This window comes from Pseudomonas syringae pv. cilantro, assembly GCF_001293775.1.
Taxonomy (GTDB): Bacteria; Pseudomonadota; Gammaproteobacteria; order Pseudomonadales; family Pseudomonadaceae; genus Aquipseudomonas; species Aquipseudomonas syringae_P.
In genome coordinates this window covers 1-57,671 of record NZ_LGLN01000037.1, presented here as the reverse complement: position 1 = coordinate 57,671, position 57,671 = coordinate 1, and the positions used below count along the sequence as shown (strand labels likewise).

General features: G+C 59.3%; 49 protein-coding genes and 1 pseudogene (1 of these 50 running past the window's edge). 32 read left to right on the top strand and 18 right to left on the bottom strand.

The genetic code is table 11. From position 1 onward, the window contains the following. A protein-coding gene (locus tag ABJ99_RS26945) for a hypothetical protein (protein WP_230081013.1) crosses the window boundary here: on the bottom strand, positions 1–54 show its 5' end (the start). It extends 129 nt beyond the left edge of the window; only the first 54 of its 183 coding nucleotides appear in the window; it begins with the start codon at positions 52–54; the stop codon falls past the left edge of the window. Positions 55–351: 297 nt separating this feature from the next. Between ABJ99_RS26945 and ABJ99_RS11595 the strand changes: the two are divergent. Beyond that, a pseudogene (locus ABJ99_RS11595) lies at positions 352–504 on the top strand (GTP-binding protein); the annotation flags it as partial. Between the two features lie 308 nt (positions 505–812). Beyond that, positions 813–1,436 (top strand): glycoside hydrolase family 25 protein, encoded by a 624-nt coding sequence (locus tag ABJ99_RS11590; protein ID WP_162491566.1) that lies wholly within the window; start codon positions 813–815, stop codon positions 1,434–1,436. Between the two features lie 213 nt (positions 1,437–1,649). Here ABJ99_RS11590 and glyA read toward each other — a convergent pair whose 3' ends face one another. After that, positions 1,650–2,903, bottom strand: a complete 1,254-nt coding sequence (gene glyA, locus ABJ99_RS11585; RefSeq protein WP_054085959.1) for a serine hydroxymethyltransferase — start codon at positions 2,901–2,903, stop codon at positions 1,650–1,652. 290 nt (positions 2,904–3,193) lie between these two features. Between glyA and ABJ99_RS11580 the strand changes: the two genes are divergently transcribed. After that, positions 3,194–5,959 (top strand): HopW family type III effector protein, encoded by a 2,766-nt coding sequence (locus ABJ99_RS11580; RefSeq protein ID WP_054086039.1) that lies wholly within the window; start codon positions 3,194–3,196, stop codon positions 5,957–5,959. Positions 5,960–6,046: 87 nt separating this feature from the next. Here ABJ99_RS11580 and ABJ99_RS11575 read toward each other — a convergent pair whose 3' ends face one another. Beyond that, a complete protein-coding gene (locus tag ABJ99_RS11575) occupies positions 6,047–9,883 on the bottom strand; it encodes a sensor domain-containing protein (protein ID WP_080378124.1) in 3,837 nt (1,278 codons plus the stop codon). 381 nt (positions 9,884–10,264) lie between these two features. Here ABJ99_RS11575 and ettA point away from each other — a divergent pair, with 381 nt between their 5' ends. Next, positions 10,265–11,929, top strand: coding sequence for an energy-dependent translational throttle protein EttA (gene ettA / locus ABJ99_RS11570; protein ID WP_054085958.1), 1,665 nt, complete (start codon positions 10,265–10,267; stop codon positions 11,927–11,929). A gap of 54 nt (positions 11,930–11,983) precedes the next feature. Here the strand turns inward: ettA and ABJ99_RS11565 are convergent, their stop codons facing one another. The 4 genes from ABJ99_RS11565 to ABJ99_RS11550 all read right to left on the bottom strand — a co-directional run bounded on the left by ABJ99_RS11565 (position 11,984) and on the right by ABJ99_RS11550 (position 15,457). Next, positions 11,984–12,481: a GreA/GreB family elongation factor gene (locus tag ABJ99_RS11565; RefSeq protein ID WP_054085957.1), complete on the bottom strand. Its 498-nt coding sequence runs from the start codon at positions 12,479–12,481 to the stop codon at positions 11,984–11,986. Between the two features lie 76 nt (positions 12,482–12,557). Next, on the bottom strand, positions 12,558–12,911 hold the full coding sequence (locus tag ABJ99_RS11560; RefSeq protein ID WP_007252446.1) for a lipoprotein: 354 nt from the start codon (positions 12,909–12,911) through the stop codon (positions 12,558–12,560). 134 nt (positions 12,912–13,045) lie between these two features. Then, the gene (locus tag ABJ99_RS11555) at positions 13,046–14,899 is read right to left on the bottom strand and encodes an Lnb N-terminal periplasmic domain-containing protein (protein ID WP_054085956.1); all 1,854 of its coding nucleotides are present in this window, start codon (positions 14,897–14,899) and stop codon (positions 13,046–13,048) included. Positions 14,900–14,968: 69 nt separating this feature from the next. Continuing rightward, on the bottom strand, positions 14,969–15,457 hold the full coding sequence (locus tag ABJ99_RS11550; protein WP_007252444.1) for a DUF3015 domain-containing protein: 489 nt from the start codon (positions 15,455–15,457) through the stop codon (positions 14,969–14,971). 276 nt (positions 15,458–15,733) lie between these two features. Here ABJ99_RS11550 and ABJ99_RS11545 point away from each other — a divergent pair, with 276 nt between their 5' ends. The 5 genes from ABJ99_RS11545 (at position 15,734) to ABJ99_RS11525 (ending at position 20,495) form a co-directional block, all read left to right on the top strand. After that, entirely contained in the window at positions 15,734–18,169 is a 2,436-nt protein-coding gene (locus ABJ99_RS11545) for a Lon protease family protein (RefSeq protein ID WP_054085955.1), read from the top strand. 172 nt (positions 18,170–18,341) lie between these two features. Further along, positions 18,342–18,671, top strand: a complete 330-nt coding sequence (locus tag ABJ99_RS11540; RefSeq protein WP_054085954.1) for a PA4575 family protein — start codon at positions 18,342–18,344, stop codon at positions 18,669–18,671. A 114-nt stretch (positions 18,672–18,785) separates the two neighbouring features. Then, entirely contained in the window at positions 18,786–19,280 is a 495-nt protein-coding gene (locus tag ABJ99_RS11535; RefSeq protein WP_007252441.1) for a TIGR00645 family protein, read from the top strand. 138 nt (positions 19,281–19,418) lie between these two features. After that, positions 19,419–19,727, top strand: coding sequence for a DUF6482 family protein (locus ABJ99_RS11530; RefSeq protein WP_054085953.1), 309 nt, complete (start codon positions 19,419–19,421; stop codon positions 19,725–19,727). A gap of 150 nt (positions 19,728–19,877) precedes the next feature. Beyond that, positions 19,878–20,495 carry an FKBP-type peptidyl-prolyl cis-trans isomerase gene (locus ABJ99_RS11525; protein ID WP_054085952.1) on the top strand — a complete coding sequence of 206 codons (618 nt, stop codon included), beginning with the start codon at positions 19,878–19,880 and terminating at the stop codon, positions 20,493–20,495. A 78-nt stretch (positions 20,496–20,573) separates the two neighbouring features. Here ABJ99_RS11525 and ABJ99_RS11520 read toward each other — a convergent pair whose 3' ends face one another. Both ABJ99_RS11520 and ABJ99_RS11515 read right to left on the bottom strand, forming a co-directional pair. Further along, complete coding sequence (locus tag ABJ99_RS11520; protein WP_007252438.1) at positions 20,574–20,816, bottom strand: PA4570 family protein; 243 nt, start codon at positions 20,814–20,816, stop codon at positions 20,574–20,576. 167 nt (positions 20,817–20,983) lie between these two features. After that, positions 20,984–21,952, bottom strand: a complete 969-nt coding sequence (locus ABJ99_RS11515) for a polyprenyl synthetase family protein (RefSeq protein WP_054079935.1) — start codon at positions 21,950–21,952, stop codon at positions 20,984–20,986. 239 nt (positions 21,953–22,191) lie between these two features. Here ABJ99_RS11515 and rplU point away from each other — a divergent pair, with 239 nt between their 5' ends. From rplU to ABJ99_RS11490, 5 genes are all read left to right on the top strand, one after another. Then, on the top strand, positions 22,192–22,503 hold the full coding sequence (gene rplU / locus ABJ99_RS11510) for a 50S ribosomal protein L21 (RefSeq protein WP_002551971.1): 312 nt from the start codon (positions 22,192–22,194) through the stop codon (positions 22,501–22,503). Positions 22,504–22,535: 32 nt separating this feature from the next. Continuing rightward, entirely contained in the window at positions 22,536–22,811 is a 276-nt protein-coding gene (gene rpmA / locus ABJ99_RS11505; RefSeq protein WP_002551972.1) for a 50S ribosomal protein L27, read from the top strand. A 208-nt stretch (positions 22,812–23,019) separates the two neighbouring features. Further along, complete coding sequence (gene cgtA / locus ABJ99_RS11500) at positions 23,020–24,243, top strand: Obg family GTPase CgtA (RefSeq protein ID WP_054085951.1); 1,224 nt, start codon at positions 23,020–23,022, stop codon at positions 24,241–24,243. Between the two features lie 90 nt (positions 24,244–24,333). After that, positions 24,334–25,452 carry a glutamate 5-kinase gene (gene proB / locus ABJ99_RS11495; RefSeq protein WP_054085950.1) on the top strand — a complete coding sequence of 373 codons (1,119 nt, stop codon included), beginning with the start codon at positions 24,334–24,336 and terminating at the stop codon, positions 25,450–25,452. Between the two features lie 69 nt (positions 25,453–25,521). Continuing rightward, positions 25,522–25,992, top strand: a complete 471-nt coding sequence (locus ABJ99_RS11490) for a CreA family protein (protein WP_007252433.1) — start codon at positions 25,522–25,524, stop codon at positions 25,990–25,992. 277 nt (positions 25,993–26,269) lie between these two features. Here the strand turns inward: ABJ99_RS11490 and rpsT are convergent, their stop codons facing one another. Beyond that, a complete protein-coding gene (gene rpsT, locus ABJ99_RS11485) occupies positions 26,270–26,548 on the bottom strand; it encodes a 30S ribosomal protein S20 (protein ID WP_003344603.1) in 279 nt (92 codons plus the stop codon). Between the two features lie 250 nt (positions 26,549–26,798). On the opposite strand from rpsT, the gene murJ reads away from it, so the two are divergent. From murJ to ispH, 6 genes are all read left to right on the top strand, one after another. Beyond that, complete coding sequence (gene murJ, locus ABJ99_RS11480) at positions 26,799–28,337, top strand: murein biosynthesis integral membrane protein MurJ (protein ID WP_054085949.1); 1,539 nt, start codon at positions 26,799–26,801, stop codon at positions 28,335–28,337. A gap of 132 nt (positions 28,338–28,469) precedes the next feature. Then, the gene (ribF, locus tag ABJ99_RS11475) at positions 28,470–29,396 is read left to right on the top strand and encodes a bifunctional riboflavin kinase/FAD synthetase (RefSeq protein ID WP_054085948.1); all 927 of its coding nucleotides are present in this window, start codon (positions 28,470–28,472) and stop codon (positions 29,394–29,396) included. A gap of 20 nt (positions 29,397–29,416) precedes the next feature. Continuing rightward, positions 29,417–32,248, top strand: coding sequence for an isoleucine--tRNA ligase (ileS, locus tag ABJ99_RS11470; protein ID WP_054085947.1), 2,832 nt, complete (start codon positions 29,417–29,419; stop codon positions 32,246–32,248). After that, the gene (gene lspA, locus ABJ99_RS11465; RefSeq protein WP_054085946.1) at positions 32,241–32,762 is read left to right on the top strand and encodes a signal peptidase II; all 522 of its coding nucleotides are present in this window, start codon (positions 32,241–32,243) and stop codon (positions 32,760–32,762) included. The genes ileS and lspA overlap by 8 nt, the downstream gene beginning before the upstream one ends. Beyond that, complete coding sequence (locus ABJ99_RS11460) at positions 32,755–33,231, top strand: FKBP-type peptidyl-prolyl cis-trans isomerase (RefSeq protein ID WP_054085945.1); 477 nt, start codon at positions 32,755–32,757, stop codon at positions 33,229–33,231. Before lspA ends, ABJ99_RS11460 begins: the two co-directional genes overlap by 8 nt. Positions 33,232–33,284: 53 nt before the next feature. Beyond that, positions 33,285–34,232 carry a 4-hydroxy-3-methylbut-2-enyl diphosphate reductase gene (ispH, locus tag ABJ99_RS11455; RefSeq protein ID WP_007252426.1) on the top strand — a complete coding sequence of 316 codons (948 nt, stop codon included), beginning with the start codon at positions 33,285–33,287 and terminating at the stop codon, positions 34,230–34,232. Positions 34,233–34,238: 6 nt separating this feature from the next. Here ispH and ABJ99_RS11450 read toward each other — a convergent pair whose 3' ends face one another. Continuing rightward, a complete protein-coding gene (locus tag ABJ99_RS11450; protein ID WP_054085944.1) occupies positions 34,239–34,739 on the bottom strand; it encodes a GspH/FimT family pseudopilin in 501 nt (166 codons plus the stop codon). 131 nt (positions 34,740–34,870) lie between these two features. On the opposite strand from ABJ99_RS11450, the gene ABJ99_RS11445 reads away from it, so the two are divergent. From ABJ99_RS11445 to ABJ99_RS11405, 9 genes are all read left to right on the top strand, one after another. After that, entirely contained in the window at positions 34,871–35,338 is a 468-nt protein-coding gene (locus ABJ99_RS11445; protein ID WP_007253462.1) for a GspH/FimT family pseudopilin, read from the top strand. Continuing rightward, on the top strand, positions 35,338–35,853 hold the full coding sequence (gene pilV / locus ABJ99_RS11440; RefSeq protein WP_054085943.1) for a type IV pilus modification protein PilV: 516 nt from the start codon (positions 35,338–35,340) through the stop codon (positions 35,851–35,853). The genes ABJ99_RS11445 and pilV overlap by 1 nt, the downstream gene beginning before the upstream one ends. Then, positions 35,850–36,557, top strand: coding sequence for a PilW family protein (locus tag ABJ99_RS11435; RefSeq protein ID WP_054085942.1), 708 nt, complete (start codon positions 35,850–35,852; stop codon positions 36,555–36,557). Before pilV ends, ABJ99_RS11435 begins: the two co-directional genes overlap by 4 nt. A gap of 11 nt (positions 36,558–36,568) precedes the next feature. Then, positions 36,569–37,087: a pilus assembly PilX family protein gene (locus tag ABJ99_RS11430; RefSeq protein WP_054085941.1), complete on the top strand. Its 519-nt coding sequence runs from the start codon at positions 36,569–36,571 to the stop codon at positions 37,085–37,087. After that, the gene (locus ABJ99_RS11425) at positions 37,074–40,256 is read left to right on the top strand and encodes a pilus assembly protein (RefSeq protein WP_054085940.1); all 3,183 of its coding nucleotides are present in this window, start codon (positions 37,074–37,076) and stop codon (positions 40,254–40,256) included. The genes ABJ99_RS11430 and ABJ99_RS11425 overlap by 14 nt, the downstream gene beginning before the upstream one ends. An 11-nt stretch (positions 40,257–40,267) precedes the next feature. After that, positions 40,268–40,669 (top strand): type IV pilin protein, encoded by a 402-nt coding sequence (locus ABJ99_RS11420; RefSeq protein WP_054085939.1) that lies wholly within the window; start codon positions 40,268–40,270, stop codon positions 40,667–40,669. Positions 40,670–40,709: 40 nt separating this feature from the next. Continuing rightward, a complete protein-coding gene (gene thiO / locus ABJ99_RS11415) occupies positions 40,710–41,813 on the top strand; it encodes a glycine oxidase ThiO (RefSeq protein WP_054085938.1) in 1,104 nt (367 codons plus the stop codon). Positions 41,814–41,936: 123 nt separating this feature from the next. Further along, positions 41,937–42,380, top strand: a complete 444-nt coding sequence (locus ABJ99_RS11410) for a MarR family winged helix-turn-helix transcriptional regulator (protein WP_054085937.1) — start codon at positions 41,937–41,939, stop codon at positions 42,378–42,380. A gap of 45 nt (positions 42,381–42,425) precedes the next feature. Then, positions 42,426–43,172, top strand: a complete 747-nt coding sequence (locus ABJ99_RS11405) for an NADPH-dependent F420 reductase (RefSeq protein ID WP_054085936.1) — start codon at positions 42,426–42,428, stop codon at positions 43,170–43,172. Here ABJ99_RS11405 and ABJ99_RS11400 read toward each other — a convergent pair. From ABJ99_RS11400 to ABJ99_RS11370, 7 genes are all read right to left on the bottom strand, one after another. Continuing rightward, a complete protein-coding gene (locus tag ABJ99_RS11400) occupies positions 43,169–46,261 on the bottom strand; it encodes an efflux RND transporter permease subunit (RefSeq protein ID WP_054085935.1) in 3,093 nt (1,030 codons plus the stop codon). The genes ABJ99_RS11405 and ABJ99_RS11400 overlap by 4 nt on opposite strands. Continuing rightward, positions 46,258–47,373, bottom strand: a complete 1,116-nt coding sequence (locus tag ABJ99_RS11395) for an efflux RND transporter periplasmic adaptor subunit (protein ID WP_054085934.1) — start codon at positions 47,371–47,373, stop codon at positions 46,258–46,260. Before ABJ99_RS11395 ends, ABJ99_RS11400 begins: the two co-directional genes overlap by 4 nt. Positions 47,374–47,454: 81 nt before the next feature. After that, complete coding sequence (locus ABJ99_RS11390; RefSeq protein ID WP_054085933.1) at positions 47,455–48,072, bottom strand: TetR/AcrR family transcriptional regulator; 618 nt, start codon at positions 48,070–48,072, stop codon at positions 47,455–47,457. A gap of 386 nt (positions 48,073–48,458) precedes the next feature. Beyond that, entirely contained in the window at positions 48,459–49,799 is a 1,341-nt protein-coding gene (locus ABJ99_RS11385) for a sigma-54-dependent transcriptional regulator (RefSeq protein ID WP_054085932.1), read from the bottom strand. Between the two features lie 2 nt (positions 49,800–49,801). Further along, positions 49,802–51,394, bottom strand: coding sequence for a sensor histidine kinase (locus ABJ99_RS11380; protein WP_054085931.1), 1,593 nt, complete (start codon positions 51,392–51,394; stop codon positions 49,802–49,804). Then, a complete protein-coding gene (locus ABJ99_RS11375) occupies positions 51,384–51,623 on the bottom strand; it encodes a PP0621 family protein (RefSeq protein WP_057447172.1) in 240 nt (79 codons plus the stop codon). The genes ABJ99_RS11380 and ABJ99_RS11375 overlap by 11 nt, the downstream gene beginning before the upstream one ends. Positions 51,624–51,752: 129 nt before the next feature. Then, on the bottom strand, positions 51,753–52,775 hold the full coding sequence (locus ABJ99_RS11370; protein ID WP_007253447.1) for an outer membrane protein assembly factor BamD: 1,023 nt from the start codon (positions 52,773–52,775) through the stop codon (positions 51,753–51,755). 149 nt (positions 52,776–52,924) lie between these two features. Between ABJ99_RS11370 and rluD the strand changes: the two genes are divergently transcribed. From rluD to clpB, 3 genes are all read left to right on the top strand, one after another. Continuing rightward, complete coding sequence (gene rluD, locus ABJ99_RS11365; protein ID WP_005895286.1) at positions 52,925–53,887, top strand: 23S rRNA pseudouridine(1911/1915/1917) synthase RluD; 963 nt, start codon at positions 52,925–52,927, stop codon at positions 53,885–53,887. Continuing rightward, positions 53,884–54,612, top strand: a complete 729-nt coding sequence (pgeF, locus tag ABJ99_RS11360) for a peptidoglycan editing factor PgeF (protein WP_054085929.1) — start codon at positions 53,884–53,886, stop codon at positions 54,610–54,612. The genes rluD and pgeF overlap by 4 nt, the downstream gene beginning before the upstream one ends. 172 nt (positions 54,613–54,784) lie before the next feature. Beyond that, positions 54,785–57,349, top strand: coding sequence for an ATP-dependent chaperone ClpB (gene clpB / locus ABJ99_RS11355; protein ID WP_054085928.1), 2,565 nt, complete (start codon positions 54,785–54,787; stop codon positions 57,347–57,349). Positions 57,350–57,671: the final 322 nt, after the last annotated feature.

The following is a 57,671-nucleotide window of genomic DNA, read 5'->3' as shown; positions in this document are numbered from 1 at the left end:
GTCAGTGAACGGAATCCCTATCTGTTTAGCCGCGGCCTGATAGGCAGCTAGCACGAAGTGCGAGCAAAAGGCGCCACGGATACGAGGACTGATCAGGCCCTCTCGATTGGAGTGGGATAGAGTTTTGAGGGTTGCCGATTCGCATGAGGGCACCGGCAGGCTAGTTTTATTGCAATTGTGTGGCTCTCACTGCCAATCGGTTCCCATAACTAAAAAACCAAGGAAGATCTCACGAGGCAGGCCAGCGCTGATCAGGCTTCCTTACATCACTGAAAGAGCACGCAGCCTGAACTCCTTATCTCCGTTAGCTGATCGAACTTAATGCAAAAAGCTTCGGCTCTCACGAACTTTGCCCAGGCGCAGATCGGTTTTGTCGACCGGTTGCTGTTGAGCAAGCGCGATCTGGTCGACAACGCAGCCTTCGATGCCCTCAGCGCACGCCTGACCCGCATCAACCGCCGCGTCGCGATTCGCACGTTTGATTACGGCAAGATCGATCTGGCCTAACTGCTCGACGTGAGCGACGGGCCATTATTCTTCAGGCATGTGCTGTAGATAGCGGGTGTGTGGATGCTTAAGGGGGGGGGGCAAAAAAAGTGGAACCAAAAATAGAAGAATAACCACTCATGCCTTATACCAAGGCTTTTTGGGCCTGGTATGTAGCGATCCGGAGAGCTGAGACGCTTCGAAAGCCATGCGTTGTTCACGCTGACCGCTCACTGCTTGTCCTGCCGGGATTTGTCGAATGCAGCATCACGCACAGACTAGATCCCGGTATTGGATCCATCGGTCTATACGACTACTAGAGGCTCGTGGAAATGGATAAAAAAGGTATTGATTTATCGCACTTCAACGGCGATGTTGACTTTAAAAAGGTTGCTGCTGCCGGCATTGAATTTGCAATCCTAAAAGCGACTGAAGGCGCGACCGTTCAGGATAACAAATACTCTACATATCGTACTGATGCTAGGTCTTCCGGGATTATAACGGGTGCCTATCATTATTTTCGAGCCCTCAGCAGCACCCCTGAAGCGCAAAGAGATAACATTGTAAAGACGCTTACTGCTGTCGGGTTTGATGCCACTACGGAGTATTTTGCGATAGACGCGGAGCTTCAGGGGAATGACAAGGCTACGCCTGATCAACTGACGGATAACCTCAACAAACTATTAGTTCTGTTGGGTGACGAGGAGATCTTTCGGGGCAAAAAGCCGTTTATCTACTGTGATAATGATTTTTGGAAGGACCATGTTCTAGGCGATAAGTATTCGTTTGGAGACTACCCTCTATGGATTGCTGATTGGGATGTTGATGAGCCTGCCATTCCGTCTAGCTGGGCATCTAAAGGCAAAAGCTGGTCGATCTGGCAGCGCAGTGATAAAGGTCGGGTGGATGGTATAGAAGTTGCTGTCGACCTTAACGTGGGGCGTTTTTAATCAGGTGATCCTGTTCTGGGGCAAGAATGGCCCCATGCTGTTGAATGTCATCTTACCTTGGAAGGCTCGGTCGGCAGGGCGGTAACGTCTTGCTGATAGAGCCCTTCACGGGCGCAACCATGATATCTCTGCTTGTTACTCGATGCGCTGACGACAAAAAGCCCCGACTCTCACGAACCGGGGCTTTTCGTTACTGCGTTTAGACGATGCTCATCACGCGCCGTAAACCGGCAGTTTCGCGCAGATGGCCTTGACCTTCTCGCGGACCGCGTCAATCACGGCTTCGTTGTTCAGGTCAGCCAGGATGTCGCAGATCCAGCCAGCCAGTTCCTTGCACTCTGCTTCCTTGAAGCCGCGAGTGGTCACTGCCGGGGTGCCGAAGCGCAGGCCGGAGGTAACGAACGGGGAGCGTGGGTCGTTGGGTACGGAGTTTTTGTTGACGGTGATGAAGGCGCGACCCAGGGCGGCGTCGGCGTCTTTACCGGAGATGTCCTGCTTGATCAGCGACAGCAGGAACAGGTGGTTTTCAGTACCGCCGGACACCACGTCGAAACCGCGCTCGATGAACACGCCGGCCATCGCCTTGGCATTCTTGACCACTTGTTGCTGGTAGACCTTGAACTCAGGCTGCAGCGCTTCCTTGAAGCAGATCGCCTTGGCCGCGATGACGTGCTCCAGCGGACCGCCCTGGGAGCCTGGGAATACTGCAGAATTGAGCTTTTTCTCGATTTCCGGGTTGGCGCGCGCCAGGATCAGACCTCCACGTGGACCGCGCAGGGTCTTGTGCGTGGTGGTGGTCACGACGTCGGCGAACGGCACCGGGTTCGGGTAGACACCTGCGGCGACCAGACCGGCAACGTGAGCCATGTCAACGAACAGGTAGGCACCGACCTTGTCGGCGATTGCGCGGAAGCGCGGGAAGTCGAGGATCTGCGAGTAGGCAGAGAAACCCGCAACGATCATTTTTGGCTTGTGTTCAACGGCCAGGCGCTCGACTTCGTCGTAGTCGATCATGCCGTTGCCGTCGATGCCGTACTGAACAGCGTTGTACAGCTTGCCCGAGGCCGAAACGCTGGCACCGTGGGTCAAGTGACCGCCGTGGGCCAGGCTCATGCCCAGAATAGTGTCGCCACCTTGCAGCAGAGCCAGATAAACCGCCGAGTTGGCTTGCGAACCTGCGTGTGGCTGGACGTTGGCGTAATCGGCGCCGAACAGTTCCTTGGCACGGTCGATAGCCAGTTGCTCGACAACGTCGACGTACTCGCAGCCGCCGTAGTAGCGCTTGCCTGGGTAGCCTTCAGCGTACTTGTTGGTCAGGACCGAGCCTTGAGCTTCCATGACGGCCGGACTGGTGTAGTTTTCCGAGGCAATCAGCTCGATGTGTTCTTCCTGACGCAGAGCTTCTTGCTCCATGGCGGCAAACAGATCGGCGTCGTACTTGGCGATAGTCAAATCACGGCTGAACATGGCAGTCCTCAAAGGGGCATGGCGGAAAAGGCGGGTATTCTACCCCATCGGGTTTTATCTGGCATATGAAAGGGAATCATCTTGAGTCGCGACGTGGCTCACGCGGGTATCTCTCGAGGCTGAGGCGCATGCCAATGCCGCGCAGACATGCATTTCCTGGCGCTCCGCCACAGACCGCCGAACGGTCGGTCGTCGATTTTTCCCCTGTCACCGGGAACCGTTCCGGACCGAGCGCCACTCAGGCCCGACCTTTGATTATCGGTACCACCGACCGTAGGGAAAAAGCCATGATGCCATCTCCGATCACGCGCTCCTCTCATTCATCCTTGCCGGATGCCTCTCACCCTTCTTCCGATGCTGCAAGCAGTATCGAGCAATCGCCGCAGCAGGTCCGCACCAGGGCGTTTATCGCCAAAGCTGAACTGTCTGAGGCATTCGGGCGCACGTCTACTGCGCCGGCGCACGATGCGGTGCACGTGCTGACCAATCTTCAGCACGAGCTGGCGAAAGAGAGTCCGTCTGGTCCCGAGCTTGCCCGACTTGGCAAAGCGCTCGCCGCTGCCGCGATGACCGAGCAGGGCGCGCATCTGCTGGCCAACGAGGAACAGCAGCAGGCGCTGAAAGGCGTGCTTGATCATTGTACGCGCCAGTTGGCGGACACGCCTGCGTCTAATGCATCCCATGAACCTCTGTCCCAGGCCTGCGAAGGACTGAAGACAGCGCGGTTGCATCAGTCTCTCGCGATGTTGACTGGCATATCGCACACTCAAACACGAGGTGTGGCGGATCTGCTGGCGTTGACTCAGCTTGATCCAAAGGTGCTGGCCGAGAAGCCTGACGGGCAGGCATCTTACAAATCGTTCGGCCATTTCATTCGCACGGCCAGGGATAGCACGGCGGCGCTAAACGTAAGCCTGAGTGATCCTGCCGGGGAAACGACCGGTCTGCTCCGCCCGCAGGCCGATACGCTTGAGGCGCTGAAGAAGCTGCCAGCCATCCTGGCGGCTTTGATCGAGCATTGTCCGGATATGCCCACCCAGAAAGATTTGCGCGCTCTTGATGACGCAACGGGTGAGTTGCTGACAAAATTGCGTGAAAACGCTCTTTTGCCAGGCTCGGGAGAGATCGTGAGCGAGGCCGGGGAAAGCCCGGTACACAGTCGTGAGAGCGTCGAGCCCGCGCTGACGCGAAGCCAAGCGTTGCTCAAGGCGGGCGGCAAGCTGGTGCGCAAGTTCGATGCCTACGGGGCGGTTGCGCCGATGGACGACAAGAAACTGCTGGCCTTGTTGCGTACCCGGGCACCGCACCTTTCGCCCGCACAGATGCACGCATTTCTGAACAGACATGCGATCCGTCTCACTGAAGAGCAGCGCACGATTGTCAGCAATACCGCGCTGCCTCCTGCCCGCGAGGGCGATATCGAGGCGCAGGGCGGCATGGGGTTCGACGAAAAGTTTCGTCTGGCCCTGGCCGAAGGTTCGCTGGTGTTGACCGCAGAGCAACTGGCCGATCTTGAAAACCTGCCCAAGGCGACGAGCACGACGTCCGAGGGGCTGAAGCCGCTGCTGGATAAACCTTCGTCTGCGCTGAGCAAGGCGGAGCGGGAAATGCTTGACGCGATCATCGAAGCCAACGGCCAAGGGCAGCTCGAGGCCTGGCACGCGCATAACGAGCGTCTGCCCGAGGTCCTCAACCGGTCGGGGCTCCCGCCTCAAGTGCGCGACGAATTGCTCAGCCTCAACAAGAGCATGAACACCGAATTGGCGACACTCAAGAACGGCGCCTCGTTCATGAGCCGCGTTGCCGCGAGTCCGGCGATGCTGCTGGCCCTGGCGCCGTTGCCCCTGGCAGTGGCGTTCGTCAGCAAGGACAATTCCTACAGTTCCTCGCTGGTTGCACACTTCACCAAGAATGCGGTGTTCATGGCCGGCCTGATGATGAACGAGCTGACCAATACCCGAACCAACATCGACCACGGGCTCAACCGCTATTTCGTCACGGTGCTGGCCAACGCCATCGTGGCGCAGCCCACCTTTGCCAAGAACGAAAAGCTGCTGGAGCAGGTCGGTTTCGGCATCGCAACCGCCGTGACGTCCGGTGCCGCCACGCTGGCAGTGTTCAACCGGGAGTCGATCGCGTCGGCCTTCAAGCTCGCAAAAAGCAAGCTCTCCAGGCAGGACACGGGGGATGCCGACATTTCCGAGGAAGACCACAGTGCAGTGGTCAATCACTTCAACGTCAGCGAGCATTTCGCTCAGCAGATGAAAGTCGCGACCGAAGCTTATAAGCAAGACAGCAGCATCACCGACATCATGAACTCGAGCCTGACATACCTGGGCACCAAGAGCAGTGAGTTCAAGGCTGCTTTTGAAGCCGGCGATGCCATGCGCACAGGCCAGGCTTTGCCTGAGACCGAGCGCAAGGCGGATTCGGATTTCTACCCCAAAATGGGCCTGGTTGCCCTGACTGCGGGGATCGGTGCTGCGCTGGTGATGCTGATGAAGAGCATGGTCGGTAAAGCCGACTACGCGGCGGACGGCGTGTGGTGCGCTTCGGAAATGCTCAAAATGGCGATAAACCCCGACGTCGACATGCAGAAAGCGGTTCAGGTTTTCAAAGAAATCGTCGGTCTTAATCTGGTGATGACGGGGTTTCTGGGGGTCAACAAGGCCTGGAACTTCCTCGACAAAGGTTTGAAAGGCTATGCCGCCGGTGCGGCAGTGCTGACCGCCGCCAACCTCACATTGCCCGGTATGGTCGGTGAAGTGGCAGGCTCGGCTGCCGGCAAGGGTTTGAGCTACATGACTGAAAAGGGCAAGGCGGCCCATCAGGCTGGCAAGGCGGCAGCCTCCTGGGCCGGGAATTACGTCAGCACATCGCGGCTGGGCGGCGCCGTCGGCGCGCTGCAGGCGGCCGTTCCCGGAAGGGGCGCAGGCGGGCAAATGGTGGCGAGCCTCTATGGAAGCTTCCGGTACATAACCGGATCGCACCCGACGCCTGTCGCCGCGCAAACGACTGGCGGGCAAGCATCGCCGTCGGGCGCTGATATGGTCTGAGTAGCAAGCTACAAGCTACAAGCCAAAAGTCTGGAATGTGATCGGTTCTTGAGGCTTGAGGCTTGAAGCTTGAGGCTCACAACTGCCTCAATCCAGCATAAACAGCGCGTCGTTGCTGAATTGCGCTTCGAATTGCTTGGAGGGCATCGGGCGGCCGAAGAGGTAGCCCTGGACTTCGTCGCAGTCGTGTTCGCGGAGAAACTCCAGCTGCTCGTGGGTTTCCACGCCCTCGGCGATGACTGACAGGTTCAGGCTGTGCGCCATGGCGATAATGGCGCGGGCAATCTGGGCGTCCTGCTCGCCGGAGGGCAAACCGTCGACGAAGGTGCGGTCGATCTTCAGCACATCGATCGGGAACTGTTTGAGGTAGTTCAGCGATGAGTAGCCGGTACCGAAGTCATCCACGGCAATGCTCAACCCGAGGTTTTTCAGGCCGTCGAGAATCTGCATCGCTTCGTTGACCTCGCGCATCAGGATGCTTTCGGTCAGTTCCAGCTCAAGGCAGGCGGGCGACAGTCCCGTTTGCTCCAGGATCGTGGCGATGCGTTTGCCCAACTGGCCGTCGGAGAATTGCCTGGCCGAGATGTTGACCGACACTTTCGGCACGCGCACTTTGTGCTGATGCCAGTGTTTCAGCTGACGGCAGGCTTCAGTCAGCACCCAGTCGCCCACTTCGACCACCAGCCCGAGCTCTTCGAGCACCGGGATGAACTCATTGGGCGGGACCAGCCCGCGCCGCGGGTGACGCCAGCGCAGCAGCGCCTCGGCACCGGTCAGGCGCTTGCCGTCGCCACTGAACTGCGGCTGGTAGTAGAGGGTGAACTCCTGCTGTTCAAGGGCATGACGCAGGTCGCTTTCCAGCTCCAGACGTTCCAGCGCGGTGGCGTTCATGTCCGCCTGATAGAACTGGAAGTTGTTCTTGCCGCATTCCTTGGCGTGGTACATCGCCGTGTCGGCGTTCTTCATCAACTGGCTCAGCTCTTTGCCGTCCTGCGGGCTCAGCGCGATGCCGATGCTGGCGGTGACGAAAAACTCGCGGCCCTCCAGCACGAACGGCGTCACCAGACTGGTCAGAATCCGCTCCGCCACGTGGATCGCGCGATTCAGCGCTTCTTCACGGGTGCTGCCCTGTTGCAGCAGCAGGGTGAACTCGTCGCCACCCATGCGCGCCACCGTGTCATTGACATCGACACAGGCGAGCAGGCGCGTGGCCATTTCCTGAAGCATGCGGTCGCCTGCGGCATGTCCCAGCGAGTCATTGATCGGTTTGAAACGATCCAGATCCAGAAACATCAGCCCCACCCAAGCTTGCTGGCGCTCGGCCTGTTGCAGCGCCGAATACAGGCGATCCTGGAACAGGGTGCGATTGGGCAGATGTGTCAACGCGTCGAAGTAGGCGAGGCGATGAATGCGATCCTCGCTGGCCTTGCGCTCGCTGATGTCGGTGAAGAAGCACACGTAACTTGCCAGGTCGCCTTCGTCATCGACCACCGCCGTGATGCCGACCCAGGCAGGATAGTGCTCGCCATTGCGGCGCTTGAGCCGGACCTCGCCCTCCCAGGTGCCTCGCCCGCTCAATTGCCGGATGATGTAACGCAGGTGCGCTTCCTGTTCGGCTTCCACGGTGAGCATGCTCGGCAACTGGTCGACTACCTGAGCGATCTCATAGCCGCTGACCCGGGTGAAAGCCTCGTTGGCCCGCACGATGTAGCCCGCCGGGTCGGTAATCAGGATCGCCGAGGTCGAGTGCTCGAATACCGTTGCGGCCATGCGCAGGTCTTTTTCCGCCCGTCGCTGCTGGCTGATGTCCCGGCCGACGCCGAGGATGCCCTCGAAATTGTCGTGTTCATCCCAAACCAGTACCACCCGCAGCTCGACCGGAATCTTGCGGCCGTCGGCGCGCAGGCAATCGAACAGAAACAGTCGGGTGGTGACTTCGCTACGCAGACTGGCCAGCTCTTTGGGCTTTTTCAGGACCTTGTGAATGCGGCTCATGAGCGCGTAGAAACCGCTCAGTTGCTGTTGCGTGGCGATGGCACCGGCCCAGCCGTTCTCAAGGATCCAGTCGGGGCTGTAACCCAGAATGCTCTCCACCGAAGGGCTGACATAATTGGGGCGCAGCTGATTGTCCGTGGAAAAGATCACGTCGCTGATGCTTTCGGCAAGCATGCGGTAACGCTGTTCGCTGTCCCGCAATGACTGGCTGGACGCAACCTGATCGGTGATGTCCTTGGCAATACCGATGATCCTTGTCACCCGGTGCTCGGCGTCCCAGGCCAGGGCCTGTTCGCGAATGTCGAAGCAACGCCAGTTGTTTTCCCGGTCGCGAAAGCGCAGCACGCTTTGCAACAGCTCATTGTGGCCATAGTGGCGCTGGCGCAGCCGCATGTCCTGATAGCTCTTGGCATCCTCCGGGTGCAGCAGGACTTCCCAGAAAAACTCGCCCATGGCCTGCAGCTCTGGCTTGCTGTAGCCCAGTGTGTGGCCGAAATGGTGGTTGCTGTAGATCATGCGCTGACTGAGCACGTCCTGAACGTAAAGGTGATCCGGCACCGTGCGCAGTACGTCGGACCAGAAGCTTTCACGGTCCTGCAGGGACAGCTCGACCTGTTTGCGGCTGGTAATGTCGCCGATGCTGAGGATCACGGCATCGAAGTCGCTGCGCACTTCGGGCAGGCGCATGACCAGCCACAGGTGCTGATCCTGATCGTCAGGCTGGGAGAGGCAGATTTCCAGTTCCAGGCGCGGCTGCTTGTCGAGCATTGCCTGAATCAATCGAACACCGATACCGGGGCGTGTGCGCGACTCGCCCTCGATCAGCTTCTGCCACGCCCGCTCGCCGCACTCGAGATTCAGCAGGCCCAGCGCCACTTCGTTGACTTCGGTGATCTGCAGTTGCTGCAACAGTCTTTTCAGTGCAGCGGGTTGATTCCTGACCAGCCGTTCGAGGTCTTCGCCGGTCTTCAGCTGCAGGATGTCCAGTTGCTCCGGCAGGCCGGACATGTCCAGGACGCAGATCGCCACGCCTGCGCCTTCGAAAATATCCCGATAGCGGCGGCGGCTTTGCTGCATCTGCCGTTGCCGAGTGCGCAGGCTGACCAGGGCAATCAAGGGAAGAATGGACAGTAACAGCCCGATCAGGCATTTGCCGATCAACGGCCCGAGCAGCGCCATGCGGGTTTTGTAGGTATCGAACAGGCCGCGCAGTTGCCAGTCACTGTTGGCCAGGGGCTGCAGCAGAATGGTTTCGGCCAGACCGCTGTCGGCGTCATCGACGGGCAAGGTCTCGCGCACGATCACCCGTTGGGTCTTGCGCTGCTCCACGCGCCACAGGTGTTGAACATCGGGAGCGGGCTGGCTGAACAGGTCTTTGAGCGCGTCCGGAGACAGGCGCAACGCCCAGTAATCTTCGCTGCTGCCCGTTCCTGCGCGAACCAGCAGGTAGACTTGAGTGCCATCATCGGTGCTGGTGTAGAAATACGGGCGGCCCAGCGCCTGTTTCATGCTGCGCCGCAAAAACTCCCCGTCGCGGGAGGCTTCAGCGCTGTCGCTGACCACGTTACCTTCCGGGCTGAGGCGGGCGGCGCCGCGCAGTGCGGGCAATGTCGTGCGCAGGGCCGCGAGCGTTTCGGGTTGTTCCAGTTGCTCGCCGGACGACTGAGCATCATCCAGCAGGTTCATGGCGATCTGCGCCTTGAGCGCCATGTTCAGACTGATCCGGTCGGAGAGCTGAACGCTGTACTCGATGCTGCGTTGCCGCTGGCGTTCCTGAGTCTGCTGGAACTGCTCGATCAACTGCCACAGCAGCAAGGCCAGCATCAGCAATACCAGCGCCGCCAGTGCACCTTTCACCGACCCGCGCAGAGGCCTGCCCGTACTGTTTGCAGCGACACTCGTTGACGACAGACGCGTTGAAGTGGGCAAATCGGTGATCCTGAATGCTGAACTGAAGCCGTAATACTTTAAACAACATAGCCGGTCACCCGGAGGGCGGCTAGCATGCCTTTAGTTGTGGCAGAGTGCCAGCCCCGTGGGGGCCGTATCGTTTGCCCTGCGGGCTGCATTCGGGTAGCTTTGCGCAACGTGTGGTATCCACCGACTCCAGCATGAGTGACTCCACTTTTTGCACTAACGACCCGGCTTTATATTTGTCTGCACTGCCCCAATCTGTTCATGCCTGGATTCATTCAAGGCGCGGAACGGTCCTGCGGCAAGTCTCAAGGACAAATAAAAGCTTTTTTTCGGCCGGAGCTTTAAGCTCGCGTTCCAGATCGGTCCTCATCACAGACGCTAGGTTTTCATTCCATGGCTCAATACGTCTACACCATGCATCGGCTGAGCAAAGTTGTGCCGCCGAAGCGGGAAATTCTGAAAAATATCTCTCTGTCCTTCTTCCCGGGCGCCAAGATCGGCGTGCTGGGCCTCAACGGTTCGGGTAAATCCACGCTGCTGAAGATCATGGCGGGTGTCGATACCGAGTTCGACGGCGAAGCGCGTCCGATGCCGGAACTCAATGTGGGTTATCTGCCGCAAGAGCCACAACTTGATCCGAACAAGACGGTTCGCGAAGTGGTTGAAGAAGCGGTCAGCGTGATCAAGGACGCACAGGCGCGCCTCGATCAGGTCTACGCCGAATACGCCGAGCCGGATGCCGATTTCGACAAGCTGGCGGCCGAGCAGGCCAAGCTGGAGTCGATCCTGCAAGCCAGCGACGGGCACAACCTGGAGCGTCAACTGGAAGTGGCGGCCGATGCACTGCGCCTGCCTGCCTGGGACGCGAAGGTTGCCGTTCTTTCCGGTGGCGAAAAGCGTCGGGTGGCGCTGTGCCGTTTGCTGCTGTCGGCACCGGACATGCTCTTGCTCGACGAACCGACCAACCACCTGGACGCCGACTCCGTCGCCTGGCTGGAGCACTTCCTGCACGATTTCCCGGGCACCGTGGTCGCGATCACGCACGACCGTTACTTCCTGGATAACGTGGCGGGCTGGATTCTGGAACTCGACCGCGGCGCAGGCATTCCTTACGAGGGCAACTATTCTGGCTGGCTGGAGGCCAAGTCCGATCGTCTGGCCCAGGAATCCAAACAGCAGACAGCCCATGAAAAGGCCATGAAAGACGAGCTGGAGTGGGTCCGCAAGGGCGCCAAGGCGCGTCAGTCCAAATCCAAGGCCCGTCTGCAACGCTTCGAAGAAATGCAATCGCAGGAATTCCAGAAGCGCAGCGAGACCAACGAGATCTACATCCCGGCCGGTCCGCGCCTGGGTGACAAGGTCATCGAGTTCAAGAACGTCACCAAGGGGTACGGCGACCGCGTGTTGATCGACAACCTGTCGTTTTCCATGCCTAAAGGTGCCATCGTTGGTGTGATCGGCGGTAACGGTGCCGGTAAGTCGACCCTGTTCCGCATGTTGATGGGCAAGGAACAGCCGGATTCGGGCACCATCGAAGTCGGCGAAACCGTGCAGTTGGCGTGCGTCGATCAGAGCCGTGACGATCTGGATGGCAGCAAGTCGGTGTTCCAGGCGGTTTCCGACGGTTCCGATGTGATCCGCATCGGCAACTACGAAATCCCGTCGCGTACCTACGTCGGGCGTTTCAACTTCAAGGGCGGCGATCAGCAGAAGTTCGTCAAGGACTTGTCCGGTGGTGAGCGCGGTCGTCTGCACCTGGCATTGACGTTGAAAGAGGGCGGCAACGTCCTGCTGCTCGACGAACCGTCCAACGACCTCGACGTTGAAACCTTGCGTTCGCTGGAGGAAGCGCTACTGGACTTCCCGGGCGCGGCGATTGTGATCTCCCACGATCGGTGGTTCCTTGACCGTGTGGCGACGCACATCCTGGCCTACGAAGACGACTCGCAGGCGATCTTCTTCGAAGGTAACTACACCGAATACGAAGCCGACCGTAAAAAGCGTCTGGGCGAAGCGGCTGCCCAGCCGCACCGCGTCCGTCACAAAAAGCTGGCCTGATCAGCTTTCAGGCATGCGCCGCTCCCGACCGGGAGCGGCGCTGTCGCTGACCGATCACTCCTCGGTTTCGATCAGCAGCACTTCAATCGACAAATCTCCCACCGGACGCTGCCACACCACTTCGTCGCCTTTCTGTGCGCCGATCAAGGCGCGGCCCAGTGGCGAGCCCCAGCTGATGAGCCCATTGGCGGCATCGGCCTGATCCTCACCGACCAGATGCACGCGCTGGCGGTTGTCGTCTTCATCTGCAAACGTGACCCAACTGCCAATCTGCACTTTCTCGGTCGAGGTGGCCGGAGCGACTACCTGCGCGCTGTGCAGGCGCTGGTTGAAATAGCGTAAATCGCGTTCAAGGTCGGCCAGGCGCTGTTTGTCGGCATCGTCGCCCAAGGCGCTTTGCGCACTGTGCTGGGCTTGCAGATTGCTCACCTGCTCATGCAACAGTTCCAGGCCGCGGGCCGTGACGTAGTTGGTCTGCTCGCTGACCGGCCGTTCTATCGGCTGTTCGGCCTCGGCGGCGGCGTTGTCTTCGTTTACGAATGCGCGACTCATGAAGTGTCCTCCCTAATAGGCATTGGGCCACGGAACGACATCATTGGTTTCGTCGAATTCGCCACGGGCGTGCGCGTCAGTTCGGGCGGTAAGCCTTGGCGGCGCTACGGGTTTTTTCCCGTTCCCAGTCGCGATCACGGTCACTGAAGATCTGCCCGGGGTCGAAGCGGTCACGATTGTTCTGGGCGGCCTGGCACTGACGAAAGCCATCGGTCCAGCCTTCGGCGTAGAGCTTTTCCTTCAGATAGCGGGGCACGTTCTTCTTGAACAGCCCGGTGCTGGCGCCTGCTGCTTCCCGGCCACTGCCACAGCCATCCTGATAGCCGTCGGCGAAACCCGGTGGATAACCCTCGGCCAGCATCTGGTCACGGGTGGACTGACAACCCGCCAGCACGATGGCCAGCGACAACAACAGCCAATACCGCTTCATGATGGTTTCCTCTTCTTGTACGAGGAGTCTAGAAGCAAATATGTGAGTTATTTGTAAAAGCGACGTAGAGAATGTGTGATGTCATCGTGCTTTCATCGGATGAGGTCCGATGAAAGCGTTTTCCAGGCATGCAATCAATAGTGATACCACTTCACCTCAAGCATCACTTCGTTCTGCGGCGAGCTCATCTGGCTGAATTCGCGCTGGGCACTCAGGCGCAGGCCGAGGTTTCGCGACAGTTCCCATTGCTGATTGAGACTGACGCTGCGGCGCACTTCGCCATTGGTGAAATAGTCGCCCTTGGCTTCCAGGCTGAGATTGCCCAGCGGATTACGCCACAGCACACCGGTATTGAAGCCGGCGGCAGGGGAGACGAACTCGGCGAAATCGTTGTTGTGTTCGATACGCACTGTGCCCAGCGCAAAGCCCAGCACCTCGTCAGCCAATTGCCAGGTTCCGCCGCCGCCGCCGTTCACATGACTGACGAGGTTTTCGTCGCCATGCTTGCCGAGTACCCGTTCGAGCCCGCCGGTGACCTGCCATGACCAGGGTTTGAGCAGTTCGGTCCGTGGTGTCAGCGAACGAATGGTGGCCAGGTCCAGTTGCTGAACCTGCCAGTCGTTGCCTTCGTATTGCCGCACCTTGAGCTGCAGAATCTCGATCTGCGCGCCCAGCGGGAAGCCGTAAGCGTTGTCGTTCAGGTCATGATAAGCCATGCGCAGGCCGTATTCGGCAAACGCCCGGTCGCCGCGTGTGCCAGCGCCCAGTTGCCAGGTGCGCGATTCATGCCCTTCTTCCGGCAGGCCAGGGCGCGGGATGTCGAGTTGTGGCGGCGGGTTCTGGTTGATCGCCTGCAACAGTTCGAAGCTGCGTTGTGAGCGCTGGGCATCCCGCTCCAGCCCGTTGGCGCGGTAGCGCTCCAGGCGGTAGGCCGCGTCCTGAATCAGTGCTCGGCGTTCTTTCGGCAGGGCCAGATACTGGCTGTCCTGCAACTGCTTCTGATCGGCGCTGACCTTCAAGACCCACTGTTGCTCGTCGGCATCGAGAGGCGCGGCACGGCTGAGCAGCTCGCGCTCGCGCGACGGGCGATAGTCGATCTTCTCCACCAGCCCGGCAGCCTTGATGGCTTTGACGGTGTCGGTCGGAATCGCGGTCAGTCCGAACTGTTCGGTCAGGCGCAGCCCCGGCCGCGCGACTTGCAACAGTTCCAGCAAGCGGTAAGAGCAGTTTTCATCGAAGAAGAAGTAGCTGAAGCGAATCTGTTTCAGCTCCCAGACGTGTTCGACCATGCGCCCGGTTTCTTCCGGGGTCAGGTTCAGGCGGTATTCCCACAGGTCGCGGTTTTCCAGGCTGCGGTATTCGGAAAGCTTTTCCTGATAGGGCACCAGTGCAAACAGCCCCGGATAGCCGCCCGCCAGGCCTTTCCAGGCATACAGAATGCTGTTGTCCATGCCTTCGATATAGGCACCGAAGTTGATGGCGTAACTCAGCAGCGTGGTGTTGTTGGTTTTGGCGCTGGCCGGGTCGATGCGCAGCAGCGTGTGGCCGAACATCGAGGACGGGCTGTTTAGGTAGGCCGCCGGGAAGATCAGCACGGTGCTGTCCGGGGCCACGTCCTTGTACCAGGCCTTGAACTCCTTGCAGTCCGGGGTCGGCAGGTCAGTGAGTTGCAACTGGTCACGCAGCCAGCGGGTGCGCGCCGGGTACACGCATTGGGCGTGGGTCTGTTCGTTGGTCACTGGCGCATAAAGAGCGGCCAGTGTCGCGCTCAGCTCGGCCTTCGGGTCATGGGCACCGTCGGCAGCGAGAAAGAATTTGGGGTCGGTCACGTAACTGCGCCAGCCGCCGAGCTTGCCGGCCTCGTAGTGGCCCAGTGAAATCCAGAACGGCTCATTGGCCAATTGCTGCAAACGGTCAGGGCTCAGATGGGGAGCCGCAGACAAGGGGGCACAGACAAACAGCGCCAGCAATACAAGACGTTTGAGCATAGAGGGCAACTAGTCAGGAGAAATCAGAAAAGGTCCCGCCCTTTGCGAAGAAAGGGCGGGCGAACGACATTAAGCCTGGGTAGCGTACTTGGCCAGGGTCGGATCGTTTTTCAGAACGTTGACGGTGTTGGTGTGAACGTCTTCAGCGGTGGCGTCGGCCTTGCTGAAAATCTGCGAGAAGTGTTCGTGAGTGACGGCCGCGAAGTGCTGGCGATCTTCTGGAGCAACGCCCAGTACTACGGCGTAGGTCGTCAGTGCTTCGCCCTGACCCATTGCCATGTCCTTGGAAAGTTCATCCATCATGCCGTTCATGGCAAGCCAGGATTTACCGCCATAGGTCAGTGCGCTATTGGTCGAGCAGCCGTTGGTGCCCGAGGTCATGCCGAAGGTGGCGTTGCCCGAAGTACCGTTGGTGGTGGAAGCCAGGAAGTGAGCGGGAGTACCGCGTTGGCCTTCAAACAGCATGTTGCCCCAACCGCAGTCAGGACCACCTGGCGCTTGAGCCATAGCGTTGATGGATACAGCGGCGAAGAGCGTACCAAGAAGAATCCGTTTCATAGCTTTTTCTCTTTTTAGTTCAGCCAAGGGTCGAGTTTCTTGAGTATCTACATCAAGACAGCTGGTCATTGGATAACCACCTGTGCCATTTGGAGCCTGGACGGGTTCCAAGGGTTCCGTCATGTGTCGCAGATTGTTACCTGCCCTTATGTTTTAGCAGGTGTTGTCGGCAGCGTTCAAGACGTTAAAAATCATTCAGGCTTTTCCTGCCTTGCAAGTCGCGTGCGGCGAGCGCCAGAATGCCGACATCTGCCCCGCCTGATGTAAGGATTACTGATGCCCGATTCTGTCGCAGCCAACCTACGCCTGGCGCCACATGCGCTGACCCGTCCGTTTTCCGCTGAACAGTTCAGCTTTGCGACCACCAATGAGCTTGAACCCTTTCGCGGCGTCCTCGGTCAGGAGCGCGCCGTCGAGGCCTTGCAGTTCGGCGTGGCCATGCCGCGTCCCGGTTACAACGTGTTCGTCATGGGTGAGCCCGGCACTGGCCGTTTTTCGTTCGTCAAACGTTATCTCAAGGCCGAAGCCAAGCGGATGCAGACGCCGTCCGACTGGGTCTATGTCAACAATTTCGATGAGCCGCGCGAGCCCAAGGCACTGGAATTGCCGCCGGGCAGCGCGCAGGCCTTCATGGCTGATATCAACGGCCTGATCGACAACCTGCTGCTGACGTTTCCGGCCGTGTTCGAGCATCCGTCTTACCAGCAGAAGAAAAGCTCCATCGACCGCGCCTTCAATCAGCGCTACGACCGCGCTCTGGATGTGATCGAGCGCTTGTCGCTGGAGAAGGACATTGCGCTGTATCGCGACAGCTCCAATATCGCCTTCACGCCGATGGCCGATGGCAAGGCGCTGGACGAAGCCGAGTTTTCGCAGTTGCCCGAGGCGGACCGCGAGCGTTTTCACGACGACATCTCCGCCCTTGAAGAGCGCCTCAACGAAGAGCTGGCCAGCCTGCCGCAGTGGAAGCGCGAGTCGAGCAATCAACTGCGCCAACTGAACGAAGAAACCATCACCCTGACCCTGCAACCGTTACTCGCCCCGCTGTCGGAGAAGTACGCCGAAAACGCCGCTGTCTGCGCGTATCTGCAAGCCATGCAGGTGTATCTGCTCAAGACCGTGGTCGAGCAACTGGTCGATGACGCCAAGACCGACGCCCAGGCGCGCAAGTTGCTGGAAGAGCAGTACAGCCCGAGTCTGGTCGTGGGGCACACCCACGACGGCGGCGCACCGGTGGTGTTCGAGCAGCACCCGACGTACGACAATCTGTTCGGCCGCATCGAATACAGCACTGATCAGGGCGCGCTCTACACCACCTATCGGCAACTGCGCCCCGGCGCCTTGCACCGTGCCAATGGCGGCTTCCTGATTCTGGAAGCGGAGAAAATGCTCGGCGAGCCGTTTGTGTGGGATGCGCTCAAGCGCACGCTGCAATCGCGCAAGCTGAAAATGGAGTCGCCATTGGGCGAGCTGGGCCGCGTGGCGACGGTCTCCCTGACGCCGCAGGTCATCCCGTGGAGCGTCAAGATCGTCATCATCGGTTCGCGCTCGCTGTATTACACGCTGCAAGACCTCGACCCTGACTTTCAGGAGATGTTTCGTGTGTTGGTCGACTTCGACGAAGAAATTCCGATGGTCGACGAAACCCTGGAGCAGTTCGCCCAGTTGTTGAAAACCCGAACGTCCGAGGAAGGCATGGCGCCGCTGACGGCCGACGCGGTGGCCCGCCTGGCGACCTACAGCGCACGGCTGGCCGAGCATCAGGGCCGTCTGTCGGCGCGTATCGGTGACCTGTTCCAGCTGGTCAGCGAAGCGGACTTCATCCGGCAACTGGCCAATGACCACCAGACTGACGCCGGGCATATCGAGCGCGCACTGAAAGCCAAGGCCACGCGCACCGGGCGCGTCTCGGCGCGGATTCTCGATGACATGATGGCGGGCGTGATCCTGATCGACACCGATGGCGCCGCAGTCGGCAAGTGCAATGGCCTGACAGTTCTGGAGGTGGGCGATTCGGCCTTCGGCGTTCCGGCGCGGATTTCCGCCACGGTTTATCCCGGTGGCAGCGGCATCGTCGACATCGAACGTGAAGTCAACCTGGGTCAGCCGATTCACTCCAAGGGCGTGATGATCCTCACCGGTTATCTGGGCAGCCGCTACGCCCAGGAATTCCCGCTGGCGATTTCCGCGAGCATTGCGCTCGAGCAGTCCTACGGTTACGTCGACGGCGACAGCGCTTCGCTGGGTGAGGCCTGTACGTTGATCTCTGCGCTTTCACGCACGCCGCTCAAGCAATGCTTCGCGATCACCGGCTCGATCAACCAGTTCGGCGAAGTGCAGGCAGTGGGCGGGGTCAACGAGAAGATCGAAGGCTTCTTCCGGCTCTGCGAAGCGCGCGGGCTGACGGGAGAGCAGGGCGCAATCATCCCGCACGCCAACGTCACGACGCTGATGCTCGATGAGCGGGTGGTGCAGGCAGTACGCGACGGGCAGTTCCATATCTATGCGGTTCGTCAGGCTGACGAAGCCTTGAGCCTGCTGGTTGGTGAGCCCGCCGGTGCGCCGGACGAGAACGGCGAATTCCCTGAAGGCAGCGTCAACGCGCGTGTCGTAGAGCGCCTGCGGGATATCGCGGAAATGCTCAGCGACGAAGACCTCAAGGAAGAACTGGAAAAAGAGCCAGCGCAGTTGCAGCCTGAACTCAAACTCTGACAAGTGCCTGAATCGGACCGGGTAGCTGCCAGGCGGCCCGGCCCCGTTCATCAGGGGCATTTCGCGGGTGGCCGTTTTCCTCTAGTCTTGACGGTAACCGCCGTGTCCTTGACGATTGGCGCGCACTCTGCCTCGAGAGAAGTAGGGTGCTTTTGCCGATCAGGAGCGCATCATGCAGCGTAGCCTTTGCCTTACCCGAGAATGCATGGGGCTGATGACCCGTATCGAATGTTTCATTCGGTCTCTCCCTTGTGACAGCAATCGCTGGATGTTGCTGTTCGCCGCGGGCATGGCGGACGAACAGCCATCTGCCATCAAGTCGCAGGGGCCGTTCAATGGTCAGCCTGCTGCGCAGTCGGTGTTGACCACGATTACCGAAAGCCTGGCACTGCACGGCTATCGATGCACAGACGACCTTTCGATCTGGACCCTGCACATGCAAGCCGAGCTGCGGCGTATCGACAGCGGCATGGCGTCTTTTCAGCGTTCCTCGCCGTTCTAGTCATTCATAACCCGGCTGCCTGATGCCTCGCGTGCGATATTTTGTCGCATACCCAGAGCCGCGCCTTCCCGCTGATATACTCGCCCGTCCTTTCAAAACACCTTGCGAGTCTCAATGGAACGTTTTTTTGAAAATGCCATGTACGCATCGCGCTGGCTGCTGGCGCCGATCTATTTCGGTCTTTCCCTTGGCCTGTTGGCGTTGTGTCTAAAATTCTTTCAGGAAGTCTTTCACGTCATCCCCAACATCTTCTCGCTGGCCGAAGCCGATCTGATTCTGGTGCTGCTGTCGTTGATCGACATGGCGCTGGTGGGTGGCCTGCTGGTGATGGTGATGATTTCCGGCTACGAGAACTTCGTGTCGCAACTGGATATCGATGACGACAAGGAAAAGCTCAACTGGCTGGGCACCATGGATTCGTCTTCGCTGAAGATGAAAGTCGCCGCGTCGATTGTGGCGATTTCCTCGATCCATCTGCTGCGAGTGTTCATGGATGCCACCAACATAAAGACCGAGTACTTGATGTGGTACGTGATCATTCACATGACCTTCGTGATATCGGCATTCGCAATGGGCTATCTGGACAAACTGACCAAGCATGAGCATTGAGGCTTGAACGCCTCATGGTTGCCCGCGTTGTAATGGCTTGTCAGGTTCCGCAAGGCGGGCCCGGCTTCTGGCATGTTGTGCGGTGATGCGGTAAAACATCGGTTCCGATGCTTAACGTGTAGCGCAGGAGGTTCGATCATGAATTATCAGGAATTGACCGCGCATGCCCAGGCCGGGCGCGTCGAGGAGCTGAACCTGATCTCCATGGAAGGCGGCATTTATCTGCTGGATGTGCGCATGGACGGCACCTCGGTGATGCTCAAGGATCAGGCGGGCAAGACCTTGCATTTGCGTTCGGTCGAGCACGCGCGGGACCTGCTCAAGGACCTGCCGCCGGTACCGTTTTATCTGGTGCACTGCGTAGTGCATGACGAGTTGTGCGGCATGCCGGTCAATGACCGTTCCGAGATGCGCATGCCGATCTCCTTTCATTCCTCATGGTCCTGACGCTCGGAAGCTGCCCATTGCCGCTTTAGGACGTTTCCGGTCTGTTGTGCTAGGCTGCTCGGCCTTTTGGTCCGGGGTGTAACAGCGTGAGGTGATAGCCGTCAGGCATCACGCGCTCACCGACTGTGCGCCCCTATGCGGAGCAGTGTCATGTCCGAAGTCAATCTGTCCACCGACGAAACCCGCGTCAGCTACGGCATCGGCCGTCAACTGGGCGATCAGCTGCGCGACAACCCGCCACCGGGTGTCGATCTGGAAGCCATCGTGGCAGGTCTGCGCGACGCCTTTGGCGGTCAGCCAAGCCGTGTCGGTCAGGAAGAAATGTCCGCCAGCTTCAAGGTCATCCGCGAAATCATGCAGGCCGAAGCAGCTGCCAAAGCTGAACAGGCGGCTGGCGCTGGCAAGGCTTACCTGGCTGAAAACGCCAAGCGCGAAGGCGTGACCACACTGGCGTCGGGCCTTCAATTCGAAGTGCTGACCGCTGGCGACGGCGCCAAGCCGACCCGTGAAGATCAGGTGCGCGTTCACTATCACGGCACCTTGATCGACGGCAACGTGTTCGACAGCTCCTACGACCGTGGCGAGCCGGCCGAATTTCCGGTCAGCGGCGTGATCGCTGGCTGGACCGAAGCACTGCAATTGATGAGCGCCGGCAGCAAATGGCGTCTGTACGTACCTAGCGAGCTGGCTTATGGCGCTCAGGGCGTTGGCAGCATCGCACCGCACAGCGTGCTGGTGTTCGACGTGGAACTGCTGGACGTTCTGTAATCGACCTGTTCGATACCGAAGATCGCTGAACGAATCGGCTGATTCGTTCAGCGGCGGGGTTGTGCTGATGCGCCATGCTCAGTGCAACTCACCCATCGGGCGCAACGCCCGTGCATAACAGAACAGAAACAGATTGCGCACCATCTCCTTTAGAACCAACGGCTCGCTGGAACTCAGGCTGTAAAAGTCCAGATCGCCCTGATCACGCAACTCCTCCAACGCTTCCTCTTCCAGAACGGCACATACCTCACCGGTCTCGCGGTGCAGAATTCTCAGGTAAGGGTGAGGGCGGTCCAGCCATGCATCGATCAAATAAGTCATGTCTCATCTCCTGCGTTTGGTTAGATGAGAATAATTCCTATCGAGATAATAGCAAGGCACTATTGAGATTAATTCTCATTTTGCGCCGAGTGGTTGATCCAGGTCAGTGAATCGAGGGCAAGAAAAAGCCCGTCACGCGGGACGGGCTTTTCGCTTGCAGCAGGCTGTCAGTGGGTGCGGGCGACCGCGAATTCACTCAGCTCGACAAGCGCATCGCGATACTCGCTGGGCGGCAGGGCGTCCAGGCAAGCGATGGCGCGGGCTGCGTAATCGCGGGCCAGGCGTGCGGTGTAATCCAGAGCGCCGGCGCTTTCCACAGCATTGCGGATGCTTTCCAGATCTTCCAGGCCGCCTTTCTGGATCGCCTGCCGCACCAGTGCGGCCTGCTCCGGGCTGCCTTCGCGCATGGTGTAGATCAGCGGCAGTGTAGGCTTGCCTTCGGCCAGGTCATCACCGACGTTCTTGCCCAGTGTTTCGGCATCACCCAGATAGTCGAGCAGATCATCGACCAGCTGGAAGGCCACACCCAGGTGATCACCAAAGGTGCGCAGTGCTTCAGTTTGCGCATCGGAGGCGTTGCACAGGGCGGCGGCGCTGTGGGTCGAGGCCTCGAACAGCATGGCTGTCTTGCCGCGAATCACTTCCATGTAGGTTTCTTCGGTGGTGCTGGCATCGCGGATCTTGGACAGCTGCAGGACTTCACCCTCGGCAATCACACGGGTCGCCTTGGACAGAATCCGCATGACTTCCATCGAGCCCAGTTCGACCATCATTTCGAACGAGCGGGAATAAAGGAAGTCGCCCACCAGCACGCTGGGTGCGTTGCCCCACAGCGCGTTGGCGGTAGAGCGCCCGCGACGCATGCCGGACATGTCGACGACATCGTCGTGCAGCAGCGTTGCGGTGTGCAGGAATTCGATGGTGGCGGCGAGCAGGCGAACATCATCGCCCTCACGGCCCAGAGCCTTGCCACACAACAGCACCAGCAGCGGGCGCAGGCGCTTGCCGCCAGCCGACGTGATGTAATCGCCGATTTTCGATACCAGCGGTACGCGCGACGTCAGTTGCTTTTTGATGATAAGGTCAACGGCACTAAAGTCGTCCGCCACTGCGCGGTAGAAGGCTTGGGGTTGCATCAGCGACACGTGCTCCGGATAGGTTGCGCCGCATGCTAGGTTGCGGGGTAGAGCGTGTCAAGGTATGACGACCCGCCTCTTGCAACCCATGATTGCCTTGCGTACAATCGCGCACCCTAACTTTCCTGGGCAGCACCTGCCTTACGCAATGCAAACGGGCCGTTCCAGCCCAATGCAGCCATGCCAGCCAATACTCTTCTTATAAAGAGCTGGGTGAGCAGGATTTTCGGAGAAATACCATGTACGCAGTAATTGTTACCGGTGGCAAGCAGTACAAAGTCGCCCCAGGTGAATACCTGAAAATTGAAAAACTGGAAATCGCTACTGGCGAATCCGTCACGTTTGACCGCGTTCTGCTGGTTGGCAATGGCGACGACGTCAATATCGGTGCTCCAGTTGTTGCTGGCGCTACCGTTGTGGCTGAAGTGGTTTCGCAAGGTCGTCACGATAAGGTTCGTATCATCAAGTTCCGTCGTCGTAAGCACCACATGAAGCGTATGGGCCACCGCCAGTGGTACACCGAGATCAAAATTACAGGTATTCAGGCTTAATTCAGCCTAATCCTCATTTGGAGAATTGACTCATGGCTCACAAAAAAGCTGGTGGTAGTACCCGTAACGGGCGCGACTCAGAAGCCAAACGCCTTGGCGTGAAGATGTATGGCGGCCAGGCTATCATCCCTGGCAACATCATCGTGCGTCAGCGCGGCACCCAATTCCACGCTGGCTACGGCGTTGGCATGGGTAAAGATCACACCCTGTTCGCGAAAGTGGAAGGCGTGATCAAGTTCCAGGTCAAGGGCGCCTTCGGTCGCCGCTACGTGAGCATCGTTCCGAAGACTGAAGTCTCCGCAGCGTAATCACGCAGTTGCTTAAAAGCCCTGTCTTGCGACGGGGCTTTTTTGTTTGTAGAGGTAGGTGAGTCTCTTGCAAAACTGTTTGTGCGGGCTGTTGTGATGTTGACCCATGGGGTCGCTGGTTTCTGATCGGTATCGCAACGCTCATTTTTGCAAGAGTCTTATGTAATTTATGTGGTTCTGCTCGTCCCTGTGGCGGGAGGCGTGCGTTATGAAATTTGTAGATGAAGTATCCATTCGAGTAAAAGCCGGCGACGGCGGTAACGGTTGCATGAGTTTCCGTCGCGAAAAATTCATTGAAAACGGTGGTCCTAACGGCGGTGACGGTGGTGATGGCGGTTCGGTCTTCATGGTCGCCGACGTCAACCTCAACACGCTGGTCGACTACCGTTATACCCGTCACTTCGACGCCGAGCGCGGTTCCAATGGCGGCAGCGCCGATTGCACCGGTCGTAAGGGTGAAGAGCTGGTGCTGCGCGTACCGGTCGGGACCACCATCATTGATGCGACCACCCAGGAAATCATCGGCGATCTGACCAAAGACGGTCAGCGCCTGATGGTTGCTCAGGGCGGCTGGCACGGTCTGGGTAACACTCGATTCAAATCCAGTACCAATCGCGCTCCGCGTCAGACCACGCCAGGCAAGCCGGGCGATCAGCGTGATCTCAAGCTGGAACTGAAAGTGTTGGCTGACGTCGGTCTGCTGGGCTTGCCGAACGCTGGTAAAAGCACGTTCATTCGCTCGGTATCGGCTGCCAAGCCGAAAGTGGCTGACTACCCGTTCACCACGCTGGTGCCGAACCTGGGTGTGGTCAGTGTCGATCGCTGGAAGAGCTTCGTTGTTGCCGACATTCCTGGTTTGATCGAAGGTGCATCCGACGGCGCTGGCCTGGGGATTCGCTTCCTCAAGCACTTGGCGCGTACGCGTCTGTTGCTGCACCTCGTCGACATGGCGCCGCTGGATGAAACCAGCGCGCCGGATGCGGCCGAAGTAATCGTTCGCGAGCTGGAAAAATTCAGCCCGTCACTGGCAGAGCGTGATCGCTGGCTGGTGTTGAACAAGTGCGATCAGATTCTTGAAGAGGAGCAGGAGGCGCGCAAGCAGGAGATCGTCGATCGTCTGGAGTGGGCCGGCCCTGTTTACGTGATCTCTGCCATTGCCAAAGAAGGCACCGAGCAGCTGACGCGCGACATCATGCGTTATCTGGAAGAGCGCAGTCTGCGTATCGCCGAAGAGCCTGGTTATGCCGAAGAGCTGGCCGAGCTGGATCAGCGCATCGAAGACGAAGCGCGGGCGCAGTTGCAGGCGCTGGACGATCAGCGCGCCCTGCGCCGTAGTGGCGTGAAGAGCGTGCACGACATCGGCGACGATGACTGGGATGAAGAAGACGTTGAAGATGAAGACGGTCCGGAAATCATTTACGTCCGTGACTGATCGCTTGAAGTAAACTTGAACGCCGCTACGATTGTCAGCGGCGTTTTTGTATCCCGAATTTGAAAACCCTCTGGCTAAGGTTGGAAGAAGATGCGCAGCAAAGTGACGGGTGCCCAGCGCTGGGTTGTGAAAATCGGCAGTGCCTTGCTGACCGCAGATGGCAAGGGGCTGGATCGCAATGCCATGGGTGTGTGGGTTGAGCAGATGGTGGCGCTGCATGAAGCGGGCGTCGAGCTGGTGCTGGTGTCTTCCGGGGCGGTGGCTGCGGGCATGAGTCGCCTTGGCTGGACAGCGCGACCCAGTGCGATGCATGAGCTTCAGGCTGCTGCTGCCATCGGCCAGATGGGCCTGGTGCAGGCGTGGGAGTCGAGCTTTGCCGAGCATGGCCGGCATACCGCGCAGATCCTGCTGACCCACGATGACCTTTCTGATCGCAAGCGCTACCTGAATGCCCGCAGTACCTTGCGCACGCTGGTCGAGCTTGGGGTGGTGCCAGTCATCAATGAAAACGACACCGTGGTCACCGACGAAATCCGTTTTGGCGACAACGACACGCTGGCGGCGCTGGTCGCCAATCTGGTCGAGGCTGATCTGCTGGTCATCCTGACCGATCGCGACGGCATGTTCGATGCGGACCCGCGCAATAACCCCGAGGCGCAGCTGATTTACGAGGCGCGTGCCGATGATCCGGCGCTGGACGCAGTCGCGGGCGGTACGGGTGGTGCGCTGGGGCGTGGCGGCATGCAGACCAAGCTGCGTGCTGCGCGTCTGGCTGCGCGCTCCGGTGCGCATACGGTCATCGTCGGCGGGCGCATCGAGCGTGTGCTGGCACGCCTCAAGGGTGGCGAGCGGTTGGGGACCTTGCTGTCTCCCGAGCGCGAAATGCTCGCGGCTCGCAAGCAATGGCTGGCCGGTCATCTGCAGACTCGCGGTACGCTGGTGCTCGACGATGGCGCGGTGTCTGCGCTGGCCAAAGACCATAAAAGCCTGCTGCCGGTGGGTGTCAAGCTGGTGCAGGGCAGTTTTCGGCGTGGCGAGATGGTGGTGTGTGTGGCGCCGGATGGTCGGGAAGTAGCCCGTGGCCTGAGTAACTACAGTGCCATCGAGGCGCAGAAAATCATTGGTCACTCATCCGAAGCGATCGTTCGTGAACTAGGTTACATGGCCGAGCCGGAGCTGATTCACCGGGATAACCTGATTCTCGTCTGATACAGATTGCCGGGTTGGGTCCCTGCCGGGTTCAGGTCGCTGGGTTCAGCTAAATATAAGGAATAATCGATGCGCGTCATGCAAGGTGTGTTGGCTGCTTTGTTGCTGGTGCCTGTGCTGGTCTCTGCGGAAGAGATTGGTCAGGTGTCGACAGTGTTCAAGATGGTCGGGCCTAACGACCGGATCGTCGTCGAGGCTTTCGATGATCCCAAGGTCGAGGGTGTGACGTGCTACCTGTCGCGCGCCAAGACTGGCGGGGTGAAAGGTGGTCTGGGGCTGGCTGAGGATCGTGCCGAGGCGTCCATCGCCTGCCGTCAGGTCGGCGCTATCCGCTTCAAGGAAAACCTCAAGGATGGCGATGAGGTCTTCAAGGAGCGCACCTCTCTGGTCTTCAAGACCATGCAGGTGGTGCGGTTCTTCGACAAGAAGCGCAATACACTGGTTTACCTGGTCTACAGCGACCGCGTCATCGAAGGCAGCCCGCAAAATGCCGTGACCGCGATCCCGATCCTGCCATGGACAACCGCGCCCGCACCTTGATGGGCTGGTTTTTGGTCGGGCGACGCTTCGCTTGTCCGCGATCTATAGGTTTCTGTATGAGCGGACTTGTCCGCGAACTGCCGGGCACCGGCAGCAAAGCCTGTGCACGCGGTATATCAGGTGCAACCAGCGCAGTCTGGTTTAGGGCCGCTTCGCAGCCCTGCGCGGACAAGCGAAGCGTCGCTCGGTCCGCTCCCACGCCCTCCTGGGAGAGTCACGTTTTGTGGTGGGCAATAAAAAACCGACCCTGAGGTCGGTTTTTTAACAAGCGGATCGCTTAGGCTGCAGCAGCAAGGCTCAAAGCCTTGATGTGACCGTTCAGACGACCTTTATGGCGAGCAGCTTTGTTCTTGTGGATGATGCCTTTGTCGGCCATACGGTCGATAACAGGCACTGCTAGAACATAAGCGGCTTGCGCTTTTTCTGCGTCTTTTGCGTCAATGGCTTTAACCACATTCTTGATGTAGGTACGAACCATGGAACGCAGGCTGGCGTTGTGGCTGCGACGCTTCTCAGCCTGTTTTGCACGTTTTTTGGCGGAAGGTGTGTTGGCCACCGTCGAGCTCCTCGAAAGACTTTGTGAAATAGCAAACAAAATAGGCCGCGAATCATGCCGATGAGTTGAAGTCTTGTCAAGGGCAGTTAAGGTGTTCCGCTGAGTGGTTGCTACATTTGACCGGAGGATTTATTTCCGGCCTGCGACCTGTAAACTCGCGGCCTTTGCTTCGGGCGTTTTTGCGGCGCGAAGTATCGCATATATGGCTGGCTTAATCGCCCATCCTTTGCCGAGGCGCACAACTCTTTCCATGAACCTACTCAAGTCACTTGCCGCCGTCAGCTCCATCACCATGCTTTCCCGGGTGCTGGGCTTCATCCGCGACACCATCATTGCGCGCACTTTCGGCGCCGGAATGGCAACGGATGCGTTCTTTATCGCCTTCAAGCTGCCCAATCTGCTGCGCCGAATCTTTGCCGAAGGGGCTTTTTCCCAGGCCTTCGTGCCGATTCTGGCTGAATACAAAAGCCAGCAGGGCGAGGAGGCGACCCGCACGTTTGTCGCTTACGTAACCGGGTTGCTGACGCTGGCGCTGGCGCTGGTCACTCTGCTGGGGGTGATTTTCGCGCCTTGGGTGATCTGGGCCACGGCGCCAGGCTTTGCCGACACGCCGGAAAAATTCGCCCTGACCTCGGACCTGCTGCGGGTGACTTTTCCTTATATATTGCTGATATCCCTGTCTTCGATGGCCGGTGCAATTCTCAACACCTGGAACCGTTTTTCGGTGCCTGCGTTCGTGCCGACTCTGCTCAACGTCAGCATGATCTTTTTTGCGCTATTCCTGACGCCGTACTTCGACCCCCCGGTCATGGCGCTCGGCTGGGCAGTGCTGGTCGGCGGCCTGTTACAGTTGCTTTATCAACTGCCGCACCTGAAAAAGATCGGCATGCTGGTGCTGCCGCGTCTCAATCTGCGCGATACCGGCGTATGGCGGGTGATGAAGCAGATGCTGCCCGCCATCCTCGGTGTTTCGGTCAGTCAGATTTCGCTGATCATCAACACTATATTTGCCTCGTTCCTCGTCGCCGGTTCGGTGTCGTGGATGTATTACGCCGACCGCCTGATGGAATTGCCGTCCGGGGTGCTGGGCGTCGCACTGGGCACGATTCTGTTGCCGATCCTGTCCAAAACCTACGCGCAACGGGATCGTCAGGAGTATTCACGGATTCTCGACTGGGGGCTGCGCCTGTGCTTCGTGCTGGTTCTGCCCTGCACGCTGGCGCTGGGGCTGCTCGCCGAGCCATTGACCGTTTCGCTGTTTCAGTACGGCAAGTTCGATGCGCTGGACTCGGCTATGACTCAGCGTGCGCTGGTCGCCTATTCGGTTGGTTTGCTGGGCATCATCCTGATCAAGGTGCTGGCGCCCGGTTTTTATGCGCAGCAAAATATCCGCACCCCGGTGAAAATCGCGATCTTCACCCTCATAGTGACTCAACTGCTGAACCTTGTGTTTATAGTGCCCTTGCAGCATGCGGGTCTGGCGCTGGCCATCAGCGTAGGGGCGTGCATCAACGCCGGGCTGCTGTTCTGGCAGCTGCGCAAGCAGCAATTGTTTCAGCCGCAGCCTGGCTGGACGAAGTTTCTGTTCAAGCTGGTGATTGCCGTCGCAGTGATGTCGGCTGTGCTGCTGGGGCTGATGCATTTCATGCCGGCGTGGGGTGAGGGGCAAATGCTGGAACGTTTTCTGCGGCTCGGTGCGTTGGTGGCCGCAGGTGTGGTGACCTATTTTGCAATGCTTCTGTTGCTCGGCTTCCGGCTCAGGGATTTTGCCCGTAAGGCGGTCATGTAGGCCGCTGCACAGCGGTTGGCTGTCGGTTTTTTTCGTTGTGCGCCACTAACCGGCGTCCGGTCTTGGCGTGTTGCCTGTCGTCCAAGGCCGTGTGTGGTTATAATCGGCCACTTTATGAGCAAGAAGTGCGTTATGCAGCTGGTTAGAGGCCTTCACAACCTGCGCCCCGAACATCGGGGCTGCGTCGCCACGATTGGCAATTTCGACGGTGTTCACCGCGGCCACCAGGCTATCCTGGCGCGTTTGCGCGAGCGTGCCGTCGAATTGGGATTGCCCGGCTGCGTGGTGATTTTCGAGCCGCAGCCGCGTGAATTCTTTGCCCCGGAGACGGCTCCGGCGCGTCTGGCGCGTTTGCGCGACAAGCTCGAACTGCTGGGTGCGGAGGGCGTCGACCGGGTATTGTGTCTGTCCTTCAATCAGCGCCTTTGCAAACTCAGCGCCGCCAGCTTCGTCGAGACGGTACTGATCGACGGGCTTGGCGTGCAGCACCTTGAAGTGGGCGATGATTTTCGTTTTGGCTACGACCGGGTCGGTGATTTCGATTTTCTGCAGCAGGCCGGCACGACGCATGGTTTTACCGTAGAAGCGGCGCAGACCGTTGAAATCGATGGCATCCGGGTCAGCAGCACCAAAGTGCGTAAAGCCCTGGCTGCAGCGGACTTTGCCCTGGCCGAGCGTATGCTGGGGCGTCCGTTCCAGATTACCGGGCGGGTGTTACATGGCCAGAAGCTGGCGCGGCAACTGGGTACGCCCACCGCCAACGTGCAACTCAAGCGTCGTCGTGTGCCGTTGAGCGGGGTTTATCTGGTCAGCATGGACATCGACGGCAAGGCCTGGCCGGGAGTCGCCAACATTGGCGTGCGCCCGACCGTGGCAGGTGATGGCAGTGCCCACCTTGAAGTGCATCTTCTGGATTTTGCCGGCGATCTTTACGGTCGGCGTTTAACGGTGGCTTTCCACCACAAGCTGCGTGATGAGCAGCGTTTCGCCTCACTGGAGGCGCTCAAGACGGCGATCAATGCGGACGTCGCCGCCGCCCGTGCCCATTGGCATGGCTAACCGCTAAACAAGAGCCTGAAATGACTGATTATAAAGCCACGCTAAACCTTCCGGACACCGCCTTCCCTATGAAGGCCGGCCTGCCCCAGCGCGAGCCGCAAACTCTGCAGCGCTGGGACAGCATTGGCCTGCACCAGAAGCTGCGCGAGATTGGCAAGGATCGTCCCAAGTTCGTCCTGCACGACGGTCCTCCGTACGCCAACGGCACTATTCACATCGGTCATGCGGTCAACAAGATTCTCAAGGACATGATCCTGCGTTCCAAAACCCTGGCGGGCTTCGATGCCCCCTACGTGCCGGGTTGGGACTGTCATGGCCTGCCGATCGAGCACAAGGTCGAAGTGACCCACGGCAAGAACCTCTCCGCCGATCGCACGCGCGAGCTGTGCCGCGCCTATGCGGCCGAGCAGATCGAAGGCCAGAAGTCCGAGTTCATCCGTCTGGGTGTGCTGGGCGACTGGGGCAATCCGTACCTGACCATGAACTTCGCCAACGAAGCCGGAGAAATCCGGGCGCTGGCCGAGATGGTCAAGGGCGGTTTCGTCTTCAAGGGCCTGAAGCCGGTCAACTGGTGCTTCGATTGCGGTTCGGCATTGGCTGAAGCCGAGGTCGAATATCAGGACAAGAAATCCTCGACCATCGACGTGGCGTTCCCGGCTGCCGACGAGGCGAAGCTGGCCGCAGCGTTCGGTCTGCCTTCGCTGGGCAAGCCTGCGTCCATCGTCATCTGGACCACCACACCGTGGACCATCCCCGCCAACCAGGCGCTGAACGTCCATCCCGAGTTCGAATACTCGCTGGTCGATGTCGGCGACAAACTGCTGGTGCTGGCGTCCGAGCTGGTTGAAAGCTGTCTGGTCCGTTACAAACTGGAAGGTACGGTCGTTGCGACTACCACCGGTCAGGCGCTGGAACTGATCAATTTCCGCCATCCGTTCTACGACCGTCTGTCGCCGATCTACCTGGCCGAATACGTCGAGCTGGGTGCGGGCACCGGTATTGTTCACTGCTCGCCTGCCTATGGCGTGGACGACTTCAACATCTGCAAGCAATACGGCCTGAGCAACGACGACATCATCAGTCCGGTGCAGAGCAACGGCGTGTATGTCGAGTCGCTGGAGTTCTTCGGTGGTCAGTTCATCTTCAAGGCTAACCAGAACATCATCGACAAGCTGGTCGAAGTCGGCAGCCTGATGGACACCGAAACCATCAGCCACAGCTACATGCACTGCTGGCGCCACAAGTCGCCACTGATCTACCGCGCCACCGCGCAGTGGTTCGTCGGCATGGACAAGCAGCCTGAAAGCGGCGAAACGCTGCGCAAGCGCGCGGTCAAGGCCATCGAAGACACCGAGTTCGTGCCGGCCTGGGGTCAGGCGCGCCTGCATTCGATGATTGCCAACCGTCCGGACTGGTGCATCTCGCGTCAACGCAACTGGGGCGTGCCGATTCCGTTCTTCCTGCACAAGGAAAGCGGCGACCTGCACCCACGCACCGTCGAACTGATGGAAGAAGTGGCCCTGCGCGTCGAGAAAGAAGGTATCGAAGCCTGGTTCAAGCTGGATGCCAGCGAGTTGCTGGGTGACGAGGCCGCCAAGTACGACAAGATCTCCGACACACTGGACGTCTGGTTCGACTCGGGCACTACCCACTGGCACGTATTGCGCGGTTCACACCCGATGGGCCACGAAACCGGTCCGCGTGCCGATCTGTACCTGGAAGGTTCCGACCAGCACCGCGGCTGGTTCCACTCATCGCTGCTGACCGGCTGCATGCTGGACGATCACGCACCGTATCGCGAACTGCTGACCCACGGCTTTGTGGTCGACGAGAACGGTCGCAAGATGTCCAAGTCGCTGAACAACGTGGTCGCACCGCAAAAAGTCAACGACTCGCTGGGTGCGGACATCATGCGCCTGTGGGTATCGGCGACCGACTATTCGGGCGAAATGGCGGTTTCCGATCAGATCCTGCAGCGCAGCGCCGATGCCTATCGTCGTATTCGCAACACTGCACGCTTCCTGCTCTCGAACCTGTCGGGCTTCAACCCGGCGACCGACATCCTGCCAGCCGAAGAAATGCTCGCGCTGGATCGCTGGGCCGTGGACCGCACGCTGCTGTTGCAACGCGAACTGCAAGAGCATTACGGCGAATACCGCTTCTGGAACGTGTACTCGAAGATCCACAATTTCTGCGTGCAGGAGTTGGGTGGTTTCTATCTGGACATCATCAAGGATCGTCAATACACCACGGCTGCCGACAGCACCGCGCGTCGCTCCTGCCAGACGGCTCTGTTCCACATCTCCGAAGCGCTGGTGCGCTGGATCGCGCCGATCCTGGCGTTCACCGCCGACGAGCTGTGGCAATTCCTGCCGGGCGAGCGCAACGAATCGGTAATGCTCAACACCTGGTATGAAGGCCTGAGCGAAATGCCGGCCGACTTCGACATGGACCGTGCCTACTGGGAGCGGATCATGGCGGTGAAGACCTCGGTCAACAAGGAAATGGAAAACCTGCGCGCGGCCAAGGCCATCGGCGGCAACCTGCAGGCTGAAGTGACCCTGTACGCTGAAGATTCGCTGGTCGCCGACCTGTCGAAGCTGAGCAACGAATTGCGCTTCGTGCTGATCACCTCGACCGCCAGTGTGGCACCGTTCGTATCGGCTCCGGCGGATGCGGTGGTCACCGAAGTCGCGGGTCTGAAGCTGAAAGTGGTCAAGTCCAGCCATGCCAAATGTGCCCGTTGCTGGCATCACCGCGAGGATGTCGGCGTGAACCCTGAGCATCCGGAAATCTGCGGCCGTTGCGTAGACAACATCAGCGGTGCGGGCGAGGTGCGTCACTATGCCTGACACATCGTTGCCTAACGCCTCGTTCGGCCGCCTGGCCTGGTTGTGGTTGACCGTGTTGATTGTGGTTGTCGACCAGGTCAGCAAGTATTACTTCGAGAACTCGCTGAGCCTCTATCAGCAGATTATAGTGATCCCGGACTACTTCAGCTGGACCCTGGCTTACAACACCGGGGCTGCCTTCAGCTTTCTGGCAGACGGTGCCGGTTGGCAGCGCTGGTTGTTCGCCCTGATCGCAGTCGTGGTCAGTGCAGTGCTGGTGGTCTGGCTCAAGCGTCTGGGTCGCGATGACACCTGGCTGGCCATCGCGCTGGCGCTGGTGCTGGGCGGCGCGCTGGGCAACCTGTATGACCGCGTGGTGTTGGGGCATGTGATCGACTTCATTCTGGTTCACTGGCAGAACCGCTGGTACTTCCCGGCCTTCAACGTCGCCGACAGTGCAATCACTGTAGGCGCGATCATGCTGGCGCTGGACATGTTCAAAAGCAAGAAAACCGGAGAGACCGTCAATGACTGAACAGACGTCGACCCAAGGCTCGGCAGGCGAACTGCGCATCGGCCAGAACACCCAGGTCACTTTGCACTTTGCCCTGCGTCTGGAAAACGGCGACACCGTCGACAGCACCTTCGAAAAGGCTCCGGCCACGTTCAAGGTCGGTGACGGCAACCTGCTGCCCGGCTTCGAAGCGGCGATTTTCGGTTTCAAGGCGGGTGACAGAAAGACCGTACAGATTCCGCCGGAAAACGCCTTTGGTCAGCCCAACCCACAAAACGTGCAGATCATGCCACGCTCGCAATTCGTGGGCATGGAACTGTCCGAAGGGTTGCTGGTGATCTTCAATGACGCGGCCAACACCGAGTTACCCGGCGTGGTGAAAGCATTCGATGACCAGCAGGTCACCATCGACTTCAACCACCCGCTGGCGGGCAAGACCCTGAGCTTCGAAGTGGAAATCTTCGACGTGAAGGCGATTCTGGCTTCCTGATCTCCGCCATCAAGCCCGGCTTCGGCCGGGCTGCTCCACACATGAGGCACAGCATGCAAATCAAACTCGCCAACCCCCGCGGCTTTTGTGCCGGTGTGGACCGCGCGATCGAAATCGTCAATCGCGCTCTGGAAGTGTTTGGTCCGCCGATCTACGTGCGCCATGAAGTGGTACACAACAAATTTGTCGTTGAAGACCTGCGCTCTCGCGGCGCGATCTTCGTCGAAGAGCTGGACCAGGTGCCTGACGACGTCATCGTTATTTTCAGTGCTCACGGCGTTTCCCAGGCCGTGCGCACCGAGGCTGCCGGTCGTGGCCTGAAAGTCTTCGATGCCACCTGCCCGCTGGTCACCAAAGTGCATATCGAGGTCGCCCGCTACAGCCGCGATGGTCGCGAGTGCATTCTGATCGGCCACGCCGGTCATCCGGAAGTCGAAGGCACCATGGGCCAGTATGACGCCGCCAATGGCGGCGCGATCTATCTGGTCGAGGATGAAGACGACGTGGCGACGCTGCAAGTGCGCAACCCGGACTCATTGGCGTTCGTGACCCAGACCACGTTGTCGATGGACGACACCAGCCGCGTTATCGATGCATTGCGCCAGCGTTTCCCGGCCATTGGCGGGCCGCGCAAAGACGACATCTGCTACGCCACGCAAAACCGTCAGGACGCCGTCAAGCAACTGGCCGACGAGTGCGATGTGGTGTTGGTGGTGGGCAGCCCGAACAGCTCAAACTCCAACCGCCTGCGCGAATTGGCTGAACGCATGGCCACCCCGGCGTACCTGATCGATGGTGCCGAAGACATGCAGCAAAGCTGGTTCGACGGCGTGCAGCATATCGGTATCACCGCAGGTGCATCGGCTCCGGAAGTGCTGGTGCGGGGTGTGATCCAGCAATTGCACGCTTGGGGCGCGACCGGCGCAGATGAACTGGCGGGTCGTGAAGAGAACATCACGTTCTCGATGCCCAAGGAGCTGCGGGTCAAGTCGCTGCTCTGATCCCGCTCAGCCACACAGGGCTGCTTCCTGTTTTGTGTCTTCGATCCTGACTCGGCCAGCCGGCGCTACGATCACCCGGTAGTTGCTGGCCGGCTGATCGCTGGCACACACGTGCAGCGTGCCGTTGGTTCTGTTCCGCAAGTTGCCCAGACCGTTGAAACTCAAGTGCCCTGCGACTTTCCGGTTGCCGACCACGCGTGTCTTGCCGCCATTCGCGCGTTCTATCAATAACGTATCGTTTTCATCCGGCCCTTTGCCATCTGCGTCGAGTATGATCCGCCAGCCATTGCTCCAGTCTTGCTCGATGGCATGGATTGTCACGATCTGATTGCGCGTGATCGCGGCGACTCTGGCTGAACGGATGCCGCTGGCCAGCTCCTGAGCCGTCGCGAGTCCTCGATTCGATTCGATGAGTTCCTTGAAAGAAGGTGTGGCGATGTTGGCGAGAATGGCGATCAGTGCAACCACGATGAGTAATTCGACCAGCGTGAACCCTGCATGCTTCATCTGCTTTCCTCCCTGGAAAACGCCGTTTCAGAACCCTGCGGGCGTTCGTCGTCGCAAAACAACCGTACGTCACGCTATGGATTTTCCTGCGGCGTTGCTGCCTTATAGTCGTAACGTCTAGGAGACACTCAATGCGTCATATAGCCAAGGGATTCAGCCTCATCGAATTGTTAGTCACTGTGTCCCTGGTGGGTATCCTGGCGGCTATCGCTATCCCGAATTTCACCAGTTCCATCCAGAGCAACAAGGCCGATACCGAGGTCAGCGATTTGCAGCGCGCGCTCAACTATGCGCGACTCGAGGCGATAAACAGGGGAGTGACGGTGCGCATTGCACCGACCAGCGGGACGGCATGGACCAGTGAATTGCAGGTGTATCTGGCTTCTGATGCCAACAAGAAAGCACTTCGTACCGTGGCTGCAATGAGCAGCGGGGCAGCGTTGGTGACGGCGCCTAATGCAGCAGCACTTGATTTCAATAACCTTGGGGGGCTTATTGCCCCGGCTTCGGCGGTCATCATGACCTACACCCGGGGCAGCACGACCAAAACCGTCAATATCTGTCTGACCGGACGGATCGTCCTTGGTGGAAGCTGCTGATGCTGTATAGAACCCGACATCGCCAGACCGGCCTAACCCTGATCGAGGTACTGGTCTCGGTCTTGATCCTTGCCATTGGCTTGCTGGGAGCCGCCGCCATTCAGCTCAATGCGCTCAAATACACCGACAGCTCGACCATGAGCAGCCAGGCCAGCTTCATTGCCTACGACATGATGGATCGCATACGCGCCAATGTTGATGGCAATGCGAGTGCCAACGGTACCAGGAATGTGCTGGCGTCCTATGCGTTGGCGAATCTGGATGCCGCGCAAGCTGCCAACCTGAACGATGCCAGGGTGCAGGATCTGTTTGATTTCAAGACCAATATCACTAATTTTGCAGGCACGAGCGGCACGGCCAGCATTGTGATCAGCGACTTTACGTTAGTGACCATCACCATTGGCTGGAGCGACACCCGCGCCGCCGGTGCGAGCAATCAGGCAACAGGAGGTGCGACGGGCACTCTGCCACCCCGGAGCTTCGTTCTGGTCTCGCGCATCGGGCTCACCCCATGAACAAACTTTCAAGAGGCTTCGGGCTGGTTGAAATCATGGTGGCGCTGGTACTGGGGCTGGTCGTGAGCCTTGGCATCATCCAGATTTTCACCGCTTCCAGAGGCACATTTCAGAGCCAGAACGCTGCCGCGCGCATGCAGGAAGATGCCCGTTTTCTGTTGAGCAAGCTGGTGCAGGAAATCAGGATGACCGGGATGTATGGCTGCCTGAGTTTCAAAGACTATATGCCCGTTTCGCCAGCAATCACCTGGCCCGCAGCGGCACTGGATAATCCGATCCTCTGGGATAACGCGAACAATAAACTGACGCTGGTAACCGCAGATATCGGCACCACTGGAGGGTCGCCGACCTGGACAGTCATTTCGGATTGCAAAAAGACCACTCAGTTATACGCCGGCACGCGGGCCCCGGCTGCCGGGCAAACCGCTTTTCCTTTGCGGCAACTGGTTTACACACTGAATGGCACAGCCTTGAATATTCAGGCCACCACGGCAGGGAGGTCTGAACCGCTGCTGCAGAACGTGTCCGGGCTTGAGCTCTTTTTTGGTATGGCGGGCAATCCGATGACGTACACCCAGACCATTACCGCCGCCAACTCTGGCGATATACGCAGTGTGCGCATCCTCTTGACGCTACGGGATCCGGACGGGCGCGTTCAGGACCAGCGGTACAGCGTCGTCGCCTATTTGCGTAACCGCTTTTGAACGGGCCAAACATGAACAAGATCGTGCGCCTTAATATGACCCGGACCTTTCCCGCAAAGCAGCGCGGCATGGTGTTGCTGGTCAGTCTGGTGTTTCTGCTGCTGTTGACGCTGCTGGGTATTTCGTCGATGCAAAACGCCACGTTGCAGGAAAAGATGGCGGGCAGTGTCATGGTTCGCAACCAATCCTTCCAGATGGCTGAAGCGGCGTTGCGTATCGGTGAGTCCGCAATCAAAAAGGTTGGCTTCTCAATGGAGGTGTGTAATTCCCTGGTCAATTGCGCGCCACCTACTGATTTCAATACGGTGAAAGGTAAAGGTGCGGGGAGTGCGGGTGTAACCTGGGTGGAGGTAGAGGGAGGGGGCGTCTACGCTATTCAGAACCTGGGCAATACGATAACGCCGATCAAGCTGCCTACCGTCTGTTCGGGTACAAGTGCCGTGACGCTTTATCGGATCACGGCCGTAGCTCCCGTTTCCAGTCAGACCGCCCCGCGCACAGTGCTGGAGAGTATGTATGTCAACTGCTAAGCGGCTGTTCAGGTATTTCTACGGCGCATTATTGGCGCTGTACCTGACGACACCGGTGTATGCATTCACTCCCGCGCAGGCGCCACTGCTCAGTGCATCGGCAGTACCGCCCAATTTGATGTTGCTCGTGGACAACTCCGGGAGCATGTACAACATCATCTGGGCGTCGGGGTTTGATCCAACGATTAAACGGTCGGATATCAGTTACTTTTCAACGCAGTGCTTGAGCGGTCTGATAACCGTAGTTTGCCCATTCGTGAGCACCATCTCGGGGGATGAAACGCTGTCGCTGGGCGATATAAACGGCACCAATATCATCACGTTGTCATTGCGGTGCCCGTTTGGCGGCCGTCCGGTGTTTCGCGATAACATTCAGTTTTGCCTTGCCTTGCCGGATCCTGCTGGAGGCGGGCTGACGCGCTACACGGCCAATTACCTGTCTTACTTGATCGATCAGGTCGGGCCCAATTTCTTCGGAGTTCGCAGTTACCTCAACGGTGTCATCCCTAACGATTTCCGCATGAATGTCGCGAAAACCGTAGCGACCTCGCTGGTGACCAACAACACGTCGCTCAGGATCGGACTCGCCACGTTCAACGAGCCGGGTAACGTCGACCTCGGCCCTGGCGGCAGGATCGCAAGAGTGGTCACCGACCTGTCACCGGTGGCCGCGACCGTATACCAGCCCAATGGCGTTACTCAGGCGCAGGCCACTGCCAATATCAACGCCCTGAGGCAGGCCATTGCCAATCTGAACCCGACAGCCAACACTCCCCTGGCTGAAACCTACTATGAGATCACGCGCTATTTCCGTGGCATTGCACCGTTCTATCAAGGCGGTTCTAATTATGTGAGTCCGATTCAATACCGTTGCCAGAAAAACTACGGCGTTGTGGTCACTGATGGCTTGCCGACCTACGATCGGACCTTTCCGACCAACGACCCTGACGATGTTCTGGATACCACCCGCTCTCTACCCAACTGGGATCTGAATGCGGCCAACGACGGTAATGACCTGTTTGGTGATGGCGAAGGCGACAGGCTGTATCTGGACGATCTGGCCAAGTTCGCCTATGACATTGACTTGCGTAGAGACGCCGTTAATGCGGGCGGTGATCTGACCCGGAAAAGTTGGGATAACGCGGGTTTCACCAAGCAAAACCTGAGTACGTACACCATTGGTTTCACAGCGGCGAACCAAATGCTGATTGATACAGCAGACGATAATCATGGGCATGGCAAGTATTTCCAGACCAACGACAGTGCCGGTTTGAACACCGCGCTGAACCTTGCTTTAAGTGATATTTATGCCAGGACTGGATCGGGCGGCGGTGCGTCAGCAAGTTCTCCTTTTTTAAACACAGGTACGCTTTTTTTTCGGACGCTGTACGACCCGACGGACTGGCACGGCACTGTCGATGCTTTCAACGTAGACCTCGTGACCGGGAATACGGGTACAGTTGCCTGGTCTACGGATACAACGATACTGGCGAACTCTACCCCCGCGCCGACCTACGAAACCTGGAACACGTTATCGTCTGCTACCATTGCGCTGAATTTCACCGCCCTGTCTCCTGCCCAGCAAACTACCTTAACCGCGACGCTGCCTAATGGCGTAAACGGTACGCAAATGATCGCCTGGGCCAAAGGCACTGCAAATACAGCGTTACGAACTCGCACGCGGTTGCTGGGCGACCTGATCAATACCAATCTTGTGGTCACCAGCCCGTCGGAAAGAACGTCTACCGATTACGGCACCGGCACGTCGTATTCTGATTATCTGGTTACCAAAGCCAGCAAAATGAACTCAAGCCTGCTGGTCAACGCCAACGACGGTTTCTTTAACGTGATCACGCCCGCGACGGGCCAGCGCACGTACGCCTATATGCCGTCGACGGCATTGAGTTCGCTGGCGACTATTGCCGCGAGCAACTACGGAACGGCGGTGCATAAATTTACAGTCGATGGGCAGATAGCGGTATTCGATACTCAGAACGGCAGCAACGCTACATGGCGCACCGTCGCTGCGAGCGGCTTGGGTGCAGGCGGCAAGGCGTTCTTTGCTATCAGGCTGTTCGAGGGCACAACCAATAGCGTGGGCGCTCTCTGGGAAGTCAAAGCGCCAGACACTTCTGACACCAACAACAGATTCAATAATCTGGGGTACAGCTATTCCAGGCCCGAGGCAGCCCGAATGGATAACGACGTTGGCGTCGTTGTGGTCGGTAATGGCTACGGCAGCTTTACCGGAAGGGCGTCTCTTTTTGTGCTGAATGCCTCGACGGGAGCCGTGATCGCTGAAATTCCGACTCCAGTTATCGGTAGCGAAACGGACAACGGGCTGTCCTCGGTAAAGCTGCGCGTGAACTCGCGCAATGTACTGCAGGCAGCCTACGCAGGCGACTTGAAAGGGCGCATGTGGAAGTTTGACCTGAGCTCGACGGATCCCAGCGGCTGGAAGGTGGCCTTCAACGGTTCGCCGCTGTTCACTGCGCCACGAGGTGCGGGCCAGCCTATTACCGTGCAGCCCGTGATGTTCGATCATCCGCTTAATGGAAAGATCATCTATTTCGGGACCGGAAAGTTTCTTGAGGCGGCCGACAAGCAGACCAACGCGTTACAGGATTTCTATGCCATCTGGGATGCTGATAACGGAGTAGGTGGCATTGTGGAAAATAATTTGCAGGCTCAGCAAGTTGTCGCCAGCATCGATGCGACGGGAGGCTCCTTTTCTACCACCTCTTCGAACACCGTGGACTGGGCCAGTAAGAAAGGCTGGTATTTGCCGCTCTCTACAGTTGACCCCTTGATAGGTGAACGAATCATCTTTCCTGCACAATTCATCCGGGGGCGAATTGCGTTCGCTACAGCAGCGGTAACCTCCACCGATCCTTGTGAAAGCACAGGCACCGGTCGCACGTTTCAGCTGGATCCGGCAACGGGCAAGATGCTGACTTACCGCTTTATCGACACCAACGGCGATGGTGAAATCAACGCCAGCGATTTGCTGGTGTCCGGCATCGGTTTCGGTGCGGGCATTCCAAGCCTGGCGTCGGTTGTCTCTTCGTCTTCCAATGCCGTGACCTACATAACGGACAGCAAAGGAAATATCTTTAATTACAGAGAGCCTACCTCCTTCCAGCGCGTCATGTGGCGACAAATCCAATAGGGAAACGAATCATGCGAGCTATATCCAGAGGCTTTACGTTGATCGAACTCATGATCGTCGTGGCGATTGTCGGTATTCTGGCCGCCGTCGCGTACCCCAGCTACACCGAGTATGTGAAGCGCACGCAGCGTTCGGCCATTGCCAGCTTGCTGTCTGAGCAGACGCAGGCGCTGGAGCGCTTCTATTCGCAGAATGGAGGCTACGCGGAATACAAAGGTGTGGCTGCTGGCAATACCTACTACAAAATCACTCCGGCCCTAACCGCTACCGACTTCACCCTGACCGCCGACCCCATCGCAGGCACGATGATGGCGGGCGACAAGTGTGGCAGCTTCGTGATCACCAGCACCGGCGCGCGCACCAACACCGGGACCACCGGTGGCGTCACGGCCAAAGACTGTTGGGGCCGCTGAAACCGTTTCTTTGTTCTGAGACCAAGGTTCTGAGACCAAGATGTCCAAGCAAAAAGTAGTCATCATTGGCGGTGGAGTGATCGGTCTGCTGACCGCCCTCAATCTCGCCTCTGAACAGGTCAACGTCGTCGTGCTTGATCGCTCCGACGTCGGGCAAGAGTCTTCCTGGGCCGGTGGCGGAATTGTTTCGCCACTTTACCCGTGGCGCTACAGCCCGGCGGTCACCGCGCTGGCGCACTGGTCTCAGGACTTCTATCCGCACCTTGGCGAGCGTTTATATGCGCAAACCGGTGTCGACCCCGAAGTTCATACCACCGGCCTGTACTGGCTCGACCTTGATGATGAACGCGCCGCGCTGGAGTGGGCTGTCCGCGAGAAGCGGCCACTGAGCAGTGTCGATATCTCGGCCGTGCATGACGCCGTGCCGGCGCTGGGTGAAGGGTATGCTCGGGCGATCTACATGGCCAACGTGGCCAATGTGCGCAACCCTCGGCTGGTCAAATCGCTCAAGGCTGCGTTGCTGGCGCTGCCCACTGTCGAGATTCGCGAGCAGTGCGAAGTCAGCGGCTTTGTGCGTGAGGGCCACAGGGTTTCAGGCGTGAACACGTCATCAGGCGTGGTAACCGGGGACCGGGTGATTCTCACCGCTGGCGCCTGGAGCGGCGAACTGCTCAAGACCCTACACCTGGACCTGCCGGTCGAACCGGTAAAAGGGCAGATGATCCTCTACAAGTGCGCATCGGATTTTCTGTCGAGCATGGTCCTCGCGAAAGGGCGCTACGCGATCCCGCGTCGTGACGGGCACATCCTGATCGGCAGCACGCTGGAACACGAAGGGTTCGACAAGACCACCACGCAGGCAGCGCTGGAAAGTCTCAAAGCGTCGGCCATCGAATTGCTCCCTCAACTGGCCAGCGCCGAGCCCATCGCCCAGTGGGCAGGGTTGCGCCCCGGCTCACCCGAGGGCATCCCCTTCATCGGCCCGCTCGCGGGTTTCGACGGGCTGTGGCTCAACTGCGGTCACTACCGCAACGGCCTGGTGTTGGCTCCCGCGTCATGCCAGTTGCTCACCGACTTGCTGCTGGATCGCGCGCCGATCATTGACCCGACGCCTTATGCTCCGGCAGGTCGCCTGCATGTTTGATTGAGTGTGTTCGGGCGGCGAGATCGGCTCAACGGCTCACACCTTTCAAATTCGCCTGCTTTGCCAGCGCGGATTATTGCTGTTATTGTCTAGCGCACTAGATAGTAGCGAGCTAGAAAAGCCATGCCAGCCAGCACCTCCACTGTGCGCCGTGAAGTCGGGACTCAGCTGTCCTTTGCTCTGTATGGCGCTGCCAACCGAATGATCCGCCTGCACAAACCGTTGCTGGAACCGTTGGGGCTCACGTTTCCACAGTACCTCGTCATGCTCGAGCTGTTCAGCGCCGCGCCCAGAAGCGTGGGCGAGCTGGGCACCCGGCTTGCGATGGACACCGGCACCATTACGCCGCTGCTCAAACGTCTGGAGGTCTCGGGCATGGTCACGCGCACCCGCGACCGCAATGACGAGCGCCGGGTCTTGATTGCGTTGACCGAGGCCGGGGAGGCGCTGCGCGAAGCTGCGTGGGGCGTCACCGACCAGATCAAAACCGCGTGCCAGTTGACCAACGGCGGGCTGGAAACACTTCGTGACACGCTGAACGAGTTTGCGCGTCCTGTCGTTGACTGAACTGCACTTGGCACTCCACCCCGGAAAAACGAAAAGGAGCCACACATGAAAATCGGAATTATCGGCACGGGCTCGATCGGCGCCAGCCTGGCCCGCAAACTGGCCGCCAGCGGTCATGAAATCAAGCTGGCCAACTCCAGAGGGCCTGAGTCCATTCGCGATCTTGCCCGCGACGTCGGTGCCAGCGCCGTCAGCCGGGAGGAGGCGGTTCAAGGTGTTGACGTCGTCATCACCTCGATCCCGTTCGCCAAGTACGCGGACCTGGCCGACCTGTTCAGCCAGGTGCCCGCGCACGTTGTCGTGATCGACACCTCCAATTACTACCCCATGCGCGACGGCGTGATAGAAGAAGTCGACAACGGTCAGCCCGAAAGCGTCTGGGTCAGCAATCAGATTCGTCGCCCCGTGATCAAGGCCTGGAATGCGTTGCTGGCCGAGACGCTTGCCAGCAAGGGCCTGCTTGCGGGCTCACCTTTGCGTCTGGCATTGCCCGTTGCGGGCGATGACGCCCAAGCCAAGGTGCTGGCCCAGTCGCTGGTCGAGACGACAGGGTTTGATGCGCTGGATTCGGGCAGTCTGGCCGACTCATGGCGTCAACAGCCGGGCACCCCGGCGTATTGCACCGAGTTGCAAGTCCGCGAGCTGAAGCCGGCCCTGGCCGCAGCTGATAGAGCGCAGGCTCCGCACCATCGCGACGCCGTGCTCAAAGAAATCATGTCTGCACCGGGGCCGCTGGGCCACGAACAGGTCGTGGCCTTGAATCGTGCGATCACCGCGCCGACTTCCCTCTAGTTTGCGGGCTCGGCGTTGACAGCCCGGTCGCTGCCACTCGGCCTGATTTTGAACCATATCGAATACATCGCAGGCAGGAACACCAGGGTCAGCACCGTGCCGGCGAAGGTGCCGCCGATCAGCGTGTAAGCGAGCGTGCCCCAGAACACCGAATGGGTCAGCGGGATGAACGCCAGAATGGCCGCCAGCGCCGTCAGTATCACAGGCCGCGCGCGCTGCACGGTCGCCTCGACCACCGCCTGAAACGGATCGAGCCCTTCTTGCTCGTTATGGTGGATTTGGCCGATCAGAATCAGCGTGTTGCGCATCAGAATGCCGGACAGTGCAATCAGCCCGACCAGCGCGTTGATGCCGAACGGCTGCTGAAACAGGATCAGTGTAGGCACCACGCCGATGAGCCCCAGCGGGCTGGTCAGGAATACCATGACCATGGCCGATATCGAACGCACCTGCAGAATGATGATAATCAGCGTAATCGCCAGCATGATGGGGAACAGCGGCAGCATGGCGTCCATCGCCTTGCCGGACTCTTCGATTGAGCCCGCCTGCTCGATGCGGTAACCGCTGGGCAACTTGTCGATGACGGGCTTTAGTTGCCGGGTGATCGCGGTCGACACATCGGGTGGTTGCAGGCCGTCGGCGATGTCACCACGCACTGTGATGGTCGGCACGCGGTCACGCCGCCGCATCACCGGTTCTTCCATGCGCACATCGACACTGCCCACCTGCGACAGCGGAATGCGCTGCCCGTCAGCGCCGGCGAGGGTGAAGTCCATTATTTTCGCCGGATCGAGGCGCGTGTCGCCCGCCGAGCGAGCGATCACCTGCACCGTGCGAATGTCCTCACGCACCGCCGTCACCGGCAGACCCGTCAGAAGAAATTGCAATTGTTGCGCGACCTGGCTGGAGCTCAGGCCGATGGCCTGCATGCGGTCCTGTTGCAGGGTGAAATGCAGGGTCGGCGTGCGCGTGCCCCAGTCTGTGTTGACCGTGCGCATCATCGGGCTGGCGGTCATGACCTGCTGCACCTGCGAAGCAATGTGGCGCAGCGTGTCCGGGTCATGCCCGCTGACACGGTAGGCGACCGGGAACGGCGAATAGGGGCCGAATACCAGTTGCGTGACGCGCACCCGTGCCTCCGCCGCGAGGCCCTCGGAAATCGCCTGGCGTAACCGGTGTTTCAGCGTCTCGCGTTGTTCCTGGCTGTCAGTGCGGACCACGATCTTGGCGAATGACGGGTCAGGCAATTCCGGGCCCATCGCCATGTAGAAGCGCGGCGCGCCCTGGCCGATGTAGGCGGTGACGATGGTGGCTTCGGCCTGCTCGGCCAGCCAGTTTTCTACTTTTGTGGCGGCAGCGCTGGTTTGCGCGATTGATGTGCCGTAAGGCATCTGCACTTCGACCAGCACTTCAGGGCGGTCAGACACCGGGAAAAACTGCTTCTTGACCAGCCCCATGCCCAGCACAGCCAGCACAAAAAGCCCGATGACTGAACCGGCGACCAGCCATTTGCCAGCGATGACCCGGGCCAGAATCCGGCGAAAACGGTTGTAGCGTGGCGTGTCGTAAAGCGCTGCGTGTCCGCCTTCGACCTGCTTCACCTCAGGCAGCAGTTTCACGCCCAGGTACGGCGTGAAAAACACGGCAACCACCCACGAGGCAATCAACGCGATACCCACGATCCAGAACATGTTGCTGGTGTATTCCCCCGCAGTGGAGCGTGCGAAGCCGTTGGGCATGAAGCCGACGGCGGTGACCAGCGTGCCGGACAGCATGGGCGCGGCCGTGTGGCTCCAGGCGTAGGCAGATGCGGCGATGCGGTCGTAGCCTTCTTCCATCTTCACCACCATCATTTCGATGGCGATGATCGCGTCGTCGACCAGCAGCCCGAGGGCCAGGATCAGTGAGCCCAGTGTGATTCGGTCAAAGTTCTTGCCACTCATGGCCATGATCACGAAGACCATCGCCAGGGTCAGCGGCACCGCGGCGGCGACCACCACGCCAACCCGCCAGCCCATGCTGATGAAGCACACCAGCATGACCACCAGCAGGGCGACGAAGAATTTGATCATGAACTCGTCGACCGATGAGCTGATGTTGACGGCCTGATCGGTGACTTTGTTCAGGCTCATGCCCAGTGGCAGCTCGGCGTTGATCGCGCCGACTTCCCGATCCAGCGCCGTGCCCAGGTCCAGGCCATTCCAGCCGTCGCGCATGACGATGCCCAGCAGCAACGCGGGTTCGCCGCCGCTGCGAATCATGAAGGTCGCCGGATCTTCGTAACCGCGTTTGACCGTGGCGATGTCCGCCAGCTTCAGCGTGCGGCCCTGCGCCACGACCGGTGTGTCGCGAATCTTCTGCAACTCATCGAACGCCCCGTCCAGGCGGATGAACACTTGCGGACCATGGGTTTCGACCGAACCTGCGGCCGTCAGCGCATTCTGATTATTCAGTGCGGTGAACACGTCTTGAGGGCTGATCCCCAGCGTGGCCAGTCGCTCGTGGGAAAACTCGACGTAAATTCGTTCGGGCTGCTCGCCTACGATATTGACCTTCTTCACGCCTGATACATGCAGCAAGCGTTGGCGCAGGGTTTCGGCGTCCCGCACCAGCACGCGCTGCGGCTCGCCTTTGGCCTTGAGTGCGAACAGCGCAAAAGTGACGTCGGAATATTCGTCGTTGACCATCGGCCCGATAACCCCGGACGGAAGTGACATCGCCTCGTCGCTGATTTTTTTGCGCGCCTGGTAAAACTCATCCGGGACTTGCGAAGGCGGTGTGCTGTCGAGCAGGGTCAGGGTCGTGAACGCCATGCCTGGTCGGGTGTAGGTTTCGGTGCGGTCGTACCAGCGCAGTTCCTGAAGGCGTTTTTCGATCTTTTCCGCGACCTGGTCCTGCATCTCCTGCGCGGTCGCGCCCGGCCAGACCGACACTACCGTCATCACCTTGACCGTGAAGGCCGGGTCTTCCGCGCGACCCAGTTTGAAAAACGCAATGATGCCGGCCAGTGAAATCAGGCAGATCAGAAACAGCGTAATCGAGCGCTCGCGCACGGCCAGCGCCGACAGGTTGAAACGATCGCCACTCATGGCTGCACGCTCTCTGCCACGCTGACCGCTGCTGGAGCGCTCACTCGTACTGGCTGGGCGTCATGCAGAAGGTGCGCGCCGAGGGCGACGATTGGCGCGCCTGGGCTGAGCGGCGTGCTGATACGGGCGTACTCGTCATCAAGGTGCCGGACGGTCACCGGCGTCCAGTAGACCTGTGTCGGGTCGCCTTTGATTGCCCAGATGCCTGGCCCTTTGCCCGCGTCGTACAGGGCACTGATCGGCACCTGCAACACGTTCTGCTCGACCGCATCCGCACTGGGGATCTTCACGGTGATGGTGGTGCCCAGCGGCGCATTTGCCATCTCGCCCTCCAGCACATAACGCGCTTCAAATGTGCGGGTCTGGCGGTCCGCAACGTCCGACAGCTGTCGCAGCCGCGTTGTCGCGTCATGGTTCTGGTTGCCGAACAGCGTAGCCTGCGCGGTAGAGCCTATGCGCGGGCGAAGGTTTTCCGGGAGCTGAACGACCGCTTCACGAGGCCCCGCATGGGCGACGCGCACCACCACTTGCCCGGCGCTCACCACTTGGCCGGGTTCGGCGAGGGTTTCCATGACGATACCGTCGGCATCTGCCACGAGGTCTGCGTAACGGGTCGCATTGACAGCGACTTCCGCCTGCGCTTCGGCGGCGCTGAGGCGAGCTTTGGCCGAGTCGGCTGCGGCTTTTATCTGGTCGTAGTTCGAAGCCGATATCGCGCCGCTGCTGCGCAGGTTGCGATAGCGCAGCTCTTCATCTGCCGTCTGCTTTGCCTGTGCTCTGGCAGCGGTCACCGCTTCGCGTTGCGCCTGGGCAGCCAGTTTCAGGTCGGCAGGGTCAATGCGCATCAGCGGCTGACCGCGTTTGACGGGTTGTCCGGTGTCGACGAAGCGTTCCAGTACCTTGCCGGCAACCCGAAAACCCAGGTCGCTTTGCACGCGCGCCGCCACTGTTCCGGTGAAGGCGCGAGGTGCCACGTTGGCTTCCTTGAGGATCGCAACGCGCACCAATGGCGACTCGGTGCGTGGGTCCGATTGCGTTTTTTCGCTGCAAGCGGTCAGCACGACCGGTAGAGCACAGGCGAAAGTGAGCAGGGCGAGGTGGTGCCGGAGCATGGGAATCTCAACGTGCAGTGATCGATGACTGCACTTTGAGTCTAGTGACCAAATTAGTCAATGGTCACAAAGAATTGTTTTTCACGGCGACAGGCTGCGCAGCACCAGGCTGGATAACTGACTCGGTCCCTCATCGGTATAATCGAAGCCGTGTTGCAGAAGCAGCGGGTTGATGTAAGGACGCATCACCAGATAGATCGCCATGACGGTTTCATCAAGGGGCGTCTTGCGCTCGAAGTCGCCGCTCTGCCGACCCTCTTGCAGAATGTCCTGGAGAATGGTCTTGAGGTGCTCCTCGTAAATCAACGTCGCCTGCCAGCGTTCGGTCGCTGCCGATGTGGCAATCTCGTACAGCTTGCGGTCCTGCGAAAACAGGCGAATGCTGGCTTCAACGACTGATTTGAACATGCGTCGCAGCTTTTCAGGAGGGCTGCCCGCGTCGTTGACCGCTGTGCGGACTTCAGCCTCGATTTCGCGCAGACAATTGGCGCAGATCATCTCGCCGATGGCCTGTTTGGACTCGAAGAACTTGTAGATATACGCCTTGGAAAAACCGATTGCCCTGGCGAGATCTGACACGGTGGTCTTGCCGTAACCGTACTGGCTGAAATGCTCGGTGGCGGCAATCACGATCTGATCACGAATTTCATGGTCGACCGGGCCACGGCTTGCTACGGGATTACTGAGGGATTTGTTCATGGGGTGGAGCTTACTGGCATTGGTGGAAGTGGACAATGAGTGACTTTTGCGGGATAGGGTCACGGTTATTGTGGCCTCAACGCTCGCTGCACCCAACAGGATCGGACGCAGAGCGTCCAGAAAGGCATGCCGACGCGGAGCGTCGCACGATAGTCGAGATTATTGTTCCTCACGCTCCAGCGCTCATCGTACTAAGCACGTCCGCTTTTGATTCTGCCCGCAGGGCGTGGGAGCGGACCGGGCGACGCTTCGCTTGTTCGCGAAAGGGGCGGTACATTCTCCGAAAATGCATCGCTTGAAGTGCGGTCTTCGCGAACAAGTTCGCTCCCACGGACTTGTGTATAAAAATGGGCGCAGAGCGCCGGCACGATAGTCAAACGGTGCAGTCAATCCAGCCCCAGCTTTTTCAACCGATAGCGCAACGAGCGGAACGACAAGCTGAGCCGTTCTGCGGCGGCGGTGCGGTTCCAGCGGGTTTCTTCAAGGGCTTGCAGGATCAGTTTGCGCTCGATGCTTTCCAGGTAATCTTCCAGATTGTCGATATCGGCCAGATTCGCGCCCTGGTGTTCCTGAGGGCTGGAGCATTCGGCCAGACGCAAGTCGCTGGCATGGATTTCGTCGTTTTCGCAGAGGGTGTAAGCGCGCTCCAGCATGTTTTCCAGTTCGCGCACGTTGCCGGGGAAGCGATAGTTTTTCAGGGTTTCCAGTGCCTGTGCCTGCAAACGCGCCACCGGTTGCGCATCCTTGCCCGCCAGACGTTGCAGAACGCTGGCGGCCAGTTGGTCGATATCCTCTCGGCGCTCGCGCAATGAGGGGACGCGCAGTTCGATCACGTTCAACCGGTAATACAGATCCTGACGGAAACGCCCGGCGGTCACTTCGGCGTTGAGGTCCTTGTGGGTGGCGCAGAGAATGCGCACGTCGACCACCTGTTCCTGCTGACCGCCGATGCTGCGGATGGATTTCTCCTGAATCGCCCGCAGCAGTTTCACCTGCATGGCCAGCGGCAGATCGGCGACCTCATCAAGAAACAACGTGCCGTTATGCGCCGCCTGAAACAGGCCCGGCTTGTCTTCATGGGCGCCGCTGAAGCTGCCTTTGCGGTGGCCGAAGAACTCGCTTTCCATCAATTCGGAAGGAATCGCCCCGCAATTGACCGGCACGAACGGCTTTTCACTCCGCGGCCCCTGCTCGTGAATCAAGCGCGCCACCAGTTCTTTGCCGCTGCCGGATTCACCGCTGATGTAGATCGGCGCCTGACTACGCGCCAGCTTGCCGATCTGGGTGCGCAATGTGCGCATCGGCGGCGAATCGCCGAGCAGGCGGCTGTCGATGCTGCGTACCGGTTGCACGCTGGAAGGCAGGCTCAGCGCGCTGTTGACCAGCTCACGCAGGCGGTTGAGGTCAACCGGTTTGGTCACGAAATCGAAGGCCCCGGCCTTCAGCGCATGAATTGCGGTGTCCAGGTTGCCATGCGCGGTAATCATTGCCACCGGCACTTGCGGGTAACCGTGCTGGATGTGCTGCACCAGCTCAAGGCCGTTGCCGTCTGGCAGACGCATGTCGGTCAGACACATGTCGAATGACTCGCGCGCCAGCCATTCATGCGCCTCGGCGACATTGCGGGCGCTGCGAGTGTCGAGCTTCATGCGTCCCAGGGTGATTTCCAGGAGTTCGCGAATATCCGGCTCATCGTCGACTATCAGGATTTTTTGCCGTTGGCTCATGCTCAGCTCGTTTTGAACGGGTGGGCGAAAGTGATGCGCAAACAACTGCCGCCGCCTGGCCGGGGTGCATATTCCAGATGCGCCTGATTGCTTTCGCACAACTCACGGGAAAGGTATAGCCCCAGACCGGTGCCTTTGCTTTCAGTCGTAAAAAAGGGTTCGAAAATCTTGCTCAGGTGCTGCTCGCTGACGCCCGGCCCGTCGTCCAGCACTTCGAGAATGGGCAGGTCGCTTTTCCGGTCATGATGGAGTTTCAGCCAAACCTGCGCCAAAGAGTGATTCTGGCTGCTGTAGCGCAGGCCGTTCTGCACCAGATTGGTCACCACTTGTGTCAGCTGTTCGGCGTCCATGCGCGTGGTGAGGGTGCCGACATGGACCTCCACGTGCAGCAACTGGTTGGGCAGGGCGGCATCGCGAAAGTCGGCGACAAATGCGTCGAGCCAGACTTTCAGGTCCAGCAGCTCCGGTTGCGCCTCACGTCGTCGAGAGAGCTGCAAGACGTTTTCAATAACCCGGTCAATGCGCTGCGATTGATCGTGAATGATCTGCCCCAGACGCCGGTCCGGCGCGCTGAGTGCTTCCGATTCGTTGAGCAACTGCGCGGCGTGGCTCACGGCACCCAGCGGGTTGCGTATTTCGTGGGCAATACCGGCGGTCAGACGGCCCAGCGCGGCGAGCTTGAGCTGTTGTGCCTGATGGGCAATTTGCGACAGATCTTCGAGAAAAATCAGCGTCTGGCGCTGGTCGCCCCGATTGAGTGCGACGAAACTCGGTTGCAGTTCCGGGCCGATGACCGACGTGCTGATGCTGCGCGGCTGCATGATCGGATTGATCAGCCATTGGCGCAGGCGATCAACTAACTGCGGCGAGTAAGCGTCGATCACCTGACCGGCCAGCCGTTCGTGGCCCAGCAAAGCCAGTGCGCCCTGATTGGCCAGCAGCACCTGACGTCGAGCGTCCAGCACCAGAATGCCGGTGCGCATGCGTTGCAGAATAAGTGCGTTGAGTTCTTCCAGGCTGTCGACGTCCGCTGCACGCTGCTCGGCAAGCACTTCACTGGTCTGCATACGCGCGGTCAGCGCCTGCACCAGCAACGCGGCGGCGAAGCACAGCGCCCCCAGCGAACCTGCCTGCACGTAGTCGTTGGAGACTGAAGGCGTGCCGAAGCTGATGTAGAACGTCAGGTAGATGATGCCGATGGCAGACACGGCGGCGATCAACAGGCCAATACGGCCGCGCAGCAGTACGTTGCTGATGGCGACCGAGGCAATCAGCAGGTTGCCGATACCGCTGGACGGGCCGCCCGCCGCGTAGAACAGGCCGGACAGCATGATCGCGTCGACCATCGCCAGGCTGAACAGGTGTGACTGACGGGTAGGGCGCTCCAGCAATACCACGACCAGAATGTTGAACACCAGGTACAGCCAGCAACCCGAGCGGAACAGGTTCGGGTTGGCCAGCTGCAACAGTTCGGTTTCCAGGCTACTGGAGATCAACAGGACCAGGACGACGCCGATGGTCAGGCGATAAAGGTGATACAGCCGCAGAATCCGTTGCGCCTGTGGGCTGGCGAGGTGGGGCGTCTCAGCGGTCACGTGCCGCTGGGCCTTCCAGCCGGTGGGCCTCGCTGCAATACCAGAGCTGACCCTGACTCAACGCGCGATCACGAGGGGAGTGAACGCCACAATGTGCGCAGCGGACCATTGGCGCCGCATCGATTTCGGGCGGCTGCGAGCGGGGCTTTGGCTTGGGAGGGTTGATCAGGCGCTTGACGAACCAGATCACCGCCGCGATCAACGCGACCCACATTAATAGGCGAATCATGACTACCCGCTGAGTGATTGACGATGGCGCAGTGTAGCCAAGCCGTGGGCACGCGCACAGTGGCTGCGCGTCATAAAATTGATGCATGAAAAAAGAGGCCCGCAGGCCTCTTTTTGTTCACGCTCAGGATCAGTCGAACAGACCCAGAGTCATGTAGCTGAACCACGAGCGGCTCTTGGTGCCGTTCTCTTCAGCTTCTTTCTCGGCCTGCTCGTCCAGCTCTGCCTGATTTTCCGGCAACAGCTCTTTCGGGATCGAGTCCTTGGCGTCCTGATACTGCTTCTTGATGTCCTGATCGGCGCGGGTCTGGCCCGGTGGCAGCGGTGCACTGCCGTCGATCAGGCCCAGGGTCGCTTTCGACAGCCACGAGCGGTTGTCGGCTTCAGCCTGACGCGGGGTGAACTTGCCGTCTTCCAGTTGCGGATGGTTCGGGTAGTTGGTCTTCAGCACTTCCAGGCTGGTGGCAGCCAGGTCGTCCAGATGCAGACGCTGATAAGACTCGACCATCACCGCCAGGCCGTCGCCTACCGAAGGCGTTTCCTGGAAGTTTTCCACGACATAGCGACCGCGGTTGGCGGCGGCGACATAGGCCTGACGGGTCAGGTAGTAGTCGGCTACGTGGATTTCGTAGGACGCCAGCAGGTTGCGCAGGTAAATCATGCGCTGCTTGGCGTCAGGCGCGTAGCGGCTGTTGGGATAGCGGCTGGTGAGCTGGGCAAACTCGTTGAACGAGTCACGGGCAGCCCCCGGGTCGCGTTTGGTCTGGTCCAGTGGCAGGAAGCGGGCCAGCAGGCCGACGTCCTGGTCGAAGGAGGTCAGGCCCTTCATGTAATACGCATAGTCGACGTTCGGGTGCTGCGGATGCAGGCGGATGAAACGTTCGGCAGCGGATTTGGCTGCCTCGGGTTCACCGTTCTTGTAGTTCGAGTAAATCAACTCGAGCTGGGCCTGGTCAGCGTAGCGACCGAACGGATAGCGTGATTCCAGCGCCTTGAGCTTCTCGGTGGCACTGTTATAGCTATTATTTCCCAGGTCGGCCTGCGCCTGCTGGTACAGCTCGACTTCGCTGAGGTTTTCGTCGATGACTTCCTTCGACGAACAGGCCGCAGTCAATGCGAGGATGGCGATCAGCAGCAGGTGTTTCACTTGCATGGCGGCTTGCGTCCCTATAACGGCCTGCTGTCTTGGGCGGGGCCGTCCTGTTATGATGAGCGCCCCGCGATACCGGCGGGACAAAAGACGCCGTATTTAACCACAAGCGCGCTGCCGAAACCAAAGGCTAGCCGCCACCTAGTCTGGTCATGTCCGAAAATATAGAACTTCGCGCAGAGGTGCCGTCCGAATTGGGCGGTCAACGCCTCGATCAAGTCGCCGCACAATTATTCGCTGAGCACTCGCGCTCGCGCCTATCCGCCTGGATCAAGGACGGTCGCCTGACTGTGGACGGTGGCGTGCTGCGCCCCCGTGACATCGTGCATGGTGGCGCTGTTCTCGAGCTGATTGCCGAGCAGGAGGCCCAGGGTGAATGGGTCGCTCAGGACATCGAGCTCGACATTATCTATGAAGACGACCAGATCCTCGTCATCAACAAGCCAGCCGGCCTGGTGGTGCATCCGGCTGCCGGTCACGCCGACGGCACGCTGCTCAATGCCTTGCTGCACCATGTGCCGGACATCATCAATGTCCCGCGTGCCGGCATCGTGCACCGTCTGGACAAGGACACCACGGGTCTGATGGTGGTCGCCAAGACCATTCAGGCGCAGACCCAACTGGTCACCCAGTTGCAGAGTCGCAGTGTCAGCCGTATCTACGAGTGCATCGTGATCGGTGTCGTGACCGCAGGCGGCAAGATCGACGCGCCGATCGGTCGTCATGGTCAGCAGCGTCAGCGCATGGCGGTCATGGAGGGCGGCAAGCAGGCGGTCAGTCATTACCGCGTGCTGGAGCGCTTCCGTTCGCACACGCATGTGCGGGTCAAGCTGGAAACCGGCCGCACGCACCAGATTCGCGTGCACATGGCACACATCAACTACCCGTTGGTCGGCGATCCGGCCTACGGTGGTCGTTTCCGTATTCCGCCAGCCGCCAGCCTGACCATGGTCGACTCGCTCAAGACCTTCCCGCGTCAGGCGCTGCATGCACGCTTTCTGGAGCTCGATCATCCGATCACCGGCAAGCGCATGAGCTGGGAATCGCCACTACCGGATGATTTCGTCTGGTTGCTGTCGTTGCTCAAGCAGGATCGCGAGGCGTTCATCGGGTGAATGACTGGCTGATACCTGACTGGCCCGCGCCAGCGCAGATCAAGTCATGCGTTACCACCCGCCTGGGCGGGGTCAGTCTGGCCCCGTTCGACAGCTTCAATATGGGCGATCATGTCGATGACAGCCCGCAGGCGGTGGCGAGCAATCGTCTGCGCCTGATGTCCAGCCTCAATGTCGATCCTGCCTGGCTTCGTCAGGTGCACGGCGTAGACGTGGCGCATGCCGATCCGTCCCGGGTTGTCGAAGCCGATGCCAGCTGGACGAGTGCCCCCGGCGTGGCCTGCACCATCATGACCGCCGACTGCCTGCCCGCTTTGTTCTGTCGCCGCGACGGCACTCGTGTCGCTGCTGCGCATGCAGGCTGGCGCGGGCTGGCAGCGGGTGTGCTGGAGGCTACGGCGGACAGTTTGCAGTGTGATCCGCAAGACATTCTGGTCTGGTTGGGCCCAGCCATTGGCCAGCCGTCGTTCGAAGTCGGCCCGGAAGTGCGCGAAGCTTTTACAGCGAGCCATCCTCAGACTGCCGACGCGTTTGTCGCCAGTTTGAATCCTGAACGTTTCATGGCCGACATTTATGCGCTCGCCCGACTGCGACTGGCTGCCCATGGCATCTCTGCCGTGTATGGCGGCGGGCTGGACACGTTCACTGATCCACGCTTCTTTTCCTACCGCCGCGCTGCGCGCACTGGCCGCTTTGCCTCGCTGATCTGGATCGAACACGCCTGATTGCCGGGCTGTTTTGCACAAGCCAGCCAGGCTTGCCTGAACACTCGTCTGATCTGTATCAACCCCGGCCCGCTTGAAACGCGCAGAATCGTCCGCATCTAACTGGCTATTCAGCAGGTTTTCTTTACAGGTGTGTTCATTGCTCCGGCCTGCATTAAAAGGAAGGTGACTAATGCGTATCGACAGATTGACCAGTAAATTACAGTTAGCCTTATCGGATTCCCAGTCGCTGGCCGTCGGCCTCGACCATCCCGCCATTGAGCCTGCGCATTTGATGCAGGCATTGCTGGAACAGCAGGGCGGCTCGATCAAACCTCTGCTGCTGCAAGTCGGCTTTGACATCAACAGCCTGCGCAAAGAACTCAGCGCAGAACTCGACCGGCTTCCAAAAATCCAGAACCCGACCGGCGACGTCAACATGTCGCAGGATCTGGCGCGCCTGCTCAATCAGGCCGACCGCCTGGCGCAGCAGAAAGGCGATCAGTTCATTTCCAGCGAGCTGGTGTTGCTCGCGGCCATGGATGAAAGCAGCAAGCTCGGCAAATTATTGCTGGGCCAGGGCGTCAGCAAGAAGGCCCTGGAAAATGCCATCAACAACCTGCGCGGTGACGGGGCCGTCAATGACCCTAACGTCGAAGAGTCGCGTCAGGCGCTGGACAAGTACACCGTCGACCTGACCAAGCGCGCTGAAGAGGGCAAGCTTGACCCGGTGATCGGCCGGGATGACGAAATTCGTCGCACCATTCAGGTTCTGCAGCGCCGCACCAAGAACAACCCGGTGCTTATCGGTGAGCCTGGCGTGGGTAAAACCGCCATTGCCGAAGGGCTGGCGCAGCGCATCATCAATGGCGAAGTGCCGGACGGCTTGCGCGGCAAGCGTCTGCTGTCGCTGGACATGGGCGCGCTGATCGCCGGTGCCAAGTACCGTGGCGAGTTCGAGGAGCGCCTGAAATCACTGCTCAACGAACTGTCCAAGCAGGAAGGCCAGATCATCCTGTTCATCGACGAGCTGCACACCATGGTTGGTGCCGGTAAAGGCGAAGGCTCGATGGACGCCGGTAACATGCTCAAACCCGCGCTGGCCCGTGGCGAGCTGCATTGCGTCGGTGCCACCACGCTCAACGAGTACCGCCAATATATAGAGAAGGACGCCGCGCTTGAGCGTCGCTTCCAGAAAGTGCTGGTGGACGAACCGAGCGAAGAAGACACCATCGCGATTCTGCGCGGCCTGAAAGAGCGCTACGAAGTGCACCACAAGGTGGCGATCACCGATGGCGCGATCATTGCGGCGGCCAAGTTGAGCCACCGCTACATCACTGATCGCCAGTTGCCTGACAAAGCCATCGACCTGATCGACGAAGCGGCCAGCCGCATTCGTATGGAAATCGACTCCAAGCCGGAAGTGCTGGACCGTCTGGAGCGCCGCCTGATTCAGCTGAAAGTTGAGGCTCAGGCGCTCAAGAAAGAAAAGGACGACGCGGCCATCAAGCGTCTTGAGAAGCTCCAGGACGAAATTGTGCGTCTCGAAAAGGAATACGCCGATCTCGAAGAAATCTGGACGTCGGAAAAAGCCGAGGTCACGGGCTCTGCGCAGATCCAGCAGAAAATAGAGCAATCCCGTCAGGAGCTGGAAGCCGCACGTCGGCGGGGTGACCTGAACCGCATGGCCGAGTTGCAGTACGGGATCATTCCTGACCTGGAACGCAGCCTGCAAATGGTTGATCAGCACGGCAAGCCCGAGAACCAGTTGCTGCGCAGCAAGGTGACCGAAGAAGAGATTGCCGAAGTCGTGTCGAAGTGGACCGGCATCCCGGTGTCCAAAATGCTCGAAGGCGAGCGCGACAAGCTGCTGCGCATGGAAACCCTGTTGCACAAACGGGTCATTGGTCAGGAAGAGGCGGTCGTTGCCGTCTCCAACGCGGTGCGCCGCTCGCGTGCCGGATTGTCTGACCCGAATCGTCCAAGCGGGTCGTTCATGTTCCTCGGCCCGACCGGTGTGGGTAAAACCGAGCTGTGCAAGGCGCTGGCCGAATTCCTGTTCGACACCGAAGAGGCCATGGTGCGCATCGACATGTCCGAGTTCATGGAGAAACATTCCGTGGCTCGCCTGATCGGTGCACCACCAGGTTATGTCGGCTACGAAGAGGGCGGTTACCTGACCGAAGCGGTGCGTCGCAAACCGTACTCGGTGATTTTGCTGGATGAGGTCGAGAAAGCGCACCCTGACGTGTTCAACATCCTGCTGCAGGTGCTGGAAGACGGGCGCTTGACCGACAGCCACGGGCGCACAGTGGACTTCCGCAACACTGTGATCGTCATGACCTCCAACCTGGGCTCGGCGCAGATCCAGGAACTGGTCGGTGATCGCGAGGCACAGCGTGCAGCGGTGATGGACGCCGTCGGCACCCACTTCCGTCCGGAGTTCGTCAACCGGATCGACGAAGTGGTGATCTTCGAGCCTCTGGCGCGGGATCAGATTGCCGGTATCACCGATATCCAGCTGGGCCGGCTGCGCAAACGCCTTGCCGAGCGCGAGCTGACGCTAGTCCTGAGCCCCGAGGCGCTGGACAAGCTGATTGCCGTCGGTTACGACCCGGTCTATGGCGCACGTCCGCTGAAGCGCGCCATCCAGCGCTGGATCGAGAACCCGCTGGCGCAACTGATCCTCTCGGGTGGCTTCGAGCCGGGCAGCAGCATCACCGGCAAGGTGGTCGACGACGAGATCGTGTTTGGCTGATCGTCTCGTCGGCTTCTCTCCTCTATAGAAGGGCTCTCGGGATGAGGGCCCTTTTCATAAGGAGGCTGCCAGCGGTAAAATCGGCCTCGAAAGGGCATCTGAAAAAAAATCGCAAATCATTGTCTTAAAAAGCAATTTATAGGGTTGACAGGTGTTTTTAAAATTGTAGAATAGCGCGCCTCAGAGACGTGAACGCAACGATACAAACGAAGCGCAAAGGTCGATGAGATTGAAATCAACGAGTTAACAGCACGCTGGTTTCAAGGCTAAAGGTTGTAACGTTGAATCTGAAATCAATAGTTCCGCGATAGCTCAGTTGGTA

What these genes read in the sequence shown, in the direction of transcription:
- ABJ99_RS11545 (WP_054085955.1), top strand. Translation starts at nt 15,734, where the DNA reads ATGCCCGATTCTGTCGCAGCCAACCTACGCCTGGCGCCACATGCGCTG.
- pilV (WP_054085943.1), top strand. Translation starts at nt 35,338, where the DNA reads ATGCTGTATAGAACCCGACATCGCCAGACCGGCCTAACCCTGATCGAG.
- ABJ99_RS11580 (WP_054086039.1), top strand. Translation starts at nt 3,194, where the DNA reads ATGCCATCTCCGATCACGCGCTCCTCTCATTCATCCTTGCCGGATGCC.
- ABJ99_RS11395 (WP_054085934.1), bottom strand. Translation starts at nt 47,373, where the DNA reads ATGCTCCGGCACCACCTCGCCCTGCTCACTTTCGCCTGTGCTCTACCG.
- ABJ99_RS11535 (WP_007252441.1), top strand. Translation starts at nt 18,786, where the DNA reads ATGGAACGTTTTTTTGAAAATGCCATGTACGCATCGCGCTGGCTGCTG.
- lspA (WP_054085946.1), top strand. Translation starts at nt 32,241, where the DNA reads ATGCCTGACACATCGTTGCCTAACGCCTCGTTCGGCCGCCTGGCCTGG.
- ABJ99_RS11430 (WP_054085941.1), top strand. Translation starts at nt 36,569, where the DNA reads ATGAACAAGATCGTGCGCCTTAATATGACCCGGACCTTTCCCGCAAAG.
- ABJ99_RS11390 (WP_054085933.1), bottom strand. Translation starts at nt 48,072, where the DNA reads ATGAACAAATCCCTCAGTAATCCCGTAGCAAGCCGTGGCCCGGTCGAC.
- ABJ99_RS11460 (WP_054085945.1), top strand. Translation starts at nt 32,755, where the DNA reads ATGACTGAACAGACGTCGACCCAAGGCTCGGCAGGCGAACTGCGCATC.
- ABJ99_RS11400 (WP_054085935.1), bottom strand. Translation starts at nt 46,261, where the DNA reads ATGAGTGGCGATCGTTTCAACCTGTCGGCGCTGGCCGTGCGCGAGCGC.
- clpB (WP_054085928.1), top strand. Translation starts at nt 54,785, where the DNA reads ATGCGTATCGACAGATTGACCAGTAAATTACAGTTAGCCTTATCGGAT.
- glyA (WP_054085959.1), bottom strand. Translation starts at nt 2,903, where the DNA reads ATGTTCAGCCGTGATTTGACTATCGCCAAGTACGACGCCGATCTGTTT.
- ileS (WP_054085947.1), top strand. Translation starts at nt 29,417, where the DNA reads ATGACTGATTATAAAGCCACGCTAAACCTTCCGGACACCGCCTTCCCT.
- ABJ99_RS11410 (WP_054085937.1), top strand. Translation starts at nt 41,937, where the DNA reads ATGCCAGCCAGCACCTCCACTGTGCGCCGTGAAGTCGGGACTCAGCTG.
- ABJ99_RS11375 (WP_057447172.1), bottom strand. Translation starts at nt 51,623, where the DNA reads ATGATTCGCCTATTAATGTGGGTCGCGTTGATCGCGGCGGTGATCTGG.
- ABJ99_RS11425 (WP_054085940.1), top strand. Translation starts at nt 37,074, where the DNA reads ATGTCAACTGCTAAGCGGCTGTTCAGGTATTTCTACGGCGCATTATTG.
- ettA (WP_054085958.1), top strand. Translation starts at nt 10,265, where the DNA reads ATGGCTCAATACGTCTACACCATGCATCGGCTGAGCAAAGTTGTGCCG.
- ABJ99_RS11370 (WP_007253447.1), bottom strand. Translation starts at nt 52,775, where the DNA reads ATGCAAGTGAAACACCTGCTGCTGATCGCCATCCTCGCATTGACTGCG.
- ABJ99_RS11550 (WP_007252444.1), bottom strand. Translation starts at nt 15,457, where the DNA reads ATGAAACGGATTCTTCTTGGTACGCTCTTCGCCGCTGTATCCATCAAC.
- rluD (WP_005895286.1), top strand. Translation starts at nt 52,925, where the DNA reads ATGTCCGAAAATATAGAACTTCGCGCAGAGGTGCCGTCCGAATTGGGC.
- murJ (WP_054085949.1), top strand. Translation starts at nt 26,799, where the DNA reads ATGAACCTACTCAAGTCACTTGCCGCCGTCAGCTCCATCACCATGCTT.
- ABJ99_RS11520 (WP_007252438.1), bottom strand. Translation starts at nt 20,816, where the DNA reads ATGACTTATTTGATCGATGCATGGCTGGACCGCCCTCACCCTTACCTG.
- rpmA (WP_002551972.1), top strand. Translation starts at nt 22,536, where the DNA reads ATGGCTCACAAAAAAGCTGGTGGTAGTACCCGTAACGGGCGCGACTCA.
- ABJ99_RS11565 (WP_054085957.1), bottom strand. Translation starts at nt 12,481, where the DNA reads ATGAGTCGCGCATTCGTAAACGAAGACAACGCCGCCGCCGAGGCCGAA.
- proB (WP_054085950.1), top strand. Translation starts at nt 24,334, where the DNA reads ATGCGCAGCAAAGTGACGGGTGCCCAGCGCTGGGTTGTGAAAATCGGC.
- rplU (WP_002551971.1), top strand. Translation starts at nt 22,192, where the DNA reads ATGTACGCAGTAATTGTTACCGGTGGCAAGCAGTACAAAGTCGCCCCA.
- ABJ99_RS11540 (WP_054085954.1), top strand. Translation starts at nt 18,342, where the DNA reads ATGCAGCGTAGCCTTTGCCTTACCCGAGAATGCATGGGGCTGATGACC.
- ABJ99_RS11530 (WP_054085953.1), top strand. Translation starts at nt 19,419, where the DNA reads ATGAATTATCAGGAATTGACCGCGCATGCCCAGGCCGGGCGCGTCGAG.
- ABJ99_RS11435 (WP_054085942.1), top strand. Translation starts at nt 35,850, where the DNA reads ATGAACAAACTTTCAAGAGGCTTCGGGCTGGTTGAAATCATGGTGGCG.
- ABJ99_RS11525 (WP_054085952.1), top strand. Translation starts at nt 19,878, where the DNA reads ATGTCCGAAGTCAATCTGTCCACCGACGAAACCCGCGTCAGCTACGGC.
- ABJ99_RS11445 (WP_007253462.1), top strand. Translation starts at nt 34,871, where the DNA reads ATGCGTCATATAGCCAAGGGATTCAGCCTCATCGAATTGTTAGTCACT.
- ribF (WP_054085948.1), top strand. Translation starts at nt 28,470, where the DNA reads ATGCAGCTGGTTAGAGGCCTTCACAACCTGCGCCCCGAACATCGGGGC.
- ABJ99_RS11385 (WP_054085932.1), bottom strand. Translation starts at nt 49,799, where the DNA reads ATGAGCCAACGGCAAAAAATCCTGATAGTCGACGATGAGCCGGATATT.
- ABJ99_RS11405 (WP_054085936.1), top strand. Translation starts at nt 42,426, where the DNA reads ATGAAAATCGGAATTATCGGCACGGGCTCGATCGGCGCCAGCCTGGCC.
- ABJ99_RS11555 (WP_054085956.1), bottom strand. Translation starts at nt 14,899, where the DNA reads ATGCTCAAACGTCTTGTATTGCTGGCGCTGTTTGTCTGTGCCCCCTTG.
- cgtA (WP_054085951.1), top strand. Translation starts at nt 23,020, where the DNA reads ATGAAATTTGTAGATGAAGTATCCATTCGAGTAAAAGCCGGCGACGGC.
- thiO (WP_054085938.1), top strand. Translation starts at nt 40,710, where the DNA reads ATGTCCAAGCAAAAAGTAGTCATCATTGGCGGTGGAGTGATCGGTCTG.
- ABJ99_RS11450 (WP_054085944.1), bottom strand. Translation starts at nt 34,739, where the DNA reads ATGAAGCATGCAGGGTTCACGCTGGTCGAATTACTCATCGTGGTTGCA.
- ispH (WP_007252426.1), top strand. Translation starts at nt 33,285, where the DNA reads ATGCAAATCAAACTCGCCAACCCCCGCGGCTTTTGTGCCGGTGTGGAC.
- ABJ99_RS11420 (WP_054085939.1), top strand. Translation starts at nt 40,268, where the DNA reads ATGCGAGCTATATCCAGAGGCTTTACGTTGATCGAACTCATGATCGTC.
- ABJ99_RS11560 (WP_007252446.1), bottom strand. Translation starts at nt 12,911, where the DNA reads ATGAAGCGGTATTGGCTGTTGTTGTCGCTGGCCATCGTGCTGGCGGGT.
- ABJ99_RS11515 (WP_054079935.1), bottom strand. Translation starts at nt 21,952, where the DNA reads ATGCAACCCCAAGCCTTCTACCGCGCAGTGGCGGACGACTTTAGTGCC.
- ABJ99_RS11490 (WP_007252433.1), top strand. Translation starts at nt 25,522, where the DNA reads ATGCGCGTCATGCAAGGTGTGTTGGCTGCTTTGTTGCTGGTGCCTGTG.